Raw genomic sequence first — 51,309 nt, 5'->3', positions numbered from 1 at the left:
CCCGTTGCCGCGCGGCCGCCCGCGAGGCCCGTACCGTCGTCAGGGCGCTCAGCCCGCGGGCGTGGTCCACCCGAGGCTCCCGCGCCAGGCCCGCGTCCACGACCACCCGTACGCCCGGAACCGTCAGAGACGACTCGGCCACCGAGGTCGCGAGTACCACCCGGCGCCGTGCCGAGGGGGACAGGACCGCGTCCTGCACGGCCGCGGGCGCCCGCCCGTGCACTTGGAGCACGTCGACGCCTCCGAGCTCCCCCAGTTGCCCGGCGACGCGGGAGATCTCCCCGACGCCGGGCAGGAAACACAGCACGTCCCCGTCCCGTTCGGCCAGCGCCCGCCGCACCACCGACGCGACGTGCGCGAGCAGCAGCGGGTCCACCCGCATTCCGTGCGGCGGCCGGACCGTACGCGCAGGCGGCGCCCACACGACCTCCACGGGGTACGACACGCCCCGCGCCTCGACCACCGGTGCCCCGCCGAGCAGCCGGGCCCAGCCCTCCGCGTCCGTCGTGGCCGACGCGGCCACCAGACGCAGTTCGGGCCGCAGCGCCGTCCGCACGTCCCAGAGGAACGCCGCCGTCGTGTCCGCGTCCAGGTGCCGCTCGTGGCACTCGTCGAGCACCACCACGTCGACGCCCGTCAGCTCCTGGTCCCGCTGGAGCCGTTGCAACAGCACGCCGGTCGTGACGACCTCCACGCGCGCGTGCCGCCCTGCCACCCGCTCACCGCGCACGGTGTACCCGACACTCGCGCCGGGCTCCTCACCCAGCAGCCACGCCATCCGCCGGGCCGCCGCCCGCGCCGCGATCCGCCGCGGCTCGGCCACGACCACACGCCGCGCGGGCCCCTCGCCGAGCAGCCCGGCCAGCGCGAGCGGCACCAGCGTCGTCTTGCCGGCGCCCGGCGGCGCGACCAGCACCGCCGTGCCGTGCCCGTCCAGGGCGTCGCGCAGAGCGGGCAGGGCACCGCGTACGGGCAGGGCGTCCAGGGCGTCGTAACGGATCACGCCCCCAGTGTCGTACGCCGGCGGGACGACCCTCCACGCGCGTGGAGCACGAGACACGTGCACACGAGACCGATGGGTGCGGCTCAGTCGCGCTCGCACACGAAGATCGCCGTCCCCGGGATCAGGTGGCCCCGCAACGGCGACCAGCCGCCCCACTCGGAGGTGTTCCAGTCCGGCCACTCCGGCTCCACGAGGTCCACCAGCCGGAACCCCGACGTCACCACGTCCCGGACCCGGTCGCCGAGCGTCCTGTGGTGCTCGACGTACACCGCGCGGCCCTCGTCGTCCTGCTCGACGTACGGCGTGCGGTCGAAGTAGGAGGCGGACACCGTCAGCCCCTCGGGGCCCGGCTCGTCCGGGAGCGCCCAGCGCAGCGGGTGCGTGACGGAGAAGACGAAGCGGCCGCCGGGCCGCAGCACCCGGCGCACCTCCCGCAGCACCAGCCGCGGGTCGGCGACGAAGGGCAGCGCCCCGTACGCCGAGCACGCCAGGTCGAAGGAGCCGTCCGCGAAGGGCAGCACGGTCGCGTCGGCACAGACCAGGGGGAACGAGCCGCCGATGCGCAGGGCGTGCTGGAGCTGGCGGTGGGAGAGGTCCAGGGCCACCGGACGGGCACCCTGGGCGGTCAGCCAGCGCGAGCACTGGGCGGCGCCGGCCCCGATCTCCAGGACGTCCTTGCCCTTCAGGTCCTCCACCGGGCCGAGCAGCTCGGCCTCCACCTCGTCCAGGCCCTCCGGACACCACACGAAGCGGTCGTCGCCGAGGAAGGTGCCGTGCTCGACCTGGTACTCGTCCGCGTTCCGGTCCCACCAGCCGCGGTTGGCTCGGGAGCTCTCCGTGACACCGGCGGCACGCCGGGTGGCCTCGGGCTCCGCCCCTGTGGCTTCGGACGCCTCGGACGCTTCGGGCTCTTGGATGACCGGCTCCCTCGTACTAGTCTGCGGCTCTTCACGCAGCCGGTCCCGCGTGTCACCAAGAGGGCCTCTGGGGGCCCGCGTGGCCTCGGGAGACGGCTTTCGTGCCGGGTATGTGACGATCTGCCCCGGGTGTGCGGCTTCGCGCATTGACCCTGCCCGGCTGCCCCCGTATGCTACAAGTTGCGCTGCGGGCCTGCGCACCTCAGACGTAGCAGGTCGCGCTCGCATCTGTTGTATGTCCCCTCGGTTGTCGAGGTGTCACCCCTTGTTTCGGTGACACTTCCTTGGCTGTCCGGCTTCTGCAGAGCGAAACGGGCTCCCGGCGTAAGCAGTACCTACGACTTCAATGTCCGTACCGGAGCCCTTTCCCACATGACGAGCAGCACCGAGACCACCGCCACCACCCCGCAGGTTGCGGTCAACGACATCGGTAACGAGGAAGCCTTCCTCGCCGCGATCGACGAAACGATCAAGTACTTCAACGACGGCGACATCGTCGACGGCGTCATCGTGAAGGTCGACCGGGACGAGGTCCTGCTCGACATCGGTTACAAGACCGAAGGTGTCATCCCGAGCCGCGAGCTCTCGATCAAGCACGACGTCGACCCCAACGAGGTCGTCGCCGTCGGTGACGAGATCGAGGCCCTTGTTCTCCAGAAGGAGGACAAGGAAGGCCGCCTGATCCTCTCGAAGAAGCGCGCTCAGTACGAGCGTGCCTGGGGCACCATCGAGAAGATCAAGGAAGAGGACGGCATCGTCACCGGTACCGTCATCGAGGTCGTCAAGGGTGGTCTCATCCTCGACATCGGCCTCCGCGGCTTCCTCCCGGCCTCCCTGGTCGAGATGCGCCGTGTCCGCGACCTCCAGCCCTACGTGGGCAAGGAGCTCGAGGCGAAGATCATCGAGCTGGACAAGAACCGCAACAACGTGGTCCTGTCCCGCCGCGCCTGGCTGGAGCAGACCCAGTCCGAGGTCCGCCAGACGTTCCTCACGACCCTCCAGAAGGGTCAGGTCCGTTCCGGCGTCGTCTCCTCGATCGTCAACTTCGGTGCCTTCGTGGACCTGGGTGGCGTCGACGGTCTGGTCCACGTCTCCGAGCTCTCCTGGAAGCACATCGACCACCCGTCCGAGGTTGTCGAGGTCGGCCAGGAAGTCACCGTCGAGGTCCTCGACGTGGACATGGACCGCGAGCGCGTCTCCCTGTCGCTGAAGGCGACCCAGGAAGACCCGTGGCAGCAGTTCGCCCGCACCCACCAGATCGGCCAGGTCGTGCCCGGCAAGGTCACGAAGCTGGTGCCGTTCGGTGCGTTCGTCCGCGTGGACGAGGGCATCGAGGGTCTGGTCCACATCTCCGAGCTGGCCGAGCGCCACGTGGAGATCCCGGAGCAGGTCGTCCAGGTCAACGACGAGATCTTCGTCAAGGTCATCGACATCGACCTCGAGCGCCGCCGCATCAGCCTCTCGCTGAAGCAGGCCAACGAGGCCTTCGGTGCCGACCCGTCGGTGGTCGAGTTCGACCCGACCCTGTACGGCATGGCCGCGTCCTACGACGACCAGGGCAACTACATCTACCCCGAGGGCTTCGACCCCGAGACCAACGACTGGCTCGAGGGCTACGAGACCCAGCGCGAGGCGTGGGAGACCCAGTACGCCGAGGCGCAGCAGCGCTTCGAGCAGCACCAGGCGCAGGTCATCAAGTCCCGCGAGGCGGACGAGAAGGCCGCTGCCGAGGGTGTCGACACCGCGGGTGCGGCTCCGGCCGCTTCCGCCGGCGGTGGCGGCGGCGGCGGTGGCTCGTACTCCTCCGAGGGCGGCGACAACTCCGGCGCCCTGGCGTCGGACGAGGCGCTGGCCGCGCTGCGCGAGAAGCTGGCCGGCGGCCAGAGCTGAACGCAGGCTGAGCAGAACCTCACCGAGCGTTAGCTCGTGAACCGAGGGCCCGCACCCTTCCCGGGGTGCGGGCCCTCGGCGCGTTCGGCGACGCCGGGTCAGGGCGCGGACGGGGAATGCCCGGGCCGGGACCCGTGTTGTGCAGTACGAACACCAGGAGGGGAGCGGTCACTGTGCTTGATCCGCAGGGTTTGTACGCATGGGAGCCGAAGGGCTTGGCCGTCGTCGACATGGCACTCGCCCAGGAGTCGGCGGGACTGATCATGCTGTACCACTTCGACGGATACATCGACGCCGGCGAGACCGGCGACCAGATCGTCGACCGGGTGCTCGACTCGCTGCCTCACCAGGTCGTCGCCCGCTTCGACCACGACCGGCTCGTGGACTACCGGGCACGTCGGCCACTGCTGACCTTCAAGCGGGACACCTGGACGGACTACGAGGAACCCGCCATCGAGGTGCGAGTCGTCCAGGACGCCACCGGGGCCCCGTTCCTGCTGCTGTCGGGCCCCGAGCCGGACGTCGAGTGGGAACGCTTCGCCGCTGCCGTGCGGCAGATCGTCGAACGGCTGGGTGTCCGCCTCGCGGTCAACTTCCACGGCATCCCCATGGGCGTCCCGCACACCCGTCCCGTCGGCATCACCCCGCACGGCAACCGCGCCGATCTGGTGCCGGGCCACAGCAGCCCCTTCGAGGAGGCGCAGGTCCCCGGCAGCGCCGAGGCACTCGTCGAGTACCGGCTCCTGCAGGCCGGCCACGAGGTGCTGGGCGTGGCCGCGCACGTCCCCCACTACATCGCCCGCTCCCCGTACCCGGACGCGGCGCTGACCGTCCTGGAGGCGATCACCGCCGCGACCGGCCTGGTCCTGCCGGGCATCGCGCACTCCCTGCGCACGGACGCCCTCCGCACCCAGACGGAGATCGACCGGCAGATCCAGGAGGGCGACGAGGAACTCACCGCCCTCATCCAGGGCCTGGAGCACCAGTACGACGCGGCCGCGGGCGCCGAGACCCGCGGCAACATGCTCGCCGAGCCCGTCGAGATCCCGTCGGCGGACGAGATCGGCCGCGAGTTCGAACGGTTCCTGGCGGAGCGGGAGGGCGACGGCTGATCCGGTAATCTGGCGGATGCCCGTGCCCCGCCTGTCCCCGCCGTGGCAGGGATGTTCCGGTGGGCCTGACCGGCGGTATCGGAGTCGGTAAGTTGCTCCCCGCGACGACGGGGATTGGTGAGGTGGAGGCGCGGTCATGCTGTCCGTGGGCCTGACCGGCGGGATCGGCGCCGGCAAGAGCGAGGTGTCGCGGCTGCTCGTCGAGCACGGCGCCGTACTGGTCGACGCGGACCGGATCGCGCGCGAGGTCGTCGCGCCGGGTACCCCGGGGCTCGCGGCGGTCGTGGAGGCGTTCGGCGAGGACGTGGTCTCCGAGGACGGCAGCCTGGACCGGCCGAAACTCGGTTCGATCGTGTTCGCCGACCCGGAGAAACTTGGCGCGCTGAACTCGATCGTGCACCCCCTGGTCGCCGACCGGTCCCGCGCCCTTGAAGAGGCCGCCGCCGAGGACGCCGTCGTCGTCCACGACGTCCCGCTGCTCACGGAGAACGGCCTGGCACCGCTGTACGACCTCGTGATCGTCGTGGACGCCGCCCCCGCCACCCAGCTCGACCGGCTGGTACGGCTGCGCGGCATGACCGAGCAGGACGCACGCGCGCGGATGGCCGCCCAGGCCACGCGCGAGCAGCGCCGGGAGATCGCGGACGTGGTCATCCACAACGACGTACCGCTGGACGAGCTGCGGCGCCGCGTGGCGGAGGTGTGGGACGAGCTGACCCGCAAGGCGCACGCTCCGCGCTGAGCGCCCTGGCGCCTCCGGTCGCTCCGTCCGTCCCAGGAATAGGGGTCCCCGCGCGGGCGTTGATCCCTTTCAGTGAGGGAAGGACTCTGCCGTGCCCGAGACCAGCGGTTCGACCGGACGTACTCCGGAGACGGATGTCATCGACTTCCGTGCCGCCGAGCAACTGCTCGCGGCGCGGGACCCGCGAGGCGCGGTGAAACTGCTCGACGGAGTCATCGCAGCGCACCCGGAGAGCACCGCCGCCCGGCTGCTGCGCGCGCGTGCCTTCTTCGCGGCGGCACAACTGAGAGCGGCCGAGCTGGAGTTCACCATCGTCCTGGAGCGTGAGCCGGACAACGCGTTCGCGCACTTCGCACTCGCCCGCACCTATGAGCGCCGTGGCTGCCCCGACCAGGCCCGGCGGCACTTCCGGCTGGCGGCGGCTCTGGACCCGAATCCGGAGTATCTGCAGCAGGCGCGGTTCGACTCCTGACGGTCAGCTCCTCGGCGGCCGGTACGGCGGTACGTCCGGCCCGGGCTGGTAGTGCGGGCCCTGGCGGATGTGCCGGACGATGCGAGCCACCGCAGACGGCACGGCACGGGCGGAGTGCGGGCCCCGCGGTGGCTGGTGCACCACTTCCGCGGAGAGCTGTACCAGCTGGGGCGGTTGCAGTGCGAACGGGCCACGGTCGGGCAGCGCACCGCGCCGGTACTGCGGTCGGCCGGGATGAACGCGGTGCCGGGCGAGCCCTGCCTGAACCTGCACGTCCCCGACTACCGGGGGCCGCTGGCACCGGCCGCCTGCGACCGCTCGCTCGGCCTCACCGGGGAGTTCTTCCGCCGGCACTTTCCCGAGGAGCCGTACGGTGCCGGGTCTGACCAGCCACGGCCGGTGCAGGTGTTCAGGGCCTGTTCTCGGCATCCCGCCGGGCCTGGCTCAGGCCCTCCAGCCCGCGCAGGCGTTCCAGCTCGCGACGGTCCCGCTTGGTGGGACGGCCGGCGCCGCGGTCGCGGATGCCGGCCGGGGCGACGGCCTCGCGGGGCGGGGGCGGCGGGGAGTTGTCGACGTAGCACTGGACGGCGACCGGGGCTCCGACGCGCTTGCGGATCAGCCGCTTCACGACGACTACGCGTTCCCGGCCCTCGTGCCGCAGGCGCACCTCGTCTCCGACGCGCAGCGAGTACGCGGGCTTCACCCGTTCGCCGTTCACCCGGACGTGGCCGCCCTTGCAGGCGGTCGCGCCGAGGGAGCGGGTCTTGACGAGGCGGACGGCCCAGATCCAGCTGTCCACGCGGACGCTCCCGCCGTTCTGTGGCCCGGCCGCCTCGGCGGCGGCGATCGCGGCGGCGGTCTTCGGGTCCGGGGGCAGGGTCGCGGGAGCCGCGCCGTCGGTCTTGTCGTCGGCCTTCGTGCCGGCCTTGGCCCCGGTGGTGTCCTGTGGGTCGGCCGCCCCGCCGTTCCTGCCCTCGTCATGCTCGGAAGCCATGGCTCGACCCTAACCGTTCGGCCGGGCGAGAGGGACTCCTATTTCCGCGGTCCCGGAGCGGTCCCGGCACTGTCGCGCGCTGTCGCGGTCGCCAGTGGCCGGGCCGAGAGCCGGGCGCCAGGGCCCGTGGTCTTACGGTGGAGGCATGGACACCAGCGGCCTCTCCGTACTCGACCAGCGGATCGCGGGGTGCCGGGCCTGCCCGAGGCTGGTGGACTGGCGGGAGGAGGTGGCCCGTACCAAGCGGGCGGCCTTCGCCGACTGGACGTACTGGGGCAGGCCGGTGCCGGGCTTCGGTCCGCCGGACGCGCGTCTGCTGATCGTCGGGCTCGCCCCCGCGGCCCACGGCGGCAACCGCACCGGCCGGATGTTCACCGGCGACCGTTCCGGAGACGTGCTGTACCGGGCGTTGTACGACGTGGGTCTCGCCTCGCGGCCCACCGCGGTCTCCGCCGACGACGGCCTGGCACTGTACGGCGTGCGCGTCACCTCGCCGGTGCACTGCGCCCCGCCCGCCAACAAGCCCACCCCCACCGAACGCGACACCTGCCGCTCCTGGCTCGTCCAGGAACTGGGTCTGCTGCGGCCGACGCTGCGGGCCGTGGTGGTGCTCGGCGCCTTCGGCTGGCAGGCGGCGCTGCCCGCGTTCGCCGAGGCGGGCTGGACGGTGCCCCGCCCCCGCCCCGCCTTCGCGCACGGCGCGCACGTCACGCTGGACGCCACGGAGGGGCCCGGTCTGCATCTTTTCGGCTGCTTCCACGTCAGCCAGCGCAACACCTTCACCGGCCGTCTCACCCCCGAGATGCTCCGGGACGTGCTGCGCACGGCGGCCGGGACGGCGGGGCTGCCCAAGGCGTAGGGCCCACGGCCTAAAGGGGGTGAACATCCCGGGCCGACGGCGTTACGGTGCCCCGATGGGCCTGTATCCGGAGATCGAACCGTACGACCACGGCATGCTCGACGTCGGTGACGGCAATCGCGTTTACTGGGAAACCTGCGGAAACCCGCACGGCAAACCCGCGCTGGTGCTGCACGGAGGGCCCGGGTCCCGCACCAGCCCCAACCTCAGACGGTACTTCGACCCGGCCGCCTACCGGATCGTGCTCCTCGACCAGCGCGGCGCCGGACGGTCGGTCCCTCCGGCGAGCGACCACGAGACCGACATGAGCGTCAACACGACCGCCCACATCATGGCGGACCTGGAGCGGCTGCGCGCCCACCTCGGCATCGAGCGGTGGCTGGTGTGGGGCGTGTCGTGGGGATCCATTCTGGGACTGCGGTACGCACAGACTCACCCGGGAGTGGTGACCGAGTTGGTGCTGACCGGGGTCGCGACCGGCTCCAACGCCGAAGTGGCCCTCCTGACACGCGGGTTGGGGATGATCTTCCCCGACGCCCACGAGCGGTTCCTCGCCGAACTGCCGGCAGACGAACGCGACGGCAATACGGCCGCCGCGTACAACCGGCTGCTGGAGTCGCCCGACGCCGGAGTCCGGGCCCGGGCCGCACGCGCCTGGACCGACTGGGAGACGGCGACCATCCCCGCGCCGCCCCGCTCCGTCGCCCGGTTCGAGGACCCGGAGTTCCGCATGGGCTTCGCACGAACCGTCACCCACTACTGGGGCAACGATCACTTCCTCGGCGACGGCAACGACGAGGGCGTCGTCCTGCGGGACGCGCACCTGCTGAAGGGCATCCCGGGCACCCTCGTGCAGGGCAGCCTCGACTTCGGCAACCTCCTCGGCGTCGTCTGGCGGCTCCACCACGCCTGGCCGGACAGCGAACTGGTGGTCGTGGACGAGGCCGGGCACGACGCCGGAACGATGGGTGACGACGTACTGGTGGCGGCGACGGACAGGTACGCGGGCGCCGATGCCTGACGGGCCGGTACGCGCGCCGGTGCCTGACTGGCCGTGGGGCACGTCCGGCCGGTCCACCCACGGCCGAGCCCGTGCCCTACGTCCCCACGGCCGCGCCCGTGCCCCACGGCTCCCACACGTACCGCACGTCCGGCTCCCGCTCCTCGTTGCCGGCGCCGTCCGTCCACTCCACTGCCGTGAAACCGTGCCGCTCGTAGAAGCGGTGCGCGGGCGCGTTGACCTGGAAGGTCCACAGCGAGAGCCCTTCGGGCCTGCGTTCCTTGGCGAGCGCGACGAACCGGTCCCCGATGCCGCGCCCGCGCCAGTCCGGGGCGAGGTACAACTGCGACAGCTCCCCCTCCTCCAGCACCATCACGCCGACGACATCGCGGCCGGCCGCCTCCGCGACCCACGTCTCACGCAGGGGCACCAGCACGTGGTGGAAGTAGTCCAGGACTTCTTCGTCGGCGCGGGGCCGGACCACGGTCGGCAGCGCGGCGGTGAAGGAGGCCAGCCAGACGCCGGCCGCCGCACGCGCGTCGGCGGCCGCCGCCCGTCGCAGGAGGACGGGCCCGTCTCCCTCCCGGTTCACGGACGTGTCTCCTCCGGCACGGCCGCCGTCGCCGTGATCTCCACCAGCTGACCCGGGTACCCGAGGCAGCTCACCCCGAGCAGCGTCGAGGAGTGCGGGCCGGTGCTGAGTCCGGACGCCTCGACGACCTCCCAGACGGCGGACAGCGCTGCGGTCTCGCCGCTGACCACGTACACGTCGGTCGAGAGAACGTGCCTCAACTCGCTCCCGACGGAGCGCAACTGCTCGGTGAGGTTGACGATCACCTGCTCGGCCTGCCGGACCGGATCACCCGCACCGACCAGCTTCCCCTCCGCGTCGAGCGGAACGGACCCGGCGAGGAAGGCGAGCTTCGTCCCGGCCTCGACGACGGAGGCATGGGAGTAGGCGGGCGGCGGGAAAAGGCCCGGTACGGTGGTGCGCTGGATCACGTGGGCTCCTGGGACGGTGAACGTCGACCTCCCGATCGTCCGTTCCGCGGCTCGTCCTCGCACCCGATTTTCCCTCCTTCGACAGCGCGAGCCACCGACAATCGCCTCGTGCCACCGGTCGCCCCGCGTACGCTTCCGGCGTCCGCCCACCCTCGCTCCCACCCGTCAGGAGCCCGCAGCAGTGCCCTCCCTCACGGACCAGGCCTTCCTCGACACCACCGCCGACCGCCTCGCCGCCCTGCCCGACGTCCGGGCGGTGACCCTCGGCGGCTCCCGGGCCCAGGGCACCCACGGGCCCGACAGCGACTGGGACCTGGCCGTCTACTACCGGGGCGCCTTCGACCCGGACGGTGTCCGGGCCCTCGGCTGGGCGGGGGAGGTCTCCGAGGTCGGCGCATGGGGCGGCGGTGTCTTCAACGGAGGCGCCTGGCTGACGATCGACGGACGCCGGGTCGACCTGCACTACCGCGACCTCGACGTGGTCGAGCACGAGGTGGCGGAGGCGGAGGCGGGACGCTTCGGCGTCGAGCCGCTGATGTTCCACCTCGCGGGCATCCCGACGTACCTCGTGGTCGCGGAGCTCGCGATCAACGAGGTGCTGCGTGGCGAACTGCCCCGCCCCGCCTACCCCGAGGCCCTCCGCGCCACCGCCCCCGAGCGCTGGCACGGTGCGGCCACGGCCACCCTCGCGTACGCCAGGGCCGGCCACGCGCCCAAGGGCGCCGTCACACAGGTCGCCGGCGCGATCGCCCTGGCCGCGACACAGACGGCCCACGCGGTCCTGGCGGCACGGGGGGAGTGGGTCACCAACGAGAAGGGGATGGTGCGACGGGCCGGGCTGGGCGGGGCCGCCGGGGTCGACGGGCTGCTTGCGGAGCTGACACCCGGGCCGGAGGCCCTGGCGCGGTCGGTGACACGTGCCGAGACGCTGCTGCGCGGGGCTGTGGAGCTGGGCTGACGCCAGTGGAACGTCGTCACGGCGGAGATGCCTCGTGAGTGGATCCACGGGCCCGGTCCTGCTCGCCGACGGCGCGGCTCACGGCGTGGGCGGAGGCGTGTGCCGAGTGCTCAGGGTCCGGTCACGGGCTCGGGGGTGTCGTCCGCCGGGAGGGGCAGCGGGGGCGGGGGAGCGGTGGGGGGTGTGACGAGGAGGGCCATGGACGGGTCCACGTCGTCGGCGTGGAACAGGGTCGGGAGGTCGTGGTCGAGGAGGCCTGCCATCTCGATCGCCACTCGCCCCTGGGCGTGCGCCGACCGGATCGACTGGCCGTCCGCGACGGCGGCGTAGAAGCGTGCCGCGTAGGTGATCGCGTCGATGTCCCCGATGGACGCCGACATGCCGATCGCGAGCGGGACGGTGTCCACCAGGCGGGCCGCCTGGGGCGCGGAGTCGCAGGAGTTGAGCAGCACCAGCAGCGGCTGGTCGTCGACGGCGGCGATGGCGCGGGCGAAGGCTCCGGCGGTGACGACAGCGCCGCTGTGGAAGTGGTCGACGTCCTTCTCGAAGACGACGAGGTCCTCCGCGCTGTGCCCCGAGAAGTGCACGACGTGCGGCTTGAAGCGGGTGAGGCCGTCGAGGAGGTGGTCGGCCGTCGCGGCGGGGTGGGCGTCCAGCTCCACCAGATCGCGGTGCAGCGCCCGCTCCACCGCCGCGCGGATGCGCGCCTGTTCACGGGGGATGCGCAGGTCGCCGCCGGCCGCCGCGCCGAGCATCAGGATCCGCAGCGGTTCCGGCTTGGGCGCGCGCAGATGCCTGAGAACGTCGTTCATGTACCCCTCCGTCAGAGTCAGTCGTGCGTCGAGTCGTGCCTGTTCGGAGGCGACCCGCAGCATCGCCTCCCGCCGTTCCTGCCGCAGCACCGTCTCCACGGCCTCGCGCTCCTCCGCCTCCGCCTCGGCGTACAGCACGTCCAACGTCGCGGCCCGTCGGCCGAGGCGCGCGCCCCGCGTCTCCCACGAAGAGGCTTCGCGCGCGGCCTTGTTGGCCTCCTTCTCACGCCGGGCGGCGGTACGGAGTCTGCTGTCGCGGATGCCGGCGCTGTGCGTCCGGGCCGCCGAGGAACGCTGTTGTGTGGCGGCGGCGCGGGCCGTCGCCTCCTTCCGGCGGAGCGAGGCCGCCCGCCGCTCGGCGTCCGCCTGCCCTTTTCTCGCCTGCTCCAGCTTGGCGCGGTATTCCCGTGCGGTCATGTAACTCCCGGGGCGGTTTCCGGTGTGCCGAGAGTGCGCTGTGCGCCTCACGAGAAAGGGAATGTGCCCACAGCATGAGGCGATTAACCCATCATAGGGATGGGAACGACCTGAAGGCGGACCGGATTGTGCCGGACCGAAGGGGGTGGCGCCATGGCGTCGGAAAGACTCAGACAAATGTTGAGCGAAGTCGATCCGGTCGTGCTCGATTATGTTCGATCGGGTCATATAGCCGGAGTCGACACATCCGATGGAGGTGCCGGGGGCGACGACTCCGGACTGCATGAAGGGCTGCACGCAGCGGGGGACGCCGTCGGCGCCGCGGCGGTCGGGTGGATGACCTGGCGGTCCTGGCAGGGCGCGAGGACCTGGCTGCGTGAGAAGCAGGCGGCCGCAGCCGAGGGTCCGGCTCGCTCGGACGGCAGGCGAGTTCCCCCGGCGGGAGCGGGGCCCCCAGGTACGCCGGACGTCGAGGACCCGACGAGTGCGAGGGACGCGAAGGGCGTGCGGGCGGAGCCCAGGCTGAAGCGCTCCGTCCTGCTGGATCTCGCCCGGCGGGAACTGATCGAGGAATTCGATCTCCCGGAGAACGAGCCTTTGGAGGTCCGGGAACAGGAATACGAGCCGGGCGAGTCCGCCTGGAGGTTCGTCTTCGAGTCCGGCTCCGATGTGTACGAGGTCCTGGTTGTGGCGAAGGGGAGCAGGGCCGCGGTGGTCAACTACAACCACACCAGGGAATAGGGGAGGGCAGGGAAATGAGCGATGTGGTTCCGGGTTTCCTGACGGCACACGAGAGATATCTGGCACGGGTGGAGTGGGCGTCCGGTGGGGAGGGGACCCTGACCATCGAGGACGTGCAGTTCCTCTATCCTCCGCACCAGGTGGCGTTTCCGTTCCTCCGCCAGAAGAACCCGGTCGTCCAGCACTTCTTCGTGCCGGGCGAACACGACCGCCTGGAGGTGGCCTACCACCCCGGACTGGCGACCCGCGCCGGCCACACCGCCGAGGACATCGCGCTGACGCTGTACTACGCCCGTGAACTGGGCGGCACCTTCGCGCGGGTGCGCAACCGGCGGGCCGTCAACGGCGTCCGGATCACCGACTTCGAGACCGGGCACGCCTCGGGCTTCTCGTACCACGCCAAGGACCGGATCGAGGACGGGGCGCACGCGGCCCTCTACGGGTTCGGCGCCGGGCGGATGGCCTGGCGAGGTTACTCGGACGGGTCGGCGGCCCTGCGCAGCCTGACCGAATGGGCGCAGGGGCGCGACCGGGAGAAGGGCTACTACGTCGTCCAGGACGATCGGCTCACGGAGGAGGTTGTGATCAGGCAGCCCATTCACTTCAACGACCTGCGGTCATTCGGCACATAGGCACTTGGCGAGCCGTCAACAGCGGGGCCGTGGCGAGCGGTTCGGCTACGGTGGAGCCTCGTTGAGGCCGGGGGGCACACGCTCCCGGCGGGTCTGCAATCTCGGGGGCTTCGATGGATCCCTATCTGCTCACACTGGCCGGCACCGCCGGTACGTCCCTGGTGGCGCTGCTCGTGGGCGAGGGCTGGCAGCAGACGCGGGACGGAGTGGTGACCGTCTGGCGTCGTTTCCGCCCGCAGGCCGCCGAGGAGGTCGAGCGGGAACTCGAAGCGTCCCGGACCGCTGCCCTCGACGCCGCCGACACCGACGGTTCCGATCCCGCCGGACGGCTGGAGGGCCAGTGGGTCGGCCGCTTCGCCGCCCTGCTGGGCGAGCACCCGGAAGCCGCCGACGAACTGCGGGACCTGGTGGAAGGCTGGCAGCGGCAGGCGTCGGACGGTCAGCGGATCGACGGCGGAGTACGTCTGGAGGCGCGGGCCCAGGACAACGCCCGCGTCTACCAGGCGGCCCGGGACCAGCACATCACCGAGCGATGAGCGACCTGGAGAACCGGGAGGGCGGCGCGCCCGGACAGCCCCGCGCTTACGGGCGCGCCTCGGACAACGCGCACGTGTACCAGTCCGGCGCCAACCAGTACGTGACCCACTTCCACATCACCGCCGAGGCCAGGGGCCAGGCCGCCCAGGAGGCACGGGAACGGGCCGACGTGGTCGTCCAGGTACTGGCCCGCGCGGTCGGGGAGTGGGCGGCGCGTTGCAAGGATCTCGAGGAACAGGTCAGACGAGCCAACACCGAGGGACGTGCCGAGGCGCGAGCCGAGTTCGCCGAGAAGCTGAAGGACGCCGAACTGCGCATCATGCGTGCCCAGTCGACGATGCGCCAGGCCGAGGAGGAACGGGCCAGAGCGGAGGTGCTGCTGGCCCAGGCGCAGGAGGAGCTGGCGCGTCGTCGTCGGGAGGCGGAGCGGGACGCCGAACTCGAAGTGGAACGGGACGCTGTCCCTCTTCCCGAGCCGCGCGGTCCGTCACGGGACCAGGAGGACACGGAACAGTTCTCCGAACTGCTGGAGCGGGCCGAGGCCGAACTCGGTGCGGTGAGGGAGGAACTGCGGCAGCTCGGAGAGGAGATCGACGAGGGCGCGGGGCAAGTTGTCGAAGGGGAGTGGGCGCGGCGGCCCGGGGCGGGCGTGCCGACGGCTGCTGCCATGAGCGCGATGGAAACGTCCGGCTCTCGTGCGGCGTCCAGGTTGTTGCCCGGCTCGCCCCGGTGGATGCTGGTCGGTGGGGTGGGGGCGCTCTACCTGCTTCCGTCCTGGACTCCGATGATCGTGGTCACGGCCGTCCGGGCGGCCTTCGCTTCCGATGCGGCTCTTTGGCACCTGGTGTTCTTCACCGCTGCCACGGCAGCCGCGGGCGCGGTAACGTGCTGGCTGACGTTTCGTCTCGCGCAGGCCACGGACTTCAACCTGTTGCACAGGGCTTCGGAGGAAACGGTCGTTTGGCGGGTGGTCGTGAGCCTGTTCACGGGAGGCCTGTTCCTCTTCATCGCGGCGTTCTTCACGCCTCTCAGCTGGCCGGGCCCCTTCGGGGAGTGGGGTCGGGGCCTGGCGTCCGCCGCGGGTCTGGGCTAGAAGCGGCCGGTTGTGACGGCGGCAGGAACTCCGCCCATACGGTCTTGCCCGGGCAGGCGGTGCGGGGCGTCACGCCCCAGTCGTCCGCGAGGGCGTCCACGAGGAGCAGGCCCCGGCCCGACTCGCCGTCCGGGGCCGGTGTGCCGGTTGTCGGTCGTCTCTCCGCGCGGGTGTCGGCGACCTCTTCGGGCGCAGGCACTCACTCCGGAAGAATCACGCGCGTTGATCGAGAAGCTGTTGGGAGAGAGATGAGCGGGGAAGCGGCCGGGCGAGACATCGGCGACCTGGCTTGGTCCAGGAGCAGTTACAGCGCCGGGAACGGTGGCGAATGTGTCGAGGTGGCTTCAGGAAGCGGCCTTCTGCACGTCCGCGACTCGAAGTCCGAGGCGGGTGCGATGGTCAGCCTTACGCCGGAGGCGTGGGCGGAGTTCATCGGATTTGCGGCCCGGCACACCGCGTAGGGCGAAGAGCAACGCAGCGCCCCGTGACCGTTGACGTAGGTCGCGGGGCGCTGGCGTGCCTACGACCAAGGCCCGGCTGCGATCTCGGCATCCAGGTGGTAGGAGGTGTGCCGTACTCCCAGGGTGGTGCGAGATCGGCGGCGAGGGGTTCGGGATTCGGTCAGTGAGGGTTGGACCAATGCGCCACGGCTCCCTGTCACACCGCCGAAACCCGCACGTTTCCCGCCCCTCAAGAACCGGCCGTACGCTTTACGGCAGACCCGGCAGCCCGGCCACCGTCGCCCGAAGGCTCACCCCCGCCCTCGACCAGACGACAGGAGCCCCGCGCCCCGTGTCCCGCACCGTCCGCCCCGCACGACGAGTCGGCCTCTCGCTTCCGCCCTGGATCGCCCACGCCCTGAGAGCCCAGCGCGGGCCCGTGCCCTGGAGCGCGGTGACCCGGGGTGCGCTGGCCGGCGGGCCGCTGCTGCTCGCCGCCGTGCTCGCCGGCCGGGCCTCTCTGGGGGTTGTCGCCGCCATCGCCGCCATGCTGGCCGGCATCAACGACCGGCCGGGCAGCCGCCGTACCTCCGTGCGGCGCATCGGCGTTCCCGCGCTCGCCGGGGCCGTCGGGCTGCTCGTCGGGACGTACGCCGGGCAGCACCTCGGAGCCGTACCGCTGATCCTGGTGCTGACCGGGCTAGGACTGGTCGCCGGAGGGGTCAGCGCCGCCGGGACCGTGGCTTCCGGGGCCGGGACGCAACTGCTGGTCACCAGCGCCGTCGGCGCCGGGATGCCGTTGCCCGACCCCGGGTGGCAGAGCGTGCTGGCCTTCCTCGCCGGCGCCGGATGGCTGCTCGCGCTGCGGCTGGTCCTGCCCACGCCCGGCTCCCTCACCGGGGACTCCCGCCTCGGCACCCGCCTCGACTTCCGTTTCGACGGGGAGCGGGCGGCCGTCGCGGACGTCTACGACGCCGTGGCCGCGCTCCTGGACGCGGCCGGCACCGAGCAGGCCGTCGCCCGCCGGGCCGCGCTCACCGCCGCCCTCGACCACGCGGAGGACGCGCTCGCCGGGCCCCGGCTGCGGCGGTACGCCTCGTCCGCGGCCGAACGGCGGCTGCACGCCCAGTACGCCGCCGCGCTGCCTCTCGGCGAGGCCGCGACCGCCCTCGCGTGGGCCGAGCAGGCCGTCCCCGCGCGGGCCTCGGAGGGGCCCCGGAGGTTGGCGGCGGCCGTCCGCGGCGGCGTCCACGCGGGACCGTTGCCCGCGCCCACCCGCACCGAACCCGCGCTGCGCGCCCTGGACGACGCCCTGCTGCACGCCGCGGAGGCCTTCGACCGGGGCAGGGGCCGGGACCTGCACACCCGCAGGCGGTCGGTCGTCTCCCTGGCCCGCACCGTCCTCGGCGCGGGCGGACGGGAGTACGGGCTGCGCGTCGGCCTGTGCTTCGGCGCCAGTGCCGCCGTCGCCCAGGTACTGCACCACGGCCACTGGTACGGGTCCCACCAGCACTGGTACTGGCTGCCCGCCACCGCCGTCTTCCTCGTCAAGCCCGACCTCGGCCCGCTCGTCTCCCGGGTGCTGTGCCGGGCGGCCGGGACCGTTCTGGGGGCGCTCGTCTTCGCCGGGTTCGCCGCCGTGCTGCCCCGGCCGGGAGGGCTCGTCGCGCTCGTCGCCGTCTGCGGTGCCCTGGTGCCGGTCGCCGCGCGGCACTTCGCCGCCCAGACCACCGTCGTCACCGTCCTCGTCCTCGCGCTGGTCATGGTCGGCGGCGAACCGCAGGCCTCCGTCAGCCGCATCGGCGAGACGCTGCTGGCCTGCGCGATCGTCCTGGTCGTCGGGCATCTGCCGATGCCGGGACAGCGGGGCGGCGGAATCCGCGCCCGGGTCGACGTCGCCGACGCCGCGGCCCACGCCTACCTCGCCCACGTACTGAGCGAGTCCGGCGACCGCGCCGCCCGGTGGACGCTGCGCCGCGAGGCCTACCGCACGCTCGCCGAGGCCCGCGCCGCGATCGCCCGCGCCGCCGCGGAACTGCCCGCCCTCGCCCGGCATTCGGAGGGCGCGGACGAGGTCGCCGCCGTCCTCGAACGGCTCGTCGACACCACCACCGCGTGCGCGGTGCACCTCGACGACACCGGCCGGCTCACGCCCCGCCACACCGACCGGCTCGCCGGACTGCGGGACGAACTCGCCAAGCGGCGCGGGCGCGTGGGGCGGCACCGTACGTTGGCGTGATGACGCCTTCTTCCCGTGAGAGCCGTGAGAAGCCCGCCGATCTCGTCATCACCGGTTGCGCCGTCCTCGTGCACGACGAACGGGAGCGGATCGGCTTCCGGGAGGACGCGGCAGTCGTCGTACGGGACGGAGTCGTCGACTCCGTGACGACCGCCGCCGCCGGGCAGGGCCTCGCGGCCGTCGACCGCATCGACGCACGCGGCCAGGTCGCCCTCCCCGGGCTGATCAACTGCCACACGCACGCGCCGATGGTCGCCCTGCGGGGCCTCGCCGAGGATCTGCCCACCGAGGAGTGGTTCAACGACGTCGTGTGGCCCGTCGAGTCCAACCTCACCGACCGCGACGTGGAGCTGGGGGCCCGGCTCGCCTGCGCCGAGATGATCCGCGCGGGGGTGACGACGTTCGCGGACCACTACTTCGCCATGGACGCCGTCGCCGCCGTGGTCGCCGAGTGCGGGATGCGGGCGCTGCTGGGCCAGGCGTACTTCTCCTCGCAGGGACCCGAGGGGCGACAGGCGTCGCTGGAGTTCGCGTTGCGGCACCGGGGCTCCGCGAACGGCCGGATCACGACCGCCCTCGCCCCGCACGCCCCCTACACCGTGACCGACGCCGACCTCGCCGCCACCGCCGGACTCGCCCGTGACCACGGCCTGCCCGTGCACCTCCACGCCGCCGAGAACCGCGACCAGACCGACACCAGCCTGGCCCGGCACGGGGCCACCCCCATCGAGATCCTGGATCGCACCGGCATCCTCGACACCGACGTGCTCATCGCGCACGGCACCGGCATCGTCGAGACCGATCTGCCGCTCCTCGCGCGCGCGGGCGGCCGTACGGCCGTGGCGACCGCGCCCCGCGGCTACCTCAAGTTCGCCTGGCCCACCACCACACCCGTGCGCGCCCTGCGCGACATCGGCGTCCCCGTGGGGCTCGCCACCGACGGCGCCGCATCCAACAACTCCCTGGACGTGTGGGAGTCGATGGCGCTCACCTCCCTGATCCAGAAGTCCACCGAGGGCGACCCCCGCTGGCTGACCTCCCGTCAGGCGCTCCACCACGCCGGCCCGCAGAGCGCCCGCGCTGTCGGGCTCGGCAACACCGTCGGCCGCATCGCGCCGGGGCGGCGCGCCGACCTCGTCCTCGTCGACCTCACCGGCCCGCACACCCAGCCCGTGCACGACCTCGCCGCCACCCTGGTGCACAGCGCGCGTTCCGCGGACGTGCGCACGACGATCGTCGACGGGCGCGTCCTCATGCGGGACCGCGAGCTGCTGACCCTCGACGTCCCCGCGGTGGTGCGGGAACTCGGAGAGCGGCTGCCCGCCCTGACCGACCGCGGTCACGGCCGGCGTGTCCAGGAGTACGACACCTGAACACCGAGGCCGGCGGCTTTCCGGTGGTGTTCCGGCGGCGTGCTGAGAAAAATCTTCCCGAGCCGCGATGAGTTCCGCTCCGCCCGTCGGTCAGCACCTCCGACGGACCGTCGTGTGTCGCACCGGAGGAGCTGGATCCCATGTCGTTGCCCGAGATCGTCACCCGCGCGGACTGGCGTGCGGCGCGCGAGGCCTTACTGGCCAAGGAGAAGGCCGCGACACGCGCGCGTGACGCGCTCAACGCCGAGCGGCGCGGGCTGCCCATGGTGGAGGTCGACAAGGAGTACGTGTTCGAGGGCGGCGACGGCAAGGCCACGCTGCTCGACCTCTTCGAGGGACGCGACCAGCTCGTCGTCTACCACTTCATGTTCGCGCCCGAGTGGGACGCCGGCTGCCGCAGTTGCTCGGCGTTCCTCGACCAGATCGGACACCTAGCGCACCTGCGCGCGCGCGGTACGTCGTTCGCGGCCGTGTCCCGGGCGCCGTACCCGCGGATCCTTCCGTTCAAGGCGCGGATGGGCTGGACGCTGCCCTGGTACTCGTCGTACGTCAGCGACTTCAACACCGACTTCGAGGTGACCCTCGAACACGAGGGCGAGCCGGTCGAGCGGCCGGGGCTCAGCTGCTTCCTGCGCGACCGCGACCGGGTCTTCCACACCTACTCGACGTACGGACGCGGCCTCGACGGACTCGGCTCCACCACCAGCCTGCTCGACCTGACCGCGCTGGGCCGGCGGGAGCAGTGGGAGAAACCCGAGGGACGCGCGTCGGCTCTCGGTGCGCCTGCGGGGAGCGAGAGAATCCGGTACCACGACGAGTACGAGGACTGACACGCGGCGTAGCGAAGGAGGCCGAACGGCTGAGACGCCGCTCACACTTTGCGGTGAACGAGTGTCAACTATGTCTCAGTACCATCACTCCACGAGGCGATCGCTCCATGGTTGGCGTTTAACTCTACGAGTACAGCGCTACATGGAGGTGCAGGGTGAACGGGCGAACGGTGCTCGAACGCTTTCCCGCCGGCGGACCGCGTGGTTCCTGGCCTGCGGAGGAGTTCGCGAACGCGCGGCGTCTGGAGGGCCTGCCCGCCGAGGTCGTCATGGACCTCGCCACGGACATGTTCCTGGTCATCGTCCGCGCCGGCGACGCCGCCGGTGACGTGGCCGCCTGACGGGCGCGCCCCTGAAGTCAGCCCGCCTTCGGGGCGGGCACCGGCGCCCTGGTGAACTGTTCCGCCTGGAGGGAGTAGAGCTCCGCGTACACGCCACCGGTGGCCAGCAGCTCGTCCGGTGTCCCGGACTCCACGAGCCGGCCCTGGTCGAGGACGTGCACCAGGTCGGCGTGGCGCACGGACGCCAGCCGGTGGGTGATCAGGACGACCGTCTGTCCGCTGCCGGCCAGGGCGCGGATCTTCTCGAAGACCTCCAGCTCGGCCCGGGCGTCCAGGGCCGCCGTCGGCTCGTCCACGATGAGGATGCGGCCCTGCCGGTACGCCGCGCGGGCGATCCCGACCCGCTGCCACTGGCCGCCGGACAGCTCGTGGCCGCCGCTGAAGTTGCGGGCCAGCAGGGTGTCCAGGCCGCGCGGCAGATCCGCGACCACCTCCTCGGCCCCGGCCTCGGCGACCGCCGCGGCCACCCGGTCGTCGCCGAGCGGCATCGAGGAGCGTCCCACCGCGACGTTCACCCGCGCGGTGAACGGCCACCGCTTGAAGTCCTGCGCCACCATCGCGACGCGTTCGGCGAGCGCGTGCCGGTCCGCCGTCGCCGCGTCGACGCCGTCCCACGTGATCCGGCCCCGGTCCGGGGTGTACAGCCCGGCGAGCAGTTTCACCAGCGTCGTCTTGCCCGAGCCGTTCTCGCCGACGAGCGCCACGATCCGGCCCAGCGGCAGGGAGAGCGTCACGTCGTCGAGCGCCGGGCGGGTGGCGTCACCCGGGTAGCGGAACGTGACGTTCTCGAAGCGGATCTCCTTCGGGTCCTCCGGGAGGGCGGCGCCGCCCACCGGAATGGCCCGGTCGGCCGCCTCCACGTGCAGCCGTTCCAGGTCCCCCACGAACAGGGCCTCCTCGTGGAGCGCGTTGACCTCCACGACCAGGGTGCCGAGGCTCTGCGAGCCGGTGCGGATGGCGATCACGGCCGTACCCGCCACCGCCAGGGACATCGCTCCGCCCAGCAGCAGCCCGCCGAGCGTCGCGTACGTCGCCGCCGTGGCCAGCCCGGTCCACGCCGCCGCGATCAGCCCCGTACGCGCCGCCAGCCGGGCCAGTCGGGCCTGCTCGGCCTCGGCGGTCTCCGACATGGCGCGGAAGTGCCGCAGCAGGAAGGGGCCCACGCCGTGCACCCGGATCTCCGGGGCCGCGGCCGGTTCGATGAGCAGACTGCCCAGCAGCCGTCCCGCGCGCTCGTGCTGCACCCAGGCGTGGAACGACTCGTACCGGCGGCGGGCCAGGGTCAGCGCGCTCCAGGCGCTCGGCAGGGTCATCGTCGCCAGCAGCGGCAGCAGCGCCGGATGCAGCACGGTCAGGACGCCGGCCGCCGCGATCAGCGAGATCATCGCGTTCACCACGCGGGTGCCGTACATGATCATGCGCCGTGCGGAGGCCGCGCCGTACTGGGCGGTGTCCAGGAGCTTGTGGAAGGCGTGGTCCTCGATCGCGGACAGCTCCACGGCCGCCGCCCGCTCCAGGTACCGCTCGGTGGCCACCCGCTCCACCTTGGGCTCCAGCCGTCCGGTGGCGTACGTGGAGGCCGCCCGCAGCAGTGCCGCGAGCAGCATCACCACCGCTACGGTGACCAGCGCCGGGACCGCTCCGCGCAGACGTGCCTCGATGGGTCCGGCGGCCATCAGTCCGGCCAGCACGCTGTTGACCGCGAGCAGACTGACCGCCTGCGCCAGGCCCCGGCCCACCTCGGCCGCCAGTACGGTCCGCGCGGCCTGCGGGTCGGCCTGCCGGGCGAGCCGGAGGCTGGACGACAGCAGGGACGGCAACCGGGTCAGCATCGCCCGGAAACCCAGCTCCAGGAACGCGTCGGCGTGCTGGTTCCACCCCATGTCGTAGCGGAGCGGACCGCCGAAGAGCAGCCGCTCCGACTCCGACACCCCGGCTGCCTCCGTGCCGCCCTTCCTGCGCACCGTCTGCCTCCCCATCGTGGACGGACGGCCACTATCGCGGGGGCCGGACGCCTACGGGCAGGGCGTGGACGGGGGAGGCCGGAGCGCGCGGGCGCGCGCCCGGCCGGAGGAAGCCGGAAGGGGGCGTGCGGGGCGGAGCCGGGGGAGCGAAGAAGGACGGGAGAGCGCGGCGGCGGCTACGCGCTCACCGGCCGCGACCACGTCGGCGTCGTGTCCGTCAGCCGGCACAGTGCCAGGTAGAGCGGGATGGGCGGGGTGTAGGGGACCGTGCCGTCCGGGCGGTGGATGAGGCCGGGCACGCCCGGGGCGTCGGGGACGACCGCACCCGTGGCGTACCGCGCGGGCGCGGGCCACTCCAGTGCGTAGTCGGAGTCGGAGGGGACGATCCACCACCAGTGCGCGTCGTCGGCGTAGACGCACCCCACGCGCGGCAGCCGGGGCAGCACCAGAGGGCCGAAGCGGGCGGGCACCGCCACCGCGTCGCAGCCCAGCGGGGCCGTCATGCCGTCCGGCACGGGCAGCCGCCGGGGTGTCGCGGAAGGCGCTCCGTGGGTGGTCAGCCCGCGCTGCAGGCGGACCAGGGTGTCCAGACCGAGCGATCGGATGCCGGACGCAGCCCTCATAGCCATTCGGTCCCCGTTCCGCGGCGCGCCTCTCGACGGCGTCCCTCCGCCTCGCCCTCGTCACCCGTGCCGTCGGCGGGGCCGGGCTTCGGGCGGGCGCCCCAGCCCAGGTCGTTGTGGGGCTCCGACGGGTCGCGCGGCCCGTCGGCCTTGCGCGGCAGCTCGGCCCAGACCAGCAGCCCGGGACCGTGTTCGTGGGCGCCCCAGGCGTCGCACAGGGCGTCCACGAGAAGCAGTCCCCTGCCGTGCTCGTCCTCCGGCTGCTGATCGGCCGAGGGGTGGGGCTGGCCGGGGGCGCAGCCCTCGTCGCGCACGGCTATGCGGACCAGGTCGGTGCCGTCGTGCAGCTCGCACACTATGTGTCTGCTCGCGGTGTGCACGATCGCGTTGGTCACCAGCTCGGAGACGACCAGGGCCGCGGTGTCGCAGATGTCCTCGCACACCGACCAGCCGTTCAGCCGGGCCCGTGTCAGGCGTCTGGCCTGTGCGGGAGAACCCGGATGTGCGGCCAGCTCGAAACGGAACCGGCGCTCGGCAGCGGCGGCCCCCGAAGGGCCGGCTCCCATGGCGGCACCGAGGCCCAGGGAGCCCGCGGTGGCGTCTGTTCCTAAGGGCGCGGACGGAATCACGCTTGCCACTATCGCCCCGCCGTGAACACTTGGCAAGAGTCACTCTGAAAAATGCAGAGTGCTGTGTGACGGTCTGGACGGCCGTGGCACACTGCTCGCAACAGCACGTCGAGCGGCGCCACTTCAGATCACCGAAAGCCTGCCCAGGCTTTCGAACAGGTCTTCGAATGGCGCCGCCGGGCTGTCCGCACAAGGGCACAGGGACTCTTCGGGACTCTTCAGGAGGTGGGCGGTGAGCGAGCCGCGGTCCGCGCCGACGGTCGGCCAGGTCGTCCTCGGCCGGCGCCTGCTGGACCTCCGGGAGCGCGCCGGTCTCAAGCGCGAGGAAGCCGCCCGCATCCTGCGCGTCGCCCCCGCCACGGTCCGCCGCATGGAGATGGCCGAGGTCGCCTTCAAGATCCCGTACCTCCAGCTCCTGCTGAAGGCATACGGCATCGGAGACGACGAGGCCGACGCCTTCGTCCGGCTGGCCGAGGACGCCAACAAGCCCGGATGGTGGCAGCGCTTCCACGACATCCTGCCGGGCTGGTTCTCGATGTACGTCAGCCTGGAGGGCGCGGCCGTCCTGATCCGCTCCTACGAGCCCCACTTCGTCCCCGGAGTGCTGCAGACCGAGGACTACGCGCGCGGGGTGCTCCGCTCGGGAGCCATCGGGCAGACCCGGCCCGAAGACATCGAGCGCCACGTCGACCTGCGCATGCGACGCCAGGAACTGCTCACCCGCAAGGACGCCCCCAGGCTGTGGGTCGTCATGGACGAGACCGCGCTGCGCCGCCCCGTCGGAGGGCCGGAGGTGATGCGTGCCCAGATCGACAGGCTGCTCGAGGCGACGAAGCTGCCCAATGTGACGCTGCAGGTCGCCCCGTTCGCGAACGGGCCGCACCCGGGCACGTACGGGCCCTTCGTGCTGTTCCGATTCGCCATGCCGGAACTGCCGGACATGGTCTACAGCGAGTACCTGACCGGCGCCGTCTACCTCGACGCGCGTGCCGAGGTGGCGACCCACCTCGAGGTCATGGACCGCATGGCGGCGCAGGCCGCCACGGCACATCGCACGAAGGAGATCCTCCGGGATCTCCGCAAGGAGCTGTGAATGAATCGCGTCAAACCCCAGCGCTCGCCACGGAACCGCAGCGAGCGGATCTACAACGGCATGCCCGCCCGTGAGCTGGGCAGCGAGGGCTGGCACAAGCCGTGGAGCGGCGGCAACGGGGGCAACTGCCTGGAAGCGATGAAGCTTGCCGACGGCCGGATCGCGGTACGTCAGTCCACCGACCCCGACGGCCCCGCGCTGATCTACACCTCCGCCGAGATGACGGCCTTCATCGAGGGAGCCAAGGCGGGAGAGGCGGACTTCCTGCTGTCCTGAGTCGTGCGCCCTGTTGATTGTTGTTCCTAAGCTGTTTGGCACTGAGTTGATCACCAATTGCGAACACTCGACATCCGTGAGCAGTGAAACGTAGGCCGTGACCCGGGCGTGACCCGTGACCAGTAAACCGCCGTGATCCGATCGACGCCCGGCCGGGCGGTGGTGGGTGTGTTCAGACCGTCATCGGCCGGTCGTACGGACCGACCGGCGCCGGCAGCCTCGTGCTGCCGCCCGACAGGTGACGGTCGACGGCCGCCGCCACCGCCCGGCCCTCCGCGATGGCCCACACGATCAGCGACTGCCCGCGTGCCGCGTCCCCGGCGGCGAACACACCCGGGACGTTGGTCGCGAAGCCCCGGTCCCGGGCGATCGTGCCACGGGGCTCCAGTTCCAGCCCCAGCCCCTCGACGAGCCCGTCCTCCCGGTCCGGTCCGCAAAAGCCCAGGGCGAGGAGGACGAGGTCCGCGCGGAGCGACCGTTCGGTGCCGGGCAGCGGACGGCGCCCGGCGTCCACACCGACCAGATGCAGCGACCGCACATGCCCCTGCGAGTCACCGGTGAGTCGGAGCGTGGACGCGGCGAAGAGCCGCGCGTCGGCGTCCGCCGCGGGCGCGGACCGCAGGTCACGTGCCTCCTCGTGCGCGGCCGACAGCCGGTACAGCCGCGGATACGTCGGCCAGGGCTCGGCCTCCTCGTCGCGGTCCCCGCCGGGCTGCGCGTAGATGTCCAGTTGGGTCACGGACGCGGCCCCCTCCCGCACCGCGGTACCGAGACAGTCCGCACCCGTGTCGCCACCGCCGACGATGACGACGTGCAGGCCGGCGGCCGACAGCGGGGAGCGTTCCAGGTCGCCCTCGCACACCCGGTTGGCCAGCGGCAGGTACTCCATCGCCTGATGGACACCGGCCAGCTCGCGGCCGGGCACCGCCAGTTCCCGCCACGCGGTCGCGCCGGTGGCGATCACCACGGCGTCGTGGCGGGCCCGCAACTCGCGGGTGGCCACGTCCCGCCCGACCGCCGTCGACGTACGGAACTTCGTCCCCTCGGCCCGCATCTGGCCGACGCGCCGCTCCAGGTGCCGTTTCTCCATCTTGAACTCGGGGATCCCGTACCGCATCAGCCCCCCGATCCGGTCGTCCCGCTCGTAGACCGCGACCGTGTGCCCGGCCCGGGTCAGCTGCTGCGCCGCCGCGAGCCCGGTGGGCCCCGAACCGACCACCGCCACCGTCCGCCCGGACAGCCGGTCCGGCGGGCACGGCGGGGCGAAACCCTCCTCCCAGGCCTTGTCGGCGATCGCGCACTCGACGTTCTTGATGGTGACGGCCGGCTGGTTGATGGCGAGCACACAGCCGGCCTCGCACGGTGCCGGGCACAACCGGCCGGTGAACTCGGGGAAGTTGTTCGTGGCGTGCAGCCGCTCGCTCGCCGCCCTCCAGTCCGCCCGGGAGACCAGGTCGTTCCACTCCGGGATCAGGTTGCCGAGCGGGCAGGCTTCGTGGCAGAAGGGGACGCCGCAGTCCATACAGCGGTCGGCCTGGTCGCCGATGATCGGCAGCAGCGCCCCCGGGACGTAGACCTCGTGCCAGTCCCGGACCCGTTCCTCGGCGGGCCTGCGGGGCCACTCCTCGCGGGGCGTGGTCAGAAAACCCTTGGGATCGGCCATGGCCGTCTTCCTCGCGTGCGGGTGGCAGGCCGTGCGCCGTGGGGCGGCGCTCTTCCGGCCCACGATACGTCCCGCCCGGCCCGCGCGCAGAGCGCCGGACGGCTCCGCGCCAACGGTGTCCCGGCCGTTGGCGGCGCCGCCCCGGGGCGAGGCGGGGGCGCCCCGTCAGGCGAGGGCCAGCACGTACGCCACCGCCGCCGCGGCCGAGGCGACCGTGCGTACGTGGTTCCACGCCGTCCACTCGCGCACGTACGAGGGCCACTGGGCGGCCGCCTCGGCGGTACCCGGCTCCAGCCGGAGCAGCGCGGTGTTGCGCGGCACATTGGCGGCCGCGGTCACCCCGAACGACCCGAACAGGTGCAGCGCGCTGCCCAGCAGCAGCTGCACCGCGGCCCCGTCCGGCCACAGCGCCAACGTCACCACGGCGATCACCGCGGTCAGCACCGCCGTCCCCAGGAAGACGAGCATGAAGGGCGGCCGCACCGCGGCCGTGTTGATCGCGTTCATCGCGGCGACCCCCTGCGCGGGCGGCAGCGCCGCGAGCCCCCGCATGACGAAGGTCGAGAACGCGCAGAAGGCGCCGGCCGTCAGACCGGTCCCGAGCACACCCAGCACTGTCAGTACGAAGTACGGTCCGTCGATCATGTCGCGTCAGCTCCCGCCCGTCGCGTCGATGCCCGCTCGGCACCGTCGGCCATCGATCACCCCAAGTCAACCTCCGCACGGGCACGGTGACCATGGCCGACCGGCGCGAGCGCATGCGCGAGCGTCCAGGCGGGCGGACCGGTGGCTGACGCATCATGGGCAGGTGCGACTGGAAGCGATCACCTGGGACAGGCTCGGCGACCTGCTCGCCGAGCGTCTGCTCGACCTCGAACCCGCCGACGGCAGCGCCTGGCCGCGCGTCGCCTTCGACGGTGCCCCGGCAGCCCGCCCCGGCGACCTCGCGGAGCGGGTCTCCGAGGCGCTGCGCGTGCGCGGCCGTCCCTCCCTCGTCGTCGGGGCGGAGGGCTTCCTGCGCCCCGCTTCCCTCCGCCTCGAGTACGGGCATCAGGACGTGGAGTCCTACTACAACGGCTGGCACGACACCGGCGCTCTGTGGCGCGAGGTCTTCGACCCCCTCGGGCCCGGTGGCGACGGGCGCGTTCTGCCCGACCTGTGGGACCCGGTCACCGACCGCGCCACCCGCAGTTCCTACGTCCGCCTCCCACCCGGCGGCGCCCTGCTGCTGCACGGCCCCTTCCTGCTGCGCCACTGGTTCCCCCTCGATCTGAGCGTCCATCTGGTCCTCGGCCCCGGCGCACTGCGCCGCCGGACCCCCGAGGCCGAGCACTGGACGCTGCCCGCCTTCGAGCGCTACGAGGACGAGACCGACCCCTCCGGCACCGCCGACGTCCTCGTGCGCGCCGACGATCCACGGCATCCCGCGTGGAACGGCTGACGCGGGGGCGCGCCACGGCAGACCATGAGCTTCTCGGCCTGAGCGGCCCGGCCCGCGGCCGGAGCCGGCCGTTGCGCCGCAAGCCCCGGTGCGGCGCCGGGCACGCGACGGCTACACCGATGACCAGGCCGTAGCGGTACCGCCGGCGCGGCTCGGGCATGTGGTCGAAGTCCAGCCGTACACCCCGCAGACCATCGTGGGTACCGCGACGATCACGGCCCAGGCGCTGATCTTCCGCATGTCCGAGGGCCGCCGCGCCGGAGCGTCGACCGCTTCAGGCAAGCCGGACAACTGGGATGATCGCCGCATGACGCGAACCGACGGACACCTCCTCGACAACCGGCAGGCCGAGGCGGCGGAGCGCTTCGAGGCCTTCGCCACCCTCTTCGACCCCACGACGTTCCGGCACCTCCAAGCGCTCGGCGCCGGACCCGGCTGGCGCTGCTGGGAGGTCGGGGCCGGAGGCACCTCGGTGGTGTCCTGGCTGGCCAAGAGGGTGGGACCGACCGGCAGGGTCCTCGCGACCGACATCGACACCTCTCGGATCGCTCCGGCCGGCCGGCCTCCGGTCGAGGTGCGCGTGCACGACGTGGGCGCCGAGGACCCGCCGGGGGAGGGGTTCGACCTGGTGCACGCCCGGCTCGTGCTTGTCCATGTCCCGGACCGGGAAAGGGCGTTGCACTCGATGGTCAAGGCCCTGCGTCCCGGCGGCCGCCTCCTGGTCGAGGACGCCGACCCCGCGCTGCAGCCCCTGCTCTGTCCCGACGAGCACGGTCCCGAGCAGCAGCTGGCGAACCGGCTGCGGCACGGCTTCCGCCAACTGCTGGCCCGTCGCGGCGCCGATCTCTCCTACGGCCGCCGGCTCCCGCGTCTGCTCCGGGAGGCCGGGCTGCGCCACGTGGAGGCCGATGCCTACTTCCCGGTCACCTCACCCGCGTGCGCCGCCCTGGAGTCCGCGACGGTCCGTCAGGTCCGCGACCAGCTGGTCGCCGCCGGAGTAGCCGGCCACGAGGACATCGACCGCCACCTCGCGAACGTCGCGTCCGGCGGGATGGACCTCGCGACGGCTCCGATGATCTCGGCGTGGGGCCGCAAGGCGTAGGGGAGCGGGCCCCGGCCGGCCCGGGACGTCTCCCCCGGCCGACACCAGCGTCCCCCATACCTGCCTACGGCCGGTCCGTCGCCCGCGGAGGCCTCCCGCCCACCCGTTCGACCGCCCGCGCTCCCGCCCGGCACCCCGAGGCCGTCGCCTCCTCGGGCTCCGCGCCCGCGAGCAGTGCGGCGAGGAACGCGCCGGTGAAGGCGTCACCGGCGCCCGTACTGTCCCGTGGCGACGCCGGGGTGGCGGGGACACGCGCGCACACGCTGCCGGACCGGGCCACGAAGGCCCCCTTTGCGCCCTGCTTGGCGACAACCAGCGGGACGAGCCGGCTCAGCTTGGCCGCGGCGTCCGCCGCGTCGGGCAGCCCCGTGAGCAGGCACGCCTCGTCCCGGCTGGGCAGCAGCACGTCCACCCCCTCGATCAGGTCCAGGAAGCGGTCGACGCCCAGCTCGGTGAGGAAACCGGCCGACGCCGGGTCCAGGCTGACCGGTACCCCGCGCGCGCGTGCCGCGGCCAGGGCGACCGGCACCAGGGCACGGCTCACCTTCGAGAACAGGAGGTAGCCCGAAAGGTGTAGTCGGGCGACGCCGTCGAGCAGCGTGTCCGACCAGTCGTCGGGCCCGAGCCGCAGCGACGCCCCGCTGTCCGTCAGGAACGTTCGCTCGGCCGAGGCGCCCGTGTCGACCAGGCAGATCACCGTCCCCGTCGGGGCCGCCTCGTCGACGACCAGAAGAGGACGTACACCACGGGTCACCAGCTCGCGCTCGTGCCAGGCCGCCGCGTCGGTGCCGACCCGCCCCCGCAGCCGTACGTCCCGGCACCCGCCGTACGCGGCCCAGCACGCCACGTTGGCGCCCGCCCCACCGGGCAGCCGGCGGATCGAGGCGGCCGTGTCCGTGCCGGAGGCCAGCGGCCCCCGGTGCCGGGCGACGACGTCCGTGACGACGTCCCCGACGACCAGCAGCGCGCCTCCCGGCCCTGTGGTCACGCTTCGGCCCAGGCCGTCGCGACACGGGCCGCCAGCCGAACGTTCGCGCGCACCGCAGCCAGGTTGGCGCTCAGCGAGGCCCCGTCGGTGTGCCGTACCAGGTAGTCGAGCAGGAACGGCGTGACCGCCTGGCCCGTGACCCCCGCCTCCTCGCAGTCGCGCAGCGCTTCGGCGAGCACCCGCGCGTGCAGCACGGGATCGAGTTGCTCCTCCTCGGGGACGGGATGGGCGACCACGAGCGCGGACCGCGGTCCGCCGAGCGCGTCCTGCGCCCGCATGACCGTCGCCACCTGCTCCGGGGTGTCCAGCGTCCAGTCCACCGGATGCCCCGAGTCGGACAGGTAGAAGCCGGGGAAGCGGTCCGTACCGTAACCGGCCACCGCGACACCCAGCGTCTCCAGCCGCTGCAGGGTCGCCGGCACGTCCAGGATGGACTTCACGCCCGCGCAGACCACCGTGATGCGGGTGCGTGCCAGCAGGCCGAGGTCGGCCGACTCGTCCTGCGTCACCGTCCACTCCCGGTGCACGCCACCCAGCCCGCCGGTGGCGAACACCCGGACGCCCGCCAGGGCCGCCAGCCGGGCGGTCGCCGAGACGGTGGTCGCCCCGCTCGCTCCGGCGGCCACCGCGAGCGGCAGGTCGCGGTGGCCCAGCTTGCGGATGCCGTCCTCGTTCGCGACCCGCTCCAGCTGCTCCTTGTCCAGGCCGACGTGGGGCCGCCCGTCCAGCACGGCGATGGTCGCCGGTATGGCGCCCTCCTGCCGTACGGTCTCCTCCAGCTCACGCGCCACCAGCAGATTGCGCGGGCGCGGCAGCCCGTGCGCGATGATCGTGGACTCCAGCGCCACCACGGGGTGACGCGCGTCGATCGCGGCCCGTACCTCTTCCGACACCATCAGCATCACGCGCCTGCCTCCTGTCCGTCGGTTCTCCCTCATCTCTGGCGGGCGGGGGTGCGGGCCAAACCCGTCAAGGGTCCCAGCAGGAGTCTTGCGGCCCTCCGGGAAGACCACGAGCCTGGGGACCATGACGCACAACACGACACGTCTCGACCATGTCGTCCTCTGGGTGCGCGACCCGGTCGCCGCCGCCCATTTCTACGAGAAGACCCTGGGGCTGGAGCCCCTGCGGGTCGCCGAGTACAGCGCGGGGACGGTGAGCTTCCCCTCCGTGCGCCTCAACGACGAGACCATCCTCGACCTGGCGCCACACTCCCTGGCGGAACGCATGCGGATGGTCCCCGGCGCCGACGGCAGCGCGGGCCATCCCGTCAACCACGTCTGCCTGTCGCTGTCACCGCACGACTTCGAGGCACTGCGCGCCCGACTCGAGGAGCAGGCCGTCGCGGTCTCGGAACTGTCGTACGACTCCTACGGCGCCCGAGGCCCGGCCCGGCGCAGCTTCTACTTCGGCGATCCGGACGGCAACATCTTCGAGGCTCGGCACTACGAGTAGCCCCGCCGGGCCCCGGGCGGCCGACCTCTCAGAACAGCGGCTCGGGCAGCACGCCCTCGAGCGCGAGCAACTGTCGCTTGGTGCCCACGCCGCCCCCGAACCCGCCGATGCCGCCGTCGCTCTCGACGACCCGGTGGCACGGCACGACGACCGGCAGGGGATTGGCCCCCATCGCCATGCCCACCGCCTGTGCGGCGCCCGGCCGGCCGACCCGGTCGGCGAGGTCGCCGTACCCGACGACCGAGCCGTAGGGGACGCCGGACGCCAGCTCGCGCAGTACCTCCCGGTTGAAACCCGAGATCAGCGACCAGTCCAGCGGCAGGTCGAAGGCACGCCGCCGGCCCGCGAAGTACGCCTCCACCTGCCGTATCGCCTCGGAGAGCAGCGGCGAGCCCGGCGCCTCGACGGGCTCCGTGCCCAGCCGGGCCGCGAGCCCTTCGAGTGCACGGTCGCGTGCGGTGTCGGTGGCGTGGAACACGACGTTGACCAGTCCGTCGCGGGTGGCGGCCAGCAGCAGCGGACCGATGTCGGTGCCGACCACGGTCCACACGACCTGCCGTTCGTACTGCCCATGGCTGTCCATGCGCCAACGGTACGGCCGGCCACTGACAACGCCCGGGGCGGCGGCGGACGCGAGCGGCCCCTGCCCCGGGCGTGCCGGGATCACCGGCCGGCCGAGTCCTCGTCCTCGCCGACGGCGTCCCGCACCACGTCGGGCTTGTTGGTGATGATGCCGTCGACGTCGTACCCGGCGACCCGCCGGGCGGTGGCCGCGTCGTCGACCGTCCAGGTGAGAACCTCCATCGGCCTGTCGTGCGGCCCCGTGAACGCGTGCACCGAGGAGACGTAGCTCATGGAGAGGGAGCCGTGTGAGGGGTTGATCTGGTCGGTGAACTCCGCGTACTCGGGCAGGTCCGACACCGGCGGCGTGCCGAGGAACCCGGTCTTGACGGCCGGCTCGAGATCGTGGACGGCCCGGACGCTGTCCGCGCTGAAACTCTGCACGACCAGCCGGCCGGCCACATGGCGCCGGTCGAGCCAGCCCTCGTTGGCCAGGACCTTGAGGGTCTGCTGCTCGATGCCCGGATACAGCTGGGGGTTCTTCAGTTCCAGCAGCAGCTTCTGGTGGTTGTGCTCCACGCGGTCCACGTACTGCTTCAGCGTCGGCACGCGCGCGCCCGCGTACTCGGACCCGAACCAGCTCCCCGCGTCCAGCCGCGCGATCTCCGCCGCGGTGAAGTCCTTCACCTTCCAGGGCGAGCGGTCGGGGAAGACCTGCTCCACGTCGGTCGTGCGCCGCAGACTGTCGTCGTGGAGGACGACGAGCTCGCCGTCCTTGGTGCGCTGGACGTCGTTCTCCACCCAGCGGATGCCCATCTCGGCCGCCTTGTCGACGGCGGCCAGCGTGTTCTCCGGCGCGTACCCCGAGGCGCCCCGGTGGGCGACGACCGAGGGACCGTCGTCCCCGCTCTGGGCGGTCCCGGCGTGCGAGAGCGGAGTGAGCAGGGCGACTCCCAGGAGCGCGGTGGTCGTGACGGCAACTGCGCGCGCGTGCATGCGTACTCCTCGCGTCGAGCGATCACGGACAGCACCACTGTGACACCAGAGAGTCAACGGGAGAGGGGTGCAGAATGGCCACAGGCTGAATGGAGTTGCTCAACTCCGCTCACCGGGGCCCCACAAGTGGGTCGAGGCCGTGATTCTTTGCCGGAGAATCGTTCGACCATTCCGGTGGGAGTCATACTCTCTGCCTCGACCCTGACCGTTCGCGCGGTCCTGGGAGGGGGCGCACATCAGGGAAATTCCGGGACGCAACCGGGGTGCAAGAAGGCGGAAGGGCAGCCGCACATGCAAGGCACGGTCGAGGGATTCAGCTACGGACTCGTCACACCGCTGGTGGCCTACCTCATGGCCTGCCTCGGCGGTGCCCTCGGTCTGCGCTGCACCACCAGGTCCATGCGGGCCCCCCGGTCCTGGCGCCCGGCGTGGCTCGCGCTCGGCTCGGCGGCGATCGGCTCCGGCATCTGGACCATGCACTTCATCGCCATGATGGGGTTCACGATCGAGCACACGCCGATCCGCTACGACTGGCTGATGACCTTCGCCAGCCTGGCCGTCGCCATCGTGATGGTGGGCGTCGGGATCTTCATCGTCGGCTATCGGGGCGCGCGGGGAGCGGCCCTGTTCACCGGCGGCACGATCACCGGCCTGGGCATCGCGTCGATGCACTACCTGGGTATGGCCGGGATGCGCCTGGACGGGCAGCTGACGTACAACACGTTCACCGTGGCCGTGTCCGTCGTCATAGCCATGGCCGCCGCCACCGCCGCCGTGTGGGCGGCCGGACAGGTCCGGGGATTCCTGTGGAGCCTCGGCGCCAGCCTGGTCATGGGGCTGGCCGTCACCGGCATGCACTACACGGGCATGGCCGCCCTCGAAGTCCACCTCCACGGCACGGCCGATCCCTCCACGGGGGGCTCGGCCGCGGAACTGCTCGCCCCCATGCTCATCGGCCCCCTGGGCTTCCTCCTCCTCGCCGGCGTCGTGATGATGTTCGACCCGCTGATGATCACGGGGAGGACCGCCGAAGTCCCCGTCGAGCGGAAGCCGGGCGTCCCCGCCCACCCCGAGGTACCGCGCACGGTCCGCCGCCCTCCGCACCACCCCGCCCACCACACGCGCCGCCCGCTCGTCCGGCGTTCCCGAACCCCGCAGAACCGCTGATCCGGACCGGTTGTCAGTGGGGGGTCGTACGGTGGAACCCATGCGGCCCGTTTCCCAGATCGAACGCACGGTGGCGCCCTTCGAGGTCGTCAGCCCCTACCAGCCGAACGGCGACCAGCCGGCGGCCATCGCCGAACTCGCCCGGCGTGTCGAAGCAGGCGAGAAGGACGTCGTCCTGCTCGGCGCGACCGGCACCGGCAAGTCCGCCACCACCGCGTGGATGATCGAGAAGCTCCAGCGCCCCACCCTCGTGATGGCGCCGAACAAGACACTGGCCGCCCAGCTGGCGAACGAGTTCCGCGAGCTGCTGCCGAACAACGCCGTCGAGTACTTCGTCTCGTACTACGACTACTACCAGCCCGAGGCGTACGTCCCGCAGTCGGACACCTACATCGAGAAGGACTCCTCGGTCAACGAGGAGGTGGAGCGCCTGCGCCACTCGGCGACCAACTCGCTGCTCACCCGCCGTGACGTCGTCGTGGTCGCCTCCGTCTCCTGCATCTACGGCCTCGGCACCCCGCAGGAGTACGTGGACCGCATGGTCCCGCTCCGGGTCGGCGAAGAACACGACCGGGACGAGCTGCTGCGCCGCTTCGTGGACATCCAGTACACGCGCAACGACATGGCCTTCGCCCGCGGCACCTTCCGGGTGCGCGGCGACACCATCGAGATCTTCCCGGTCTACGAGGAGCTCGCCGTCCGCATCGAGATGTTCGGTGACGAGATCGAGGCCCTGTCCACGCTCCACCCGGTCACCGGCGAGATCATCAGCGACGACCAGCAGCTGTACGTCTTCCCCGCCTCCCACTACGTCGCGGGCCCCGAGCGCCTGGAGCGGGCCGTCAACGACATCGAGAAGGAGCTGGGGGAGCGGCTGTCCGAGCTGGAGAAGCAGGGCAAGCTCCTGGAGGCCCAGCGACTGCGGATGCGCACGACGTACGACCTCGAGATGCTCCGCCAGATCGGCTCCTGCTCCGGCGTCGAGAACTACTCCATGCACTTCGACGGCCGTCTGCCCGGCTCCCCGCCGAACACCCTGCTGGACTACTTCCCGGACGACTTCCTGCTCGTCATCGACGAGTCGCACGTCACCGTCCCGCAGATCGGCGCCATGTACGAGGGTGACGCCTCCCGCAAGCGGACCCTGGTCGACCACGGCTTCCGGCTGCCCTCCGCCCTCGACAACCGTCCACTGAAGTGGGAGGAGTTCCAGGGACGCATCGGGCAGACCGTGTACCTGTCGGCGACCCCGGGCGCCTACGAGCTCTCCCGCTCGGACGGCGCCGTCGAGCAGATCATCCGCCCCACCGGCCTCGTCGACCCGGAGGTCGTCGTCAAGCCCACCGAGGGGCAGATCGACGACCTGGTGCACGAGATCCGCAAGCGGACCGAGAAGGACGAGCGCGTCCTGGTCACCACGCTCACCAAGAAGATGGCCGAGGACCTCACCGACTACTTCCTGGAACTGGGCATCCAGGTCCGCTACCTGCACAGCGACGTCGACACCCTGCGCCGCGTCGAACTCCTGCGTGAGCTGCGTGCCGGCGAGTACGACGTCCTGGTCGGCATCAACCTGCTCCGCGAGGGCCTCGACCTGCCGGAGGTCTCCCTGGTGGCGATCCTCGACGCCGACAAGGAGGGCTTCCTGCGCTCCGGCACCTCCCTGGTCCAGACCATCGGCCGCGCGGCGCGCAACGTCTCGGGTCAGGTCCACATGTACGCCGACAAGATCACGCCGGCGATGGAGAGGGCGATCGACGAGACCAACCGCCGCCGCGAGAAGCAGGTCGCGTTCAACAAGGCGAACGGCATCGACCCTCAGCCGCTCCGCAAGAAGATCAACGACATCGTCGCGCAGATCGCCCGCGAGGACATCGACACCGAGCAGTTGCTCGGCTCGGGCTATCGCCAGTCGAAGGACGGCAAGGCCGCCAAGGCCCCCGTACCCGCCCTCGGCGGCCAGGCGGCGGCCGGCGCCAAGGCGGCCAAGGGCAAGGGCAAGGGCAAGGAAACCGTGCCGACCGACCGCCCCGCCGCGGAGCTCGCCGAACAGATCGAGGACCTCACCACCCGTATGCGGGCGGCCGCCGCGGACCTGCAGTTCGAGATCGCCGCCCGGCTGCGGGACGAGGTCTCCGAGATGAAGAAGGAACTGCGGCAGATGAAGGAGGCCGGTCTGGCCTGACGGGCCCCCGGGCACGCGCTGTGTTGCAAGACCGACACAAAGTGCGGACCTGGGTGGGGCGCTGTCAGTGTCCCTGCGTAGGGTTCTGGACAACCGCGGGTCCGCGGCAACAGGGGACAGTTCGAGAGGGGATCAGCGCGTGACCGTCAACATGACCAAGGGTCAGGCCATCAGTCTGCAGAAGAGCGACGGCGGCAGCCTGACGTCGGTGCGCATGGGTCTCGGTTGGCAGGCGGCTCCCCGGCGCGGCCTGTTCGGCTCGCGCACCCGGGAGATCGACCTGGACGCCTCCGCCGTCCTGTTCGCGGACAAGCAGCCGGTCGACGTCGTCTTCTTCCGCCACCTGGTGAGCGACGACGGCTCGGTGCGCCACACCGGGGACAATCTCGTCGGCGGTGTCGGCCAGGGCGGCGACGACGAGGCGATCCTCGTCGACCTGCAGCGCGTCCCGGTCCACATCGACCAGATCGTCTTCACCGTGAACTCCTTCACGGGCCAGACCTTCCAGGAAGTGCAGAACGCGTTCTGCCGCCTGGTCGACGAGACCAACGGCCAGGAACTCGCCCGCTACACGCTGGCCGGCGGCGGCGCCTACACGGCCCAGATCATGGCGAAGGTGCACCGCGCGGGCCAGGGCTGGGCGATGACCGCCATCGGTTCCCCGGCCAACGGCCGCACCTTCCAGGACCTGATGCCGGCGATCCTGCCGGTCCTGTAGCAGGTCGGCGGGTACCGGCCGCCCCGTGAGCAGGACGGGCGGTCGCCGCACGACACATCACGAGTGACGCACTGAGTGACACAGGGGGAAGGCGATGACGGCCGAGCTGACGCGGGGACAGAACCATCCGCTTCCCCGGGCCCGTCTCGAGATCCGGATCTCGGCCGGCACACCGATCGTGGCCGGAGCAACGCTCGGTGACGAGAACGGCAGGGTCCACGGCGTGGAATGGGTGGCCCACCCGGGCACGCCCGCCCTGCCTGGTCTGGAGGTCTCCCGGCAGGCAGCCGCCGACCATCGCCTCGCGGTGGACCTGGACGCCGTGCCGGACGCGGTGCACCGCGTCAGTGTGCTGCTCGCCCTGCCCGCCGGCGGGCAGGGCCCGGGCCGCTTCGGGGCCGTCGCCGCACCCTTCGTCGCCGTCACGGGCCTCGACGGTGACGAGGTCGCCAGCTACACCATCACCGGCCTGGAGGCCGAGTCGGCCGTCGTCGCGCTGGAGCTCTACCGGCGGCAGGGTGCCTGGAAGGTGCGGGCCGTCGGCCAGGGCTACACGGGCGGCCTCACCGAACTCCTGACCGACCAGAGCCTGCCCCAGGCCCACGAACTCGCCCGAGGCATCCACGAGGCGGTGGCCGGCGGCCTGGCCCGTTCGGTGCCGGCGCCCCCGGCACGGACGGCCGACGGCAACCGCTCCCGGCAGGCCGCCACCCCGGCGCACGGTACGGACCACGGCGCCGCCGCGTCCCAGGGCACCCCCGGCACCGTGCCCCCGGTGTCCCCGTACGACGCCCCGGGCGTGTCCGACCCGCAGACGCCCGGCGCCCACGCACAGCACGGCACACAGCAGCCGTACCCGGCCGGGCCGGGGGACTCCGCCACCGCCGGCCCGTCGTCCGCGCCCACCGGCGGCGGCCCGATCGACTACAGCCACCCGCGCCGGCAGGACGCCGCTCCGCCTCCGCCCCCGCCGGCCGCGCCGCCGGCCGCGCCCGGGCAGCCCGCGCGGCCCGTCGCGGGCGACGCCACCGGCTGGTCCATGGAGGAGCGGCTCTACAACCAGGTGTGGGGCATGTTCGAGGACCTGGCCCGCACCACGGCCGCGTACCGCAGCGCCGTCGACTTCGCCGACTCGCGCATGGAGAAGGAACTCGACCAGGTCCTGTCCGACCCGCGCAGCCGGATCGGCGGTCAGGGTGACGCAGCCCGGGAAGCGGCGCGCACCCGGCACACCCAGCTCGTGTCCCAGGCCCGGGAGGCCCTGGACCGGGACATCGCTCAGCTCGCCGCCGAGGCGGATGTGGTCGAGCCCGCCCTGCCGGCGGCCTACGCGCGCTGGGACAGCCCCGTCTGGCACGCCTACCGCGTACCCATGGAGATCCCCATGGCCCTGCGGCTGGGCGACCTCCATCTCCCCGAGGCCGACCGCATACGTATCCCGCTGCTGGTCCGGCTGCCGCTGGAGCGCGGACTGTGGATCGACAGCGGGCGTTCCGCCTCGCTCGACGGTTCGTTCGCCGACTCCCACGAGATGCGGAGCCTGGGCCTGGAGACGGCGGTCGCGCACGCGGCGAGGCTGCTCGCCGCCTACCCGGCGGGCGAGTTCACCGTGCACGTCATCGACCCGGCCGGATCAGGGGCGCAGGCACTGGCCCCGCTGGTGCAGACCGGAGTGCTCGCGGCCCCGCCCGCCCTGGGCGCCGCCGGGACGGCGGACGTGCTCGCCCGCCTCACCCAGCGTGTAGACCTGGTGCAGATGGCGTTGCGCGGAGGCGCTCCCGACGCGCTTCCGCCCGGCCTCGACACGTCCCAGCAGCTCCTGATCGTCAACGACTTCCCGCACGGTTTCGACGACCGGGCGGTGAACCAGCTGCGCTACCTCGCGGACGAGGGGCCGGCCGTCGGGGTCCACCTGATGATGGTCGCCGACCGGGAGGACTCCGCCGGGTACGGACCGCTGCTCGACCCGCTGTGGCGCTCGCTTCTCCGGCTGACGCCGGTGGCCGACGACCACCTCGCCGACCCGTGGGTCGGACATGCCTGGACGTACGAGCCCGCGCTCGTGCCGCCCGGCAGCCAGGTGCTCCGGCAGGTGCTCACCCAGGTCGCCGCAGCCCGCCGTCCGTGGGATCGGTGACCCCCTCCGAGCTGGTGTTTTGAGCTTAATTTGCAAATCTCTTTACCCTCCCTTGGGGAATGGGGTACTGTCGTCCGTACGGAGGGGAGTACTCCCTGTCTGTGCGGCGTACCCGTCAATACGGATCAGGCCAGATCCCGGGGCGTCGGCCCGTGGGCTCCGAACGCGTCACGCGTCCCGGACCCGGGTGGAAGAGACCTCCGGTAGCGACGACGCTGACATTTGCCGTGTGACGTACTGCCGGAGGCGTAGTAGTGGAAGTTTCCCTGACCCTGTGGGTCCTGACCATCGTGGGCCTTGCTGCCCTGATCGGGGCCGACTTCTTCATCGGCCGCAAGCCGCACGACGTATCGATCAAGGAAGCCGGGATCTGGACGGCCGTCTGGATCGCCCTGGCGGGCCTCTTCGGAGTCGGCCTGCTCGTCTTCGGCGGCGGCCAGCCGGCCGGCGAGTTCTTCGCGGGCTTCATCACCGAGAAGTCCCTGAGCGTGGACAACCTCTTCGTCTTCATCCTGATCATGGCGAAGTTCGCGGTGCCCTCGCAGTACCAGCAGCGAGTGCTCCTCATCGGTGTCCTCATAGCCCTGGTCCTCAGGGCCGTCTTCATCGCGGCGGGCGCCGCGATCATCGCCAACTTCGCCTGGGTCTTCTACATCTTCGGCGCCTTCCTCATCTACACCGCCTGGAAGCTCATCCAGGAGGCGCGGGCCGACGAGGACGACGAGGAGTTCGAAGAGAACAAGCTGCTCAAGGCGGCCGAGCGCCGCTTCGGCGTCGCCGACCGATACCACGGCACCAAGCTGTGGATCGAGGAGAACGGCAAGCGCATCATGACCCCGATGCTGGTCGTGATGCTCGCGATCGGCACCACCGACGTGCTCTTCGCACTCGACTCCATCCCGGCGATCTTCGGCCTGACCCAGGACCCGTACATCGTGTTCACGGCCAACGCGTTCGCGCTCATGGGTCTGCGTCAGCTGTACTTCCTCCTCGGCGGCCTGCTGAGGAAGCTGGTGCACCTCTCCTACGGTCTGTCGGTGATCCTGGGCTTCATCGGCATCAAGCTGGTGCTGCACGCCCTGCACGAGTCCGGGGTCCACGTCCCCGAGATCAGCATCCCGGTCTCGCTCGGCGTGATCTGCTCCGTCCTGATCGTCACCACGATCACCAGCCTTCGGGCCTCCAAGAAGGCCGAGGCGGAAGAGGCGGTCACCAAGGACGACGACGCTTCCAAGGACAGCGTCGAGGCCTGACCACGTACGACCGACCTCCAGCCGGGTGTGCTGGGGGACCAGCACCGGGAGCGGCGAGCGGCCAGGAGCCGCCCGCCGCTTCCCGCGTGCAAGCGCGGCGAGGGTGCACGGGCCGCCCGGCCCGCGTGACGGGGAATGCGGGGCCCGTCGCCCTCTGCGATGGCGGTCTCCGCACCAACGCCGTGGTCGGCCCGACCGTCCCGGCGGTCGCCCTCGCCTCCGCGTGGCTTCCCGGAGCTCGCCGTCAATCCGTAGACGGGGACGGGGCGAGCGTCAGTACGTGACGGTGATGCGCCGGGCGGGCCCGTCGACCCGTACGGTGCCCCCGTACGGGATGACGACCTGCGGATCGGTGTGGCCGAAGTCCACGTCGAAGACGATCGTGGCCCCGGGGGCGTAGGTCCGCATCGCCCGGAGTACCGCCTCGTGCTGCTCCGCCGCGTACCGGGCGGCTTCGTCGGGGCTGTTGGGACGTTCGAACGACCACGTCTTCGGGCGGGCCATCAGCAGCGCGGAGAAGCGGCGGAGCAGTCCGCGCTCGCCCATGTTGCGCAGGGTGTGGAAGACCTCCGTGGCGCTCGGCATCTCCTCGGACGTCTCCAGGATCAGCACGCCGCCGTCGTACTCCGCCGGGTCGCGTGCGATCTCGCGGTCGGCCATCAGCAGCCAGGCGAGGATCTCCAGGCAGCCGCCCCAACTGCGGCCCTCGGCCACCCGGTCGGCGTTCACCCAGGACCAGCCCGCCCCGGGCCGGGAGCCGGGTTCCTCGTCGAAGGCCGCCGGGTCGGCCCAGTCACGGTTGACGTCGTTCCACCGCTCGGCGGGCCGCAGCTCGTACGGCCCCGAGGTGAACAGCGCTGCGCGCAGGGAGTCGGCGGTCTGCGGGTGCATGGCGCCGGGACGCCCCAGCTCGACCATGACGCTCGCGCCGTGGTAGCCGACGATGCCCGTGTTGCGCAGGTAGGCGAGCAGATTCGTGTTGTCGCTGGTGCCGAAGAACGGCTTCGGGTTGGCCCGGATCAGCTCCCGGTCCAGCAGCGGCAGCACGGTGATCTGGTCGTCGCCGCCGATCGACGCGATCACGGCCTTGATGCCGGGGTCGGCGAAGGCCGCGTGGATGTCGGCGGCCCGCTCCTCGGGCGTCGAGCCCATCTTCCGGGTGGCCGGGTACTCCACCGGGTCCAAGCCGTACTCCTTGCGCAGCCGTTCCAGGCCCAACTCGTAGGGGCGCGGGAAGAGTCCAGGCAGACCGGAGGAGGGGGATATCACCGCGACACGGTCGCCGGGCGAGGGCTTGGGCGGATACGCGATCGGGGTCATGAACGGAGGGTACGGCCGGCCGGATCGTCGGCGCACCGTGATAAACCGGGGTCCGAGCAGCGGTCGCGCAAGGGCCGCCGCACCTCGAACGGACCGGAGGAACCGTGCCCCGCACCCTGGCCAATGCCCCGATCATGATCCTCAACGGCCCCAACCTGAACCTGCTGGGTCAGCGTCAGCCGGAGATCTACGGCTCCGACACCCTCGCCGACGTCGAGGCCCTGTGCGTGAAGGCGGCGACGGCGCACGGCGGCACGGTGGACTTCCGGCAGTCCAACCACGAGGGCGAACTCGTCGACTGGATCCACGAGGCCCGGCTGAACCACTGCGGGATCGTGATCAACCCCGCCGCCTACTCGCACACCTCCGTGGCGATCCTGGATGCGCTCAACACCTGCGACGGGCTGCCGGTGGTGGAGGTCCACATCTCCAACATCCACCAGCGCGAGTCGTTCCGGCACCACTCCTACATCTCGCAGCGCGCCGACGGTGTGATCGCGGGGTGCGGTGTGCAGGGGTACGTGTTCGGTGTGGAGCGGATCGCGGCGCTGGCCGGGGCGGGGCAGGCCCGGACCTGAGACGCCCGGGGCGCCGGCCGCCTTCCCGCCGGCGGGAATCGGGGAACCGGCGGCCCGTGAACGCGTCGCGCCAGGCGCGCGGCAGTCACCAGCCGCGTGCGCGCCACTCCGGCAGGTGCGGCCGTTCCGCGCCGATCGAGGTGTCCTTGCCGTGCCCGGGGTAGACCCACGTCTCGTCCGGGAGTACGTCGAAGACCTTGGTCTCGGAGTGGAGTGCCGCTGTCACGGATTCTGGTGACGACAGCTCGTGGGCTGTCCGGGCACACGAGCTGCCGCATCTTTGTGCGAGCGGTTTCAACACCTGTGCGTGAACCCTCCTGGCCGCTTCGGACAACAGGGGGTGGAATGCATTCACTCCAACTGCACGAAGAAGTGAGGGCCTCGTGGGGGACCCACCCACCGACGACGCGCTGGTCATCCAGGAATCCCTGGAGCGGCCGGAGATATTCGCCAGGCTTTACGACAGACACGCCGCCGAGATCCACCGGTATGTGATGCGCCGGCTGGGCGACAGCCACGCCGACGACATCACGGCGCAGACCTTCCTCATCGCCTTCCGCAACCGCGCCCGTTACGACGTCGCGCGCGCCAGTGCCCGGCCGTGGCTCTACGGCATCGCCAGCAACCTCATCGGCAGCCACCGCCGCTCCGAAGTGCGGGCGCTGCGGGCGCTGGCCCGTACCGGCGTCGACCCGGTGGCCGAGTCCTGGTCGGAACGGGCCGACGAGCGGGTGACGGCCGAGGCCTCGCAGCAGGCGCTGGCCGGGGCGGTCGCGGCCTTGCCCGGGAAGGACCGGCATGTGCTGCTGCTGGTCGCCTGGGCGGACTTCACCTATCAGGAGTGTGCCGACGCCCTCGGGGTGCCGGTCGGTACGGTCCGCTCCCGGCTCAGCCGGGCGCGGCGCAAGATGCGTACGGCGCTCGGCGCCGACCCCACCCTCGTAAGCGACCACAACGGGGCGGTAACTCATGGATGACATGACCAGGATGCACGAGTTGCGCGCCGATGTGCCGACGCCGGACCGGGCGCGGCTGGCTCCCGGCCGCCAGAAGCTGCTGGGAGCAGCGCAGCAGAGCTCTGCCCGCAGGATGCGGTTGGACTGGCGCGTGACGGCTGCGGGGGGCGCCGCGACGGTGATCACCATCGCGGTGCTGGTGACCATGCTCGTCGGTGGCGATGGACCCGAGCGCGGCGTGCAGCCTGCCGGCCCGGACCTGACGTCCGCGACGGCACTCCTGGAGCAGGCGGCGGAAGTGGTGTCGGAGCAGCCGGATCTGCATCCGCGTGACGGCCAGTGGGTCTACCTGAAGACCGCGCAGTGCCTGTACGGAGCGTCGGACGCGGCGCCCGATGCCAAGCCCGAGGTGAGCGAGGAGTGGGTCCAGTACGACAGCCCCGCGAGGGAGGACGACACGGACGGCGACAACGAGCCCTCGCAGCGGCGGCTGTATCGCCTGCTCGCCTCGCTGCCGGATGACCCCGCCGAGATCCGGAAGCAGGCGGCGGACATGTTCCCCATGGGCAAGGACTCCGGCTTGACGGGTGAGCAGATCGAGACCTTCGCGCTCCTGGCGACCCTCAACGAGGCCTATCCCGTGCATCCGCAGGGAATGGCCAAGCTGTACCGGGCCCTGGCCGCGGACCCCGCTATCGAGGTGGTCCCGCACCTGGTGAAGGACCCCCTGGGGCATGACGCCATCGCCATATACCCGGACCTGGGCAGCAAGGCCGTTCAGCGCCGGGAGTACCTCCTCGACCCCGACACCTTCCAGTACCAGGGGAGCCAGTCGGTCGTGGTGGGCGACTACGAGGAGAAGTACCCGGACGGCTCGTCGGCCGGGAGCTCGCACAAGAAGGGCGAGGTCACATTCTGCGAGATGAAGATGACCCAGTCCCTCGTCGACCGGGACGGCGAGAAGCCCTGAACCGGCCGGGCGGAGGTGGCCCGGCGCTCGTGAGCCTTTCGGCGGGCCGACCCGGCGGCGCTGAGCGGCACAGCCGCTGCGCAGAGGCGGAGGGGCCGCCTGGCCCGGCCCGCTCCGCCATCGCGAGTTCGCTGACCGGGCTGAAACCCTGGCGGCAGTCAGACACCTGCTCGTTGTTCTGGCCTTTGTCCAGCGCGCCGTCATGGAGCGGCGGCCCATGGCCACCAGCGCGTGCGGCCCGCCGTGGACGGGCCGCTGTGTTGGTGGATGGATGGGGGCGTTCCCCTGCGTTCACGGGCGGCGGGCCACGGGGTTGGGATCCGCTCCAGGTCTCGGTTGGTGCTGAAGAGAGGGAAGCGTCCCCGACGGCCCACTTCGCCTCCGTGCAGCGGGCCGGGCTGACCGTGGCCACGGCGGTGACCCTGGGCTCGGGTCCGGTACTGGTCACCATCGGAGCCCGGCTCACACTGGGCGAGCGCAGCGGGGGGCGGTCGTCGGACAGTTACCAGCCTCGTGCGCGCCACTCCGCGAGGTGGGGCCGCTCCGTGCCGATGGTGGTGTCGTTGCCGTGGCCGGGGTAGACCCACGTCTCGTCGGGCAGGACGTCGAAGACCTTGGTCTCCAGGCCGTCCATGAGGGAGTTGAACTCTTCCGGACGTGTTGTCCTGCCGGGACCGCCTGGGAAGAGGCAATCCCCGGTGAAGACATGGGGGTGCCCGTGCGGGTCGTCGTACACCAGGGCGATGGAGCCCGGAGTGTGCCCGACCAGGTGGCGCGCGGTGAGTTCCACCTGCCCCACCCGGATCGTGTCGCCGTCGTCGACCGGGACGTCGGTCGGCACCGGGATGCCCTCGGCGTCGTGCCGACCCGCGTAGGTACGGGCGCCGGTGGCCGCGACGACATCGGCGAGCGCCTGCCAGTGGTCGCCGTGCCGGTGGGTGGTGACGACGGACGCGAGGCCGCCGTCACCGATCGTGCCGAGCAGTGAGTGCGCGTCGTTCGCGGCATCGATCAGCAACTGCTCGTCGGTGGCCCGGCAGCGCAGTAGATAGGCGTTGTTGTCCATCGGACCGACCGCGACCTTGGTGATCATCAGGTCCTTGAGCTCATGCACGTCGGCGGGGCCGCCGACCCGCACCACTCCGCTGTACGTCATGTACGCCAGCCTAGGGGGTGTCGTTCGGATCCCGCCGGGGGCGCGGGGTCGGTGGCGAGGCACCGTTGCCCGGAGCCGGCCTGATCCGGACGGCACCCCCTGGCCCCGGGAGGCGGTCCGCGGACCGCCCTCCCGGGCTACAGCGGGGGCAGCGACGGCAGCGGGCCGCCCTCCGTCGAGAGCGCGGTCCCCTCGCGGCGCCCGGCGAGCCAGCCGAGCAGGTCGGCCGGGGGACCGGTGACGGTCACCTCCGGGGCGCTCGCCTCCCGGCCCGTGCTCCACGCGCGCGTGCCGTCCGTGAGGCGGGTGGGCGGCACGTCCGGGTGCCCGGCGAACCGGGCGGCCAGGAAATCGGTCTCCCGCTCCGTGAACTCCGCCGGAAGATCCTCCAGCTCATATCCGATGCCCAGGTCCACGTGGTGCAGCTCCACCTCGACCCAGCGCCGGAACGGCACCCGGGAGGCCGAGTCGGTGATCCCGTTGCGCAGCTCCACCGTGCGCGACCAGTCCCCGGGCACGGCCCAGGCGTCCTGCAACCTGGCCGCGCTCTCGCGCACGTCGGCGATCTGGGCTTCCAGCGGGCGCGGGGCGTCCCGCTGGATGTCGGCGTCCCGGGCCTCGCCGGAGACGTACATGGGGCGTCCTTCGAAGACGTTCACCAGGGCGTCCGCGTTGCGGGCGAGGTGGGCGAGGACGTGGCCGCGGGTCCAGCCCGGAAGCCGTGACGACTCCGTCACGGACGCGTTGTCCAGTTTCCCGACCGCGGTGAGCAGTCGCTCGGTAGCGTCACGTACAGACGCCAGGTCATGCGCGTGATCAATCATGGTGCTGACCCTAGACCGCGCCACACCTTCGGGTGAAGACGATGGACGACGCCCGCAAATCGAATGCACGTGCTATATGGTCGGATGCGGCGTCGGGCATGCTGGGGAGTCGGGGTTTGTTGACAACCGGTGAATCCGACCGGCGTTGTCAGTGGCTCCCCCTAGTCTGAGAAAGACGGGGGCCTCGCCCCTGTCACTTCTCTCAAGAAAGGTGCGGACCGGCGTGGCCGACCGTCTCATCGTCCGTGGCGCGCGCGAGCACAACCTGAAGAACGTCTCGCTCGACCTGCCTCGTGACTCGCTCATCGTCTTCACGGGCCTGTCCGGGTCGGGCAAGTCCTCCCTGGCCTTCGACACCATCTTCGCCGAGGGCCAGCGGCGCTACGTGGAGTCGCTCTCCTCCTACGCCCGGCAGTTCCTCGGCCAGATGGACAAGCCGGACGTCGACTTCATCGAAGGCCTCTCCCCGGCGGTCTCGATCGACCAGAAGTCGACCTCGCGCAACCCTCGCTCCACGGTCGGCACCATCACCGAGGTCTACGACTACCTGCGCCTGCTCTTCGCCCGCATCGGCAAGCCGCACTGCCCCCAGTGCGCCCGGCCGATCACGCGCCAGTCGCCGCAGGCCATCGTCGACAAGGTCCTGGAGCTGCCGGAAGGCAGCCGCTTCCAGGTGCTGTCGCCGCTGGTGCGCGAGCGCAAGGGCGAGTTCGTCGACCTCTTCGCCGACCTCCAGACCAAGGGCTACTCCCGCGCGCGGGTCGACGGCGAGACCATCCAGCTGTCCAACCCGCCCACGCTGAAGAAGCAGGAGAAGCACACCATCGAGGTGGTCGTCGACCGCCTCACGGTGAAGGACACCGCCAAGCGCCGCCTCACCGACTCCGTGGAGACCGCCCTCGGCCTCTCCGGCGGCATGGTCGTGCTCGACTTCGTCGACCTCCCCGAGGACGACCCCGAGCGCGAGCGCATGTACTCCGAGCACCTGTACTGCCCGTACGACGACCTGTCCTTCGAGGAGCTGGAGCCCCGCTCCTTCTCCTTCAACTCGCCCTTCGGCGCCTGCCCCGACTGCTCCGGCATCGGCACCCGCATGGAGGTCGACCCGGAACTGATCGTCCCGGACGAGGACAAGTCCCTCGACGAGGGCGCCATTCACCCGTGGTCGCACGGACACACCAAGGACTACTTCGGGCGCCTGATCGGCGCCCTCGCGGACGCGCTCGGCTTCCGGACGGACATCCCCTTCGCGGGCCTGCCGCTGCGCGCCCGCAAGGCCCTGCTGTACGGCCACAAGACCCAGGTCGAGGTCCGCTACCGCAACCGGTACGGACGCGAGCGCCGGTACACCACGGCCTTCGAGGGCGCGATCCCCTTCGTCAAGCGCCGGCACAGCGAGGCCGAGAGCGACGCCAGCCGTGAGCGCTTCGAGGGCTACATGCGCGAGGTGCCCTGCCCCACCTGTGAGGGCACCCGCCTGAAGCCGCTCGTCCTCGCGGTCACCGTCATGGGCAAGTCGATCGCCGAGGTCTCGGCGATGTCCATCAGCGACTGCGCGGACTTCCTGGGTGAGCTGAAGCTCAGCGCCCGCGACAAGAAGATCGCCGAGCGCGTGCTGAAGGAGGTCAACGAGCGGCTGCGGTTCCTGGTCGACGTCGGCCTGGACTACCTCTCGCTGAACCGTGCGGCCGGCACCCTCTCCGGCGGCGAGGCCCAGCGCATCCGCCTGGCCACCCAGATCGGCTCCGGACTCGTCGGCGTGCTGTACGTCCTCGACGAGCCGTCCATCGGCCTGCACCAGCGGGACAACCACCGGCTGATCGAGACCCTCGTCCGGCTCCGCGACATGGGCAACACGCTCATCGTCGTCGAGCACGACGAGGACACCATCAAGGTCGCCGACTGGATCGTCGACATCGGCCCCGGCGCCGGCGAGCACGGCGGCAAGGTCGTGCACAGCGGCTCCCTCAAGGAGCTGCTCGACAACGCCGAGTCGCAGACCGGCCTGTACCTGTCCGGCAAGAAGGCCATCCCGCTGCCCGACATCCGGCGCCCGCGCGATCCCTCCAGGCAGCTCACCGTGCACGGCGCCCGCGAGAACAATCTCCAGGACATCGACGTGTCCTTCCCGCTGGGCGTGTTCACGGCCGTCACCGGCGTCTCCGGCTCCGGCAAGTCGACCCTGGTCAACGACATCCTGTACACGCACCTGGCGCGCGAGCTGAACGGCGCACGGAGCGTTCCCGGCAGGCACACGCGCGTGGACGGCGACGACCTCGTCGACAAGGTCGTCCACGTCGACCAGTCGCCCATCGGCCGCACCCCGCGGTCGAACCCGGCGACGTACACCGGCGTCTTCGACCACGTCCGCAAGCTGTTCGCCGAGACGACCGAGGCGAAGGTCCGCGGGTACATGCCCGGCCGGTTCTCCTTCAACGTCAAGGGCGGCCGCTGCGAGAACTGCGCGGGCGACGGCACGATCAAGATCGAGATGAACTTCCTCCCGGACGTCTACGTCCCGTGCGAGGTCTGCCACGGCGCCCGGTACAACCGGGAGACCCTGGAGGTCCACTACAAGGGCAAGTCGATCGCCGACGTCCTGAACATGCCGATCGAGGAGGCGACCGACTTCTTCGAGGCGGTCCCCGCCATCTCCCGGCACATGAAGACGCTGAAGGACGTCGGCCTCGGCTACGTCCGGCTCGGCCAGTCCGCGACCACCCTGTCCGGCGGCGAGGCCCAGCGCGTCAAGCTCGCCAGCGAGCTGCAGCGCCGCTCCACCGGACGCACGGTCTACGTCCTGGACGAGCCGACCACCGGTCTGCACTTCGAGGACATCAGCAAGCTGCTGACCGTCCTGTCCGGCCTGGTCGACAAGGGCAACACGGTCATCGTCATCGAGCACAACCTCGACGTGATCAAGACCGCCGACTGGGTCGTCGACATGGGTCCCGAGGGCGGGGCCGGTGGTGGCCTGGTGGTCGCCGAGGGCACGCCCGAGCAGGTCGCGGGTGTTCCCGCCAGCCACACCGGCAAGTTCCTCCAGGAGGTCCTCGGCGCCGACCGGATCAGCGACGCGGTCACGGTGAAGACCCCGCGCAAGGCGGCGAAGACGGTGGCGGCCAAGACCACCGCCAAGAAGACCGCCACCAAGGCGGTCACCGGCACGGCCGCCACGAAGACGGCCACCAAGGCGGCCAAGAAGGCCCCCGCGAAGGCCGCCAAGCCCGCCGCGAAGAAGACGACGCGGACGAGCAAGGCCTGAGCAGAAACCGCGCCGGGCCCCACGGACGATCCCGTAGGGCCCGGCGCGGCGTTCGTGCGGCCGACGCGCTCAGGCGGCCGCCGGCTCCACGAACTGCATGTCGAGCTGGAGCCTCACCACCTCCCCGAGCAGCCCCGGAGCGAAGTCCAGGCCGAACTCGCTGCGCCGGATCTCACCCGTCGCCTCGAACCCGGCGTGGCGGCCGTCGCCGCCGGCGGTCATGGCTCCCAGCCCGCCGAACTCCACGGCGAGCGTCACCGGGCGGGTCACGTCACCGATCGTCAGCTCGCCTTCCATGGTCCAGTCCTGGCCGTCGCCCCACACCCGGGTCGAGCGGTAGGTCATCGTCGGCCGCTTGGCCACGTCGAGCAGGTCGGAGGCGCGTACGTGCGCGTCCCGGTCGGCGTTCCCGGTGTCGATGGAGGCCAGATCGATCGTCGCGGAGACCCGGACGTCCTCGACCCGCTCCCCGACGAACAGTTCGGCCCGCACGCCGCCGAAGCGCCCCCGCACCTTGGCGATGCCCAGGTGGCGGATGGTGAAGTTCACGGCGGAGTGGAACGGGTCCATCGCCCACTGGCCGGGAGCGATCGGCAGGGGAGCGGCGGTGGCGGTGCCGGAGATGTCATTCGTCATGCCTCAACCCTGGGGCGACCGTGCCCTCGCAGGGAGACCGGCCCGAGCGTGGTAGTCGCAGGGCCATCCTTTCGCCCGCGCGCATTGGTACGTTCCAGATGTGAGCGACAACGAGTTGGGCACGTTCCTGCGGACCTGGCGCGAATCCGTCACCCCCGTCGAGGTGGGTCTCCCCGCCGGCGCCCGCCGCCGCACCCCCGGCCTTCGCCGCGCCGAACTGGCCACCCTGGCCGGAGTCAGCGTCGAGTACCTCACCCGGCTGGAACAGGGCCGCGACCGCAACCCGTCCGTCCAGGTGCTCGGTGCCCTCGCCGACGCGCTGAACCTGTCGCTGCGCGACCGCATGCTGCTGCGCCGGCTGACCAAGGAGGCCGACGGCGGCGACCCGCTGCTCTGCGCCGCGGCCCCGCCCCTCAGCCGCGGCGCGCGCCCCACCGTGCGGGCCGTACTGGACCGCCTGGAGCCCACCCCCGCCGTGGTGCTCAACTGGATCGGCGACGTCCTCGCCCACACGGACGGCTACGCGCGGCTCACCGGACCGCTCGGGCTGTTCGACGACGGCCGGCCCAACCTGCTCCGGTACCTGTTCACCGACGAGCGGGCCCGCGCCGCCTACCCCGACTGGGACCGCGTGGCCGACGACCTGGTCGCCCAGCTCCGGCACGAGGCCCCGCTGCGCGACCCGTACGTGGCCGAGCTGGCCGACGAGCTGACGGTGACGGCGGGGGCGGCGTTCACCGACCGGTTCGCAGACCTCGCGGTGGCCCCGCGACGCGTCGGGACCCAGCACGTCGAGCACCCGGAGGCCGGACCCCTGCGGCTGTCGTACGAGACGCTGGCGCTTCCCGAGGAGGGCCAGCGGATCGTCGTACACCTGCCCGCGGACGACGCCACGGCCGCGGCGCTGGACCACCTCGACGGCCGCCGCCCTGGCGCCCTGCGGGCCGTG

General features: G+C 71.8%; 50 protein-coding genes and 6 pseudogenes. 33 read left to right on the top strand and 23 right to left on the bottom strand.

All coding sequences use genetic code 11. The annotated features are described in order from the left end of the window. Both EBH09_RS08780 and EBH09_RS08775 read right to left on the bottom strand, forming a co-directional pair. Nucleotides 1–1,003 (bottom strand): DEAD/DEAH box helicase (locus EBH09_RS08780; RefSeq protein WP_121746477.1); only part of this gene is annotated, 1,003 nt, incomplete at its 3' end. Between the two features lie 83 nt (nucleotides 1,004–1,086). Next, nucleotides 1,087–2,067 (bottom strand): class I SAM-dependent methyltransferase, encoded by a 981-nt coding sequence (locus EBH09_RS08775; RefSeq protein WP_238697241.1) that lies wholly within the window; start codon nucleotides 2,065–2,067, stop codon nucleotides 1,087–1,089. A 225-nt stretch (nucleotides 2,068–2,292) separates the two neighbouring features. Between EBH09_RS08775 and rpsA the strand changes: the two genes are divergently transcribed. From rpsA to EBH09_RS08750, 4 genes are all read left to right on the top strand, one after another. Further along, nucleotides 2,293–3,810, top strand: coding sequence for a 30S ribosomal protein S1 (gene rpsA, locus EBH09_RS08765; protein ID WP_121746475.1), 1,518 nt, complete (start codon nucleotides 2,293–2,295; stop codon nucleotides 3,808–3,810). Between the two features lie 173 nt (nucleotides 3,811–3,983). Then, nucleotides 3,984–4,922: a PAC2 family protein gene (locus tag EBH09_RS08760; protein WP_121746474.1), complete on the top strand. Its 939-nt coding sequence runs from the start codon at nucleotides 3,984–3,986 to the stop codon at nucleotides 4,920–4,922. Between the two features lie 136 nt (nucleotides 4,923–5,058). Then, entirely contained in the window at nucleotides 5,059–5,664 is a 606-nt protein-coding gene (gene coaE / locus EBH09_RS08755) for a dephospho-CoA kinase (RefSeq protein ID WP_121746473.1), read from the top strand. Nucleotides 5,665–5,755: 91 nt separating this feature from the next. Further along, on the top strand, nucleotides 5,756–6,136 hold the full coding sequence (locus EBH09_RS08750) for a tetratricopeptide repeat protein (RefSeq protein WP_121746472.1): 381 nt from the start codon (nucleotides 5,756–5,758) through the stop codon (nucleotides 6,134–6,136). 3 nt (nucleotides 6,137–6,139) lie between these two features. Here EBH09_RS08750 and EBH09_RS38690 read toward each other — a convergent pair. Then, a pseudogene (locus EBH09_RS38690) lies at nucleotides 6,140–6,217 on the bottom strand (DUF6343 family protein); the annotation flags it as partial. Between EBH09_RS38690 and EBH09_RS37750 the strand changes: the two are divergent. Next, nucleotides 6,188–6,448, top strand: a pseudogene (locus EBH09_RS37750) (acyltransferase); the annotation flags it as partial. The pseudogenes EBH09_RS38690 and EBH09_RS37750 sit on opposite strands and share 30 nt — an antisense overlap. A gap of 97 nt (nucleotides 6,449–6,545) precedes the next feature. Here EBH09_RS37750 and EBH09_RS08745 read toward each other — a convergent pair. Then, entirely contained in the window at nucleotides 6,546–7,130 is a 585-nt protein-coding gene (locus EBH09_RS08745) for an RNA-binding S4 domain-containing protein (RefSeq protein WP_121746471.1), read from the bottom strand. Nucleotides 7,131–7,275: 145 nt separating this feature from the next. Here EBH09_RS08745 and EBH09_RS08740 point away from each other — a divergent pair, with 145 nt between their 5' ends. After that, on the top strand, nucleotides 7,276–7,989 hold the full coding sequence (locus EBH09_RS08740; RefSeq protein ID WP_121746470.1) for a uracil-DNA glycosylase: 714 nt from the start codon (nucleotides 7,276–7,278) through the stop codon (nucleotides 7,987–7,989). 55 nt (nucleotides 7,990–8,044) lie between these two features. Beyond that, nucleotides 8,045–9,010, top strand: a complete 966-nt coding sequence (pip, locus tag EBH09_RS08735; protein WP_121746469.1) for a prolyl aminopeptidase — start codon at nucleotides 8,045–8,047, stop codon at nucleotides 9,008–9,010. Between the two features lie 76 nt (nucleotides 9,011–9,086). Here pip and EBH09_RS08730 read toward each other — a convergent pair whose 3' ends face one another. Together EBH09_RS08730 and EBH09_RS08725 are read right to left on the bottom strand one after the other, a co-directional pair. After that, nucleotides 9,087–9,581 carry a GNAT family N-acetyltransferase gene (locus tag EBH09_RS08730; protein ID WP_193776199.1) on the bottom strand — a complete coding sequence of 165 codons (495 nt, stop codon included), beginning with the start codon at nucleotides 9,579–9,581 and terminating at the stop codon, nucleotides 9,087–9,089. Further along, nucleotides 9,578–9,991: a RidA family protein gene (locus tag EBH09_RS08725; protein ID WP_121746467.1), complete on the bottom strand. Its 414-nt coding sequence runs from the start codon at nucleotides 9,989–9,991 to the stop codon at nucleotides 9,578–9,580. The genes EBH09_RS08730 and EBH09_RS08725 overlap by 4 nt, the downstream gene beginning before the upstream one ends. 181 nt (nucleotides 9,992–10,172) lie before the next feature. Between EBH09_RS08725 and EBH09_RS08720 the strand changes: the two genes are divergently transcribed. Next, nucleotides 10,173–10,949: a nucleotidyltransferase domain-containing protein gene (locus EBH09_RS08720; RefSeq protein WP_121746466.1), complete on the top strand. Its 777-nt coding sequence runs from the start codon at nucleotides 10,173–10,175 to the stop codon at nucleotides 10,947–10,949. Nucleotides 10,950–11,059: 110 nt separating this feature from the next. On the opposite strand, the gene EBH09_RS08715 is transcribed toward EBH09_RS08720, so the two are convergent. Beyond that, nucleotides 11,060–12,178, bottom strand: coding sequence for a hypothetical protein (locus EBH09_RS08715; protein ID WP_202977426.1), 1,119 nt, complete (start codon nucleotides 12,176–12,178; stop codon nucleotides 11,060–11,062). A 504-nt stretch (nucleotides 12,179–12,682) separates the two neighbouring features. Here EBH09_RS08715 and EBH09_RS37745 point away from each other — a divergent pair. The 4 genes from EBH09_RS37745 to EBH09_RS08695 all read left to right on the top strand — a co-directional run bounded on the left by EBH09_RS37745 (nucleotide 12,683) and on the right by EBH09_RS08695 (nucleotide 15,181). After that, nucleotides 12,683–12,919, top strand: a complete 237-nt coding sequence (locus EBH09_RS37745; protein WP_193776198.1) for a hypothetical protein — start codon at nucleotides 12,683–12,685, stop codon at nucleotides 12,917–12,919. Between the two features lie 14 nt (nucleotides 12,920–12,933). Further along, a complete protein-coding gene (locus tag EBH09_RS08705) occupies nucleotides 12,934–13,551 on the top strand; it encodes a hypothetical protein (RefSeq protein WP_153182621.1) in 618 nt (205 codons plus the stop codon). Between the two features lie 113 nt (nucleotides 13,552–13,664). Beyond that, nucleotides 13,665–14,087: a hypothetical protein gene (locus EBH09_RS08700; protein WP_121746463.1), complete on the top strand. Its 423-nt coding sequence runs from the start codon at nucleotides 13,665–13,667 to the stop codon at nucleotides 14,085–14,087. Further along, entirely contained in the window at nucleotides 14,084–15,181 is a 1,098-nt protein-coding gene (locus tag EBH09_RS08695) for a hypothetical protein (protein ID WP_121746462.1), read from the top strand. Before EBH09_RS08700 ends, EBH09_RS08695 begins: the two co-directional genes overlap by 4 nt. Here the strand turns inward: EBH09_RS08695 and EBH09_RS38685 are convergent. Beyond that, nucleotides 15,117–15,365 (bottom strand): annotated as a pseudogene (locus EBH09_RS38685) (ATP-binding protein); the annotation flags it as partial. The gene EBH09_RS08695 and the pseudogene EBH09_RS38685 overlap by 65 nt on opposite strands. A gap of 64 nt (nucleotides 15,366–15,429) precedes the next feature. Between EBH09_RS38685 and EBH09_RS08685 the strand changes: the two are divergent. The 5 genes from EBH09_RS08685 to EBH09_RS08665 all read left to right on the top strand — a co-directional run bounded on the left by EBH09_RS08685 (nucleotide 15,430) and on the right by EBH09_RS08665 (nucleotide 20,404). Further along, on the top strand, nucleotides 15,430–15,642 hold the full coding sequence (locus tag EBH09_RS08685; RefSeq protein WP_121746461.1) for a DUF397 domain-containing protein: 213 nt from the start codon (nucleotides 15,430–15,432) through the stop codon (nucleotides 15,640–15,642). 331 nt (nucleotides 15,643–15,973) lie between these two features. Beyond that, nucleotides 15,974–17,860, top strand: coding sequence for an FUSC family protein (locus EBH09_RS08680; RefSeq protein WP_121746460.1), 1,887 nt, complete (start codon nucleotides 15,974–15,976; stop codon nucleotides 17,858–17,860). Further along, the gene (locus tag EBH09_RS08675) at nucleotides 17,860–19,233 is read left to right on the top strand and encodes an amidohydrolase (RefSeq protein WP_121746459.1); all 1,374 of its coding nucleotides are present in this window, start codon (nucleotides 17,860–17,862) and stop codon (nucleotides 19,231–19,233) included. The genes EBH09_RS08680 and EBH09_RS08675 overlap by 1 nt, the downstream gene beginning before the upstream one ends. Nucleotides 19,234–19,373: 140 nt before the next feature. Continuing rightward, the gene (locus tag EBH09_RS08670; RefSeq protein ID WP_121746458.1) at nucleotides 19,374–20,063 is read left to right on the top strand and encodes a DUF899 domain-containing protein; all 690 of its coding nucleotides are present in this window, start codon (nucleotides 19,374–19,376) and stop codon (nucleotides 20,061–20,063) included. A 155-nt stretch (nucleotides 20,064–20,218) separates the two neighbouring features. Next, nucleotides 20,219–20,404, top strand: a complete 186-nt coding sequence (locus EBH09_RS08665; RefSeq protein ID WP_121746457.1) for a hypothetical protein — start codon at nucleotides 20,219–20,221, stop codon at nucleotides 20,402–20,404. A gap of 17 nt (nucleotides 20,405–20,421) precedes the next feature. On the opposite strand, the gene EBH09_RS08660 is transcribed toward EBH09_RS08665, so the two are convergent. The 3 genes from EBH09_RS08660 to EBH09_RS08650 all read right to left on the bottom strand — a co-directional run bounded on the left by EBH09_RS08660 (nucleotide 20,422) and on the right by EBH09_RS08650 (nucleotide 23,629). Then, nucleotides 20,422–22,383 carry an ABC transporter ATP-binding protein gene (locus EBH09_RS08660; RefSeq protein ID WP_121746456.1) on the bottom strand — a complete coding sequence of 654 codons (1,962 nt, stop codon included), beginning with the start codon at nucleotides 22,381–22,383 and terminating at the stop codon, nucleotides 20,422–20,424. A 161-nt stretch (nucleotides 22,384–22,544) separates the two neighbouring features. Continuing rightward, nucleotides 22,545–22,997 (bottom strand): hypothetical protein, encoded by a 453-nt coding sequence (locus tag EBH09_RS08655; RefSeq protein ID WP_193776197.1) that lies wholly within the window; start codon nucleotides 22,995–22,997, stop codon nucleotides 22,545–22,547. Next, nucleotides 22,988–23,629, bottom strand: a complete 642-nt coding sequence (locus EBH09_RS08650) for an ATP-binding protein (RefSeq protein WP_121746454.1) — start codon at nucleotides 23,627–23,629, stop codon at nucleotides 22,988–22,990. The genes EBH09_RS08655 and EBH09_RS08650 overlap by 10 nt, the downstream gene beginning before the upstream one ends. A 223-nt stretch (nucleotides 23,630–23,852) precedes the next feature. Between EBH09_RS08650 and EBH09_RS08645 the strand changes: the two genes are divergently transcribed. Both EBH09_RS08645 and EBH09_RS08640 read left to right on the top strand, forming a co-directional pair. Continuing rightward, nucleotides 23,853–24,713, top strand: a complete 861-nt coding sequence (locus tag EBH09_RS08645) for a helix-turn-helix transcriptional regulator (protein ID WP_121746453.1) — start codon at nucleotides 23,853–23,855, stop codon at nucleotides 24,711–24,713. Beyond that, entirely contained in the window at nucleotides 24,714–24,989 is a 276-nt protein-coding gene (locus EBH09_RS08640; RefSeq protein WP_121746452.1) for a DUF397 domain-containing protein, read from the top strand. It begins immediately after the preceding gene. Between the two features lie 172 nt (nucleotides 24,990–25,161). Here the strand turns inward: EBH09_RS08640 and EBH09_RS08635 are convergent, their stop codons facing one another. Then, the gene (locus EBH09_RS08635) at nucleotides 25,162–26,652 is read right to left on the bottom strand and encodes a glutamate synthase subunit beta (protein ID WP_121746451.1); all 1,491 of its coding nucleotides are present in this window, start codon (nucleotides 26,650–26,652) and stop codon (nucleotides 25,162–25,164) included. A 165-nt stretch (nucleotides 26,653–26,817) separates the two neighbouring features. Next, nucleotides 26,818–27,297, bottom strand: a complete 480-nt coding sequence (locus EBH09_RS08630; protein WP_121746450.1) for an anthrone oxygenase family protein — start codon at nucleotides 27,295–27,297, stop codon at nucleotides 26,818–26,820. Between the two features lie 163 nt (nucleotides 27,298–27,460). On the opposite strand from EBH09_RS08630, the gene EBH09_RS08625 reads away from it, so the two are divergent. Next, nucleotides 27,461–28,093, top strand: a complete 633-nt coding sequence (locus tag EBH09_RS08625; RefSeq protein ID WP_121746449.1) for a uridine kinase — start codon at nucleotides 27,461–27,463, stop codon at nucleotides 28,091–28,093. 61 nt (nucleotides 28,094–28,154) lie between these two features. Here the strand turns inward: EBH09_RS08625 and EBH09_RS38680 are convergent. Further along, a pseudogene (locus EBH09_RS38680) lies at nucleotides 28,155–28,336 on the bottom strand (CorA family divalent cation transporter); the annotation flags it as partial. A 64-nt stretch (nucleotides 28,337–28,400) separates the two neighbouring features. Here EBH09_RS38680 and EBH09_RS08615 point away from each other — a divergent pair. Continuing rightward, on the top strand, nucleotides 28,401–29,195 hold the full coding sequence (locus EBH09_RS08615) for a methyltransferase (RefSeq protein ID WP_121747297.1): 795 nt from the start codon (nucleotides 28,401–28,403) through the stop codon (nucleotides 29,193–29,195). Between the two features lie 64 nt (nucleotides 29,196–29,259). Here the strand turns inward: EBH09_RS08615 and EBH09_RS08610 are convergent, their stop codons facing one another. Both EBH09_RS08610 and EBH09_RS08605 read right to left on the bottom strand, forming a co-directional pair. Then, nucleotides 29,260–30,183 carry a PfkB family carbohydrate kinase gene (locus EBH09_RS08610; protein WP_121746448.1) on the bottom strand — a complete coding sequence of 308 codons (924 nt, stop codon included), beginning with the start codon at nucleotides 30,181–30,183 and terminating at the stop codon, nucleotides 29,260–29,262. Then, nucleotides 30,180–31,088 carry a pseudouridine-5'-phosphate glycosidase gene (locus EBH09_RS08605; RefSeq protein ID WP_193776196.1) on the bottom strand — a complete coding sequence of 303 codons (909 nt, stop codon included), beginning with the start codon at nucleotides 31,086–31,088 and terminating at the stop codon, nucleotides 30,180–30,182. Before EBH09_RS08605 ends, EBH09_RS08610 begins: the two co-directional genes overlap by 4 nt. 121 nt (nucleotides 31,089–31,209) lie before the next feature. Here EBH09_RS08605 and EBH09_RS08600 point away from each other — a divergent pair, with 121 nt between their 5' ends. Beyond that, nucleotides 31,210–31,638: a VOC family protein gene (locus EBH09_RS08600; RefSeq protein WP_121746446.1), complete on the top strand. Its 429-nt coding sequence runs from the start codon at nucleotides 31,210–31,212 to the stop codon at nucleotides 31,636–31,638. Nucleotides 31,639–31,666: 28 nt separating this feature from the next. On the opposite strand, the gene EBH09_RS08595 is transcribed toward EBH09_RS08600, so the two are convergent. Both EBH09_RS08595 and EBH09_RS08590 read right to left on the bottom strand, forming a co-directional pair. Beyond that, nucleotides 31,667–32,221, bottom strand: coding sequence for a methylated-DNA--[protein]-cysteine S-methyltransferase (locus EBH09_RS08595; protein ID WP_121746445.1), 555 nt, complete (start codon nucleotides 32,219–32,221; stop codon nucleotides 31,667–31,669). An 80-nt stretch (nucleotides 32,222–32,301) separates the two neighbouring features. After that, complete coding sequence (locus EBH09_RS08590; protein WP_121746444.1) at nucleotides 32,302–33,195, bottom strand: glycerophosphodiester phosphodiesterase family protein; 894 nt, start codon at nucleotides 33,193–33,195, stop codon at nucleotides 32,302–32,304. Between the two features lie 291 nt (nucleotides 33,196–33,486). Between EBH09_RS08590 and EBH09_RS08585 the strand changes: the two genes are divergently transcribed. The 5 genes from EBH09_RS08585 to EBH09_RS08565 all read left to right on the top strand — a co-directional run bounded on the left by EBH09_RS08585 (nucleotide 33,487) and on the right by EBH09_RS08565 (nucleotide 40,655). Next, nucleotides 33,487–34,362, top strand: a complete 876-nt coding sequence (locus EBH09_RS08585; RefSeq protein ID WP_121746443.1) for an MHYT domain-containing protein — start codon at nucleotides 33,487–33,489, stop codon at nucleotides 34,360–34,362. A 40-nt stretch (nucleotides 34,363–34,402) separates the two neighbouring features. Further along, on the top strand, nucleotides 34,403–36,547 hold the full coding sequence (gene uvrB, locus EBH09_RS08580; RefSeq protein ID WP_121746442.1) for an excinuclease ABC subunit UvrB: 2,145 nt from the start codon (nucleotides 34,403–34,405) through the stop codon (nucleotides 36,545–36,547). Nucleotides 36,548–36,686: 139 nt separating this feature from the next. Then, nucleotides 36,687–37,265, top strand: a complete 579-nt coding sequence (locus EBH09_RS08575) for a TerD family protein (protein ID WP_121746441.1) — start codon at nucleotides 36,687–36,689, stop codon at nucleotides 37,263–37,265. Between the two features lie 94 nt (nucleotides 37,266–37,359). After that, nucleotides 37,360–39,402 carry a TerD family protein gene (locus tag EBH09_RS08570; protein WP_121746440.1) on the top strand — a complete coding sequence of 681 codons (2,043 nt, stop codon included), beginning with the start codon at nucleotides 37,360–37,362 and terminating at the stop codon, nucleotides 39,400–39,402. A 254-nt stretch (nucleotides 39,403–39,656) separates the two neighbouring features. Continuing rightward, on the top strand, nucleotides 39,657–40,655 hold the full coding sequence (locus EBH09_RS08565) for a TerC/Alx family metal homeostasis membrane protein (RefSeq protein WP_121746439.1): 999 nt from the start codon (nucleotides 39,657–39,659) through the stop codon (nucleotides 40,653–40,655). 273 nt (nucleotides 40,656–40,928) lie between these two features. Here the strand turns inward: EBH09_RS08565 and EBH09_RS08560 are convergent, their stop codons facing one another. Beyond that, nucleotides 40,929–41,975, bottom strand: coding sequence for a S66 peptidase family protein (locus EBH09_RS08560; protein WP_121746438.1), 1,047 nt, complete (start codon nucleotides 41,973–41,975; stop codon nucleotides 40,929–40,931). A 104-nt stretch (nucleotides 41,976–42,079) separates the two neighbouring features. Here EBH09_RS08560 and aroQ point away from each other — a divergent pair, with 104 nt between their 5' ends. Further along, entirely contained in the window at nucleotides 42,080–42,553 is a 474-nt protein-coding gene (aroQ, locus tag EBH09_RS08555; RefSeq protein ID WP_121746437.1) for a type II 3-dehydroquinate dehydratase, read from the top strand. Between the two features lie 85 nt (nucleotides 42,554–42,638). On the opposite strand, the pseudogene EBH09_RS08550 reads toward aroQ, so the two are convergent. Then, nucleotides 42,639–42,788, bottom strand: a pseudogene (locus EBH09_RS08550) (MBL fold metallo-hydrolase); the annotation flags it as partial. 148 nt (nucleotides 42,789–42,936) lie between these two features. Here EBH09_RS08550 and EBH09_RS08545 point away from each other — a divergent pair. The 3 genes and pseudogenes from EBH09_RS08545 to EBH09_RS38675 all read left to right on the top strand — a co-directional run. Beyond that, nucleotides 42,937–43,530: an RNA polymerase sigma factor gene (locus EBH09_RS08545; protein ID WP_055690673.1), complete on the top strand. Its 594-nt coding sequence runs from the start codon at nucleotides 42,937–42,939 to the stop codon at nucleotides 43,528–43,530. A gap of 1 nt (nucleotide 43,531) precedes the next feature. Then, the gene (locus tag EBH09_RS08540; RefSeq protein WP_238697240.1) at nucleotides 43,532–44,479 is read left to right on the top strand and encodes a CU044_5270 family protein; all 948 of its coding nucleotides are present in this window, start codon (nucleotides 43,532–43,534) and stop codon (nucleotides 44,477–44,479) included. Nucleotides 44,480–44,844: 365 nt separating this feature from the next. Continuing rightward, nucleotides 44,845–44,964: pseudogene (locus EBH09_RS38675) on the top strand (EamA/RhaT family transporter); the annotation flags it as partial. Between the two features lie 17 nt (nucleotides 44,965–44,981). Here EBH09_RS38675 and EBH09_RS08530 read toward each other — a convergent pair. Together EBH09_RS08530 and EBH09_RS08525 are read right to left on the bottom strand one after the other, a co-directional pair. Next, nucleotides 44,982–45,635 (bottom strand): MBL fold metallo-hydrolase, encoded by a 654-nt coding sequence (locus EBH09_RS08530; protein WP_121746435.1) that lies wholly within the window; start codon nucleotides 45,633–45,635, stop codon nucleotides 44,982–44,984. A gap of 137 nt (nucleotides 45,636–45,772) precedes the next feature. Then, entirely contained in the window at nucleotides 45,773–46,459 is a 687-nt protein-coding gene (locus EBH09_RS08525; RefSeq protein ID WP_121746434.1) for a maleylpyruvate isomerase family mycothiol-dependent enzyme, read from the bottom strand. Between the two features lie 223 nt (nucleotides 46,460–46,682). Here EBH09_RS08525 and uvrA point away from each other — a divergent pair, with 223 nt between their 5' ends. Next, nucleotides 46,683–49,724, top strand: coding sequence for an excinuclease ABC subunit UvrA (gene uvrA, locus EBH09_RS08520; RefSeq protein WP_121746433.1), 3,042 nt, complete (start codon nucleotides 46,683–46,685; stop codon nucleotides 49,722–49,724). Nucleotides 49,725–49,793: 69 nt separating this feature from the next. Here uvrA and EBH09_RS08515 read toward each other — a convergent pair whose 3' ends face one another. After that, nucleotides 49,794–50,360, bottom strand: a complete 567-nt coding sequence (locus EBH09_RS08515; RefSeq protein ID WP_121746432.1) for a YceI family protein — start codon at nucleotides 50,358–50,360, stop codon at nucleotides 49,794–49,796. 100 nt (nucleotides 50,361–50,460) lie between these two features. Here EBH09_RS08515 and EBH09_RS08510 point away from each other — a divergent pair. Continuing rightward, nucleotides 50,461–51,309: helix-turn-helix domain-containing protein (locus EBH09_RS08510; protein ID WP_153182637.1), on the top strand; the 849-nt coding region annotated here is incomplete at its 3' end.

This window comes from Streptomyces sp. E2N166 (assembly GCF_003671715.1).
Lineage (GTDB): Bacteria > Actinomycetota > Actinomycetes > Streptomycetales > Streptomycetaceae > Streptomyces > Streptomyces thinghirensis.
Note: the sequence above shows the minus strand (reverse complement) of the source record. Positions and strands in the feature narration are given on the sequence as shown.

Coding starts and splice junctions, on each gene's coding strand:
- EBH09_RS08630 (WP_121746450.1), bottom strand. CDS start 27,297: ATGATCGACGGACCGTACTTCGTACTGACAGTGCTGGGTGTGCTCGGG.
- EBH09_RS08635 (WP_121746451.1), bottom strand. CDS start 26,652: ATGGCCGATCCCAAGGGTTTTCTGACCACGCCCCGCGAGGAGTGGCCC.
- EBH09_RS08570 (WP_121746440.1), top strand. CDS start 37,360: ATGACGGCCGAGCTGACGCGGGGACAGAACCATCCGCTTCCCCGGGCC.
- rpsA (WP_121746475.1), top strand. CDS start 2,293: ATGACGAGCAGCACCGAGACCACCGCCACCACCCCGCAGGTTGCGGTC.
- EBH09_RS08585 (WP_121746443.1), top strand. CDS start 33,487: ATGCAAGGCACGGTCGAGGGATTCAGCTACGGACTCGTCACACCGCTG.
- EBH09_RS08670 (WP_121746458.1), top strand. CDS start 19,374: ATGTCGTTGCCCGAGATCGTCACCCGCGCGGACTGGCGTGCGGCGCGC.
- EBH09_RS08660 (WP_121746456.1), bottom strand. CDS start 22,383: ATGGGGAGGCAGACGGTGCGCAGGAAGGGCGGCACGGAGGCAGCCGGG.
- EBH09_RS08595 (WP_121746445.1), bottom strand. CDS start 32,221: ATGGACAGCCATGGGCAGTACGAACGGCAGGTCGTGTGGACCGTGGTC.
- EBH09_RS08615 (WP_121747297.1), top strand. CDS start 28,401: ATGACGCGAACCGACGGACACCTCCTCGACAACCGGCAGGCCGAGGCG.
- EBH09_RS08700 (WP_121746463.1), top strand. CDS start 13,665: ATGGATCCCTATCTGCTCACACTGGCCGGCACCGCCGGTACGTCCCTG.
- EBH09_RS08640 (WP_121746452.1), top strand. CDS start 24,714: ATGAATCGCGTCAAACCCCAGCGCTCGCCACGGAACCGCAGCGAGCGG.
- EBH09_RS08715 (WP_202977426.1), bottom strand. CDS start 12,178: ATGACCGCACGGGAATACCGCGCCAAGCTGGAGCAGGCGAGAAAAGGG.
- EBH09_RS08695 (WP_121746462.1), top strand. CDS start 14,084: ATGAGCGACCTGGAGAACCGGGAGGGCGGCGCGCCCGGACAGCCCCGC.
- EBH09_RS08600 (WP_121746446.1), top strand. CDS start 31,210: ATGACGCACAACACGACACGTCTCGACCATGTCGTCCTCTGGGTGCGC.
- uvrB (WP_121746442.1), top strand. CDS start 34,403: ATGCGGCCCGTTTCCCAGATCGAACGCACGGTGGCGCCCTTCGAGGTC.
- EBH09_RS08685 (WP_121746461.1), top strand. CDS start 15,430: ATGAGCGGGGAAGCGGCCGGGCGAGACATCGGCGACCTGGCTTGGTCC.
- EBH09_RS08530 (WP_121746435.1), bottom strand. CDS start 45,635: ATGACGTACAGCGGAGTGGTGCGGGTCGGCGGCCCCGCCGACGTGCAT.
- EBH09_RS08560 (WP_121746438.1), bottom strand. CDS start 41,975: ATGACCCCGATCGCGTATCCGCCCAAGCCCTCGCCCGGCGACCGTGTC.
- pip (WP_121746469.1), top strand. CDS start 8,045: ATGGGCCTGTATCCGGAGATCGAACCGTACGACCACGGCATGCTCGAC.
- EBH09_RS08740 (WP_121746470.1), top strand. CDS start 7,276: ATGGACACCAGCGGCCTCTCCGTACTCGACCAGCGGATCGCGGGGTGC.
- EBH09_RS08675 (WP_121746459.1), top strand. CDS start 17,860: ATGACGCCTTCTTCCCGTGAGAGCCGTGAGAAGCCCGCCGATCTCGTC.
- EBH09_RS08655 (WP_193776197.1), bottom strand. CDS start 22,997: ATGGCTATGAGGGCTGCGTCCGGCATCCGATCGCTCGGTCTGGACACC.
- EBH09_RS08525 (WP_121746434.1), bottom strand. CDS start 46,459: ATGATTGATCACGCGCATGACCTGGCGTCTGTACGTGACGCTACCGAG.
- EBH09_RS08775 (WP_238697241.1), bottom strand. CDS start 2,067: ATGCGCGAAGCCGCACACCCGGGGCAGATCGTCACATACCCGGCACGA.
- EBH09_RS08705 (WP_153182621.1), top strand. CDS start 12,934: ATGAGCGATGTGGTTCCGGGTTTCCTGACGGCACACGAGAGATATCTG.
- EBH09_RS08745 (WP_121746471.1), bottom strand. CDS start 7,130: ATGGCTTCCGAGCATGACGAGGGCAGGAACGGCGGGGCGGCCGACCCA.
- EBH09_RS08540 (WP_238697240.1), top strand. CDS start 43,532: ATGACCAGGATGCACGAGTTGCGCGCCGATGTGCCGACGCCGGACCGG.
- EBH09_RS08515 (WP_121746432.1), bottom strand. CDS start 50,360: ATGACGAATGACATCTCCGGCACCGCCACCGCCGCTCCCCTGCCGATC.
- EBH09_RS08590 (WP_121746444.1), bottom strand. CDS start 33,195: ATGCACGCGCGCGCAGTTGCCGTCACGACCACCGCGCTCCTGGGAGTC.
- coaE (WP_121746473.1), top strand. CDS start 5,059: ATGCTGTCCGTGGGCCTGACCGGCGGGATCGGCGCCGGCAAGAGCGAG.